The 57,671-nt window shown below is 34.9% G+C and carries 51 protein-coding genes (1 of these 51 running past the window's edge); 32 read left to right on the forward strand and 19 right to left on the reverse strand.

Annotated features, from left to right (window positions below; genetic code table 11):
* Positions 1-206 precede the first annotated feature (206 nt).
* The 5 genes from B0A67_RS05215 to B0A67_RS05235 form a co-directional block, all read right to left on the reverse strand.
* On the reverse strand, positions 207-1,238 hold the full coding sequence (locus B0A67_RS05215; protein WP_072955342.1) for an asparaginase: 1,032 nt from the start codon (positions 1,236-1,238) through the stop codon (positions 207-209).
* Positions 1,228-2,367 (reverse strand): 1-acyl-sn-glycerol-3-phosphate acyltransferase, encoded by a 1,140-nt coding sequence (locus B0A67_RS05220; RefSeq protein ID WP_072955345.1) that lies wholly within the window; start codon positions 2,365-2,367, stop codon positions 1,228-1,230. The genes B0A67_RS05215 and B0A67_RS05220 overlap by 11 nt, the downstream gene beginning before the upstream one ends.
* Before the next feature lie 64 nt (positions 2,368-2,431).
* Entirely contained in the window at positions 2,432-3,205 is a 774-nt protein-coding gene (locus B0A67_RS05225; RefSeq protein ID WP_072955347.1) for a TatD family hydrolase, read from the reverse strand.
* A 266-nt stretch (positions 3,206-3,471) separates the two neighbouring features.
* Positions 3,472-4,194, reverse strand: a complete 723-nt coding sequence (locus tag B0A67_RS05230; RefSeq protein ID WP_072955349.1) for a tetratricopeptide repeat protein — start codon at positions 4,192-4,194, stop codon at positions 3,472-3,474.
* Between the two features lie 2 nt (positions 4,195-4,196).
* Positions 4,197-4,781 (reverse strand): RNA polymerase sigma factor, encoded by a 585-nt coding sequence (locus B0A67_RS05235; RefSeq protein ID WP_072955351.1) that lies wholly within the window; start codon positions 4,779-4,781, stop codon positions 4,197-4,199.
* Positions 4,782-4,906: 125 nt separating this feature from the next.
* Between B0A67_RS05235 and B0A67_RS05240 the strand changes: the two genes are divergently transcribed.
* The 5 genes from B0A67_RS05240 (at position 4,907) to B0A67_RS05260 (ending at position 11,673) form a co-directional block, all read left to right on the forward strand.
* Positions 4,907-5,206: a hypothetical protein gene (locus B0A67_RS05240; RefSeq protein WP_072955354.1), complete on the forward strand. Its 300-nt coding sequence runs from the start codon at positions 4,907-4,909 to the stop codon at positions 5,204-5,206.
* Between the two features lie 113 nt (positions 5,207-5,319).
* On the forward strand, positions 5,320-6,306 hold the full coding sequence (locus B0A67_RS05245) for a hypothetical protein (RefSeq protein ID WP_072955356.1): 987 nt from the start codon (positions 5,320-5,322) through the stop codon (positions 6,304-6,306).
* 181 nt (positions 6,307-6,487) lie between these two features.
* Complete coding sequence (locus B0A67_RS05250) at positions 6,488-8,440, forward strand: PKD domain-containing protein (RefSeq protein WP_072955358.1); 1,953 nt, start codon at positions 6,488-6,490, stop codon at positions 8,438-8,440.
* A gap of 192 nt (positions 8,441-8,632) precedes the next feature.
* Complete coding sequence (locus B0A67_RS05255; RefSeq protein ID WP_072955363.1) at positions 8,633-11,284, forward strand: CHAT domain-containing protein; 2,652 nt, start codon at positions 8,633-8,635, stop codon at positions 11,282-11,284.
* A complete protein-coding gene (locus B0A67_RS05260) occupies positions 11,236-11,673 on the forward strand; it encodes a retropepsin-like aspartic protease (protein ID WP_072955366.1) in 438 nt (145 codons plus the stop codon). Before B0A67_RS05255 ends, B0A67_RS05260 begins: the two co-directional genes overlap by 49 nt.
* Positions 11,674-11,813: 140 nt before the next feature.
* Here B0A67_RS05260 and B0A67_RS05265 read toward each other — a convergent pair whose 3' ends face one another.
* The 5 genes from B0A67_RS05265 to B0A67_RS05285 form a co-directional block, all read right to left on the reverse strand.
* On the reverse strand, positions 11,814-14,990 hold the full coding sequence (locus tag B0A67_RS05265) for an efflux RND transporter permease subunit (protein ID WP_072955368.1): 3,177 nt from the start codon (positions 14,988-14,990) through the stop codon (positions 11,814-11,816).
* Between the two features lie 135 nt (positions 14,991-15,125).
* Entirely contained in the window at positions 15,126-16,193 is a 1,068-nt protein-coding gene (locus B0A67_RS05270; RefSeq protein WP_072955370.1) for an efflux RND transporter periplasmic adaptor subunit, read from the reverse strand.
* A gap of 9 nt (positions 16,194-16,202) precedes the next feature.
* On the reverse strand, positions 16,203-17,537 hold the full coding sequence (locus B0A67_RS05275) for a TolC family protein (RefSeq protein ID WP_072955372.1): 1,335 nt from the start codon (positions 17,535-17,537) through the stop codon (positions 16,203-16,205).
* A 10-nt stretch (positions 17,538-17,547) separates the two neighbouring features.
* Positions 17,548-18,147, reverse strand: coding sequence for a TetR/AcrR family transcriptional regulator (locus tag B0A67_RS05280; RefSeq protein ID WP_072955373.1), 600 nt, complete (start codon positions 18,145-18,147; stop codon positions 17,548-17,550).
* A gap of 106 nt (positions 18,148-18,253) precedes the next feature.
* Positions 18,254-18,775: a YceI family protein gene (locus B0A67_RS05285; RefSeq protein WP_072955375.1), complete on the reverse strand. Its 522-nt coding sequence runs from the start codon at positions 18,773-18,775 to the stop codon at positions 18,254-18,256.
* Positions 18,776-19,044: 269 nt separating this feature from the next.
* Between B0A67_RS05285 and B0A67_RS05290 the strand changes: the two genes are divergently transcribed.
* A complete protein-coding gene (locus B0A67_RS05290; protein ID WP_072955378.1) occupies positions 19,045-20,019 on the forward strand; it encodes a polyprenyl synthetase family protein in 975 nt (324 codons plus the stop codon).
* Positions 20,020-20,199: 180 nt separating this feature from the next.
* On the opposite strand, the gene B0A67_RS05295 is transcribed toward B0A67_RS05290, so the two are convergent.
* The 3 genes from B0A67_RS05295 to B0A67_RS05305 all read right to left on the reverse strand — a co-directional run bounded on the left by B0A67_RS05295 (position 20,200) and on the right by B0A67_RS05305 (position 26,210).
* The gene (locus B0A67_RS05295; RefSeq protein ID WP_072955381.1) at positions 20,200-22,068 is read right to left on the reverse strand and encodes an alpha,alpha-trehalase; all 1,869 of its coding nucleotides are present in this window, start codon (positions 22,066-22,068) and stop codon (positions 20,200-20,202) included.
* Positions 22,058-23,278 (reverse strand): MFS transporter, encoded by a 1,221-nt coding sequence (locus tag B0A67_RS05300; protein ID WP_072955610.1) that lies wholly within the window; start codon positions 23,276-23,278, stop codon positions 22,058-22,060. Before B0A67_RS05300 ends, B0A67_RS05295 begins: the two co-directional genes overlap by 11 nt.
* 292 nt (positions 23,279-23,570) lie before the next feature.
* On the reverse strand, positions 23,571-26,210 hold the full coding sequence (locus tag B0A67_RS05305) for a TonB-dependent receptor (RefSeq protein WP_072955384.1): 2,640 nt from the start codon (positions 26,208-26,210) through the stop codon (positions 23,571-23,573).
* 164 nt (positions 26,211-26,374) lie between these two features.
* On the opposite strand from B0A67_RS05305, the gene B0A67_RS05310 reads away from it, so the two are divergent.
* Both B0A67_RS05310 and B0A67_RS05315 read left to right on the forward strand, forming a co-directional pair.
* Positions 26,375-27,400, forward strand: coding sequence for a LacI family DNA-binding transcriptional regulator (locus B0A67_RS05310; RefSeq protein ID WP_072955388.1), 1,026 nt, complete (start codon positions 26,375-26,377; stop codon positions 27,398-27,400).
* 40 nt (positions 27,401-27,440) lie between these two features.
* The gene (locus tag B0A67_RS05315; RefSeq protein WP_072955390.1) at positions 27,441-27,794 is read left to right on the forward strand and encodes a hypothetical protein; all 354 of its coding nucleotides are present in this window, start codon (positions 27,441-27,443) and stop codon (positions 27,792-27,794) included.
* Positions 27,795-27,820: 26 nt separating this feature from the next.
* Here the strand turns inward: B0A67_RS05315 and B0A67_RS05320 are convergent, their stop codons facing one another.
* The 4 genes from B0A67_RS05320 to B0A67_RS05335 form a co-directional block, all read right to left on the reverse strand.
* The gene (locus B0A67_RS05320; protein WP_072955403.1) at positions 27,821-28,306 is read right to left on the reverse strand and encodes a hypothetical protein; all 486 of its coding nucleotides are present in this window, start codon (positions 28,304-28,306) and stop codon (positions 27,821-27,823) included.
* 1 nt (position 28,307) lies between these two features.
* The gene (locus B0A67_RS05325; protein WP_072955407.1) at positions 28,308-28,871 is read right to left on the reverse strand and encodes a hypothetical protein; all 564 of its coding nucleotides are present in this window, start codon (positions 28,869-28,871) and stop codon (positions 28,308-28,310) included.
* Between the two features lie 40 nt (positions 28,872-28,911).
* Positions 28,912-29,586 (reverse strand): hypothetical protein, encoded by a 675-nt coding sequence (locus tag B0A67_RS05330; protein ID WP_072955409.1) that lies wholly within the window; start codon positions 29,584-29,586, stop codon positions 28,912-28,914.
* A gap of 64 nt (positions 29,587-29,650) precedes the next feature.
* Positions 29,651-30,202, reverse strand: coding sequence for a hypothetical protein (locus B0A67_RS05335; RefSeq protein ID WP_072955411.1), 552 nt, complete (start codon positions 30,200-30,202; stop codon positions 29,651-29,653).
* A 116-nt stretch (positions 30,203-30,318) separates the two neighbouring features.
* On the opposite strand from B0A67_RS05335, the gene B0A67_RS05340 reads away from it, so the two are divergent.
* From B0A67_RS05340 to B0A67_RS05370, 7 genes are all read left to right on the forward strand, one after another.
* Positions 30,319-33,093 carry a 2-oxoglutarate dehydrogenase E1 component gene (locus B0A67_RS05340; RefSeq protein ID WP_072955413.1) on the forward strand — a complete coding sequence of 925 codons (2,775 nt, stop codon included), beginning with the start codon at positions 30,319-30,321 and terminating at the stop codon, positions 33,091-33,093.
* 82 nt (positions 33,094-33,175) lie between these two features.
* Positions 33,176-34,414, forward strand: a complete 1,239-nt coding sequence (gene odhB, locus B0A67_RS05345) for a 2-oxoglutarate dehydrogenase complex dihydrolipoyllysine-residue succinyltransferase (RefSeq protein ID WP_072955415.1) — start codon at positions 33,176-33,178, stop codon at positions 34,412-34,414.
* A 216-nt stretch (positions 34,415-34,630) separates the two neighbouring features.
* Positions 34,631-37,087 (forward strand): TonB-dependent receptor, encoded by a 2,457-nt coding sequence (locus B0A67_RS05350; protein WP_072955417.1) that lies wholly within the window; start codon positions 34,631-34,633, stop codon positions 37,085-37,087.
* Between the two features lie 60 nt (positions 37,088-37,147).
* Positions 37,148-37,480 carry a hypothetical protein gene (locus tag B0A67_RS05355; RefSeq protein WP_072955419.1) on the forward strand — a complete coding sequence of 111 codons (333 nt, stop codon included), beginning with the start codon at positions 37,148-37,150 and terminating at the stop codon, positions 37,478-37,480.
* A gap of 18 nt (positions 37,481-37,498) precedes the next feature.
* A complete protein-coding gene (locus B0A67_RS05360) occupies positions 37,499-37,801 on the forward strand; it encodes a hypothetical protein (protein WP_072955421.1) in 303 nt (100 codons plus the stop codon).
* Between the two features lie 3 nt (positions 37,802-37,804).
* Positions 37,805-39,355 carry a PepSY-associated TM helix domain-containing protein gene (locus B0A67_RS05365; protein ID WP_072955423.1) on the forward strand — a complete coding sequence of 517 codons (1,551 nt, stop codon included), beginning with the start codon at positions 37,805-37,807 and terminating at the stop codon, positions 39,353-39,355.
* 63 nt (positions 39,356-39,418) lie between these two features.
* Positions 39,419-40,540, forward strand: coding sequence for a PepSY-associated TM helix domain-containing protein (locus tag B0A67_RS05370; RefSeq protein ID WP_072955425.1), 1,122 nt, complete (start codon positions 39,419-39,421; stop codon positions 40,538-40,540).
* A gap of 161 nt (positions 40,541-40,701) precedes the next feature.
* Here the strand turns inward: B0A67_RS05370 and B0A67_RS05375 are convergent, their stop codons facing one another.
* Positions 40,702-41,049: a toxin-antitoxin system YwqK family antitoxin gene (locus tag B0A67_RS05375; RefSeq protein WP_072955427.1), complete on the reverse strand. Its 348-nt coding sequence runs from the start codon at positions 41,047-41,049 to the stop codon at positions 40,702-40,704.
* A gap of 211 nt (positions 41,050-41,260) precedes the next feature.
* Positions 41,261-42,256: a TlpA family protein disulfide reductase gene (locus B0A67_RS05380; protein ID WP_072955430.1), complete on the reverse strand. Its 996-nt coding sequence runs from the start codon at positions 42,254-42,256 to the stop codon at positions 41,261-41,263.
* 157 nt (positions 42,257-42,413) lie between these two features.
* Between B0A67_RS05380 and aspS the strand changes: the two genes are divergently transcribed.
* The 17 genes from aspS to B0A67_RS05465 form a co-directional block, all read left to right on the forward strand.
* The gene (gene aspS / locus B0A67_RS05385; RefSeq protein ID WP_072955433.1) at positions 42,414-44,177 is read left to right on the forward strand and encodes an aspartate--tRNA ligase; all 1,764 of its coding nucleotides are present in this window, start codon (positions 42,414-42,416) and stop codon (positions 44,175-44,177) included.
* 7 nt (positions 44,178-44,184) lie between these two features.
* Entirely contained in the window at positions 44,185-46,032 is a 1,848-nt protein-coding gene (locus B0A67_RS05390; RefSeq protein ID WP_072955436.1) for a hypothetical protein, read from the forward strand.
* Between the two features lie 2 nt (positions 46,033-46,034).
* A complete protein-coding gene (locus B0A67_RS05395; RefSeq protein WP_072955460.1) occupies positions 46,035-46,445 on the forward strand; it encodes a hypothetical protein in 411 nt (136 codons plus the stop codon).
* A 200-nt stretch (positions 46,446-46,645) separates the two neighbouring features.
* On the forward strand, positions 46,646-46,840 hold the full coding sequence (locus B0A67_RS05400) for a cold-shock protein (RefSeq protein WP_007137066.1): 195 nt from the start codon (positions 46,646-46,648) through the stop codon (positions 46,838-46,840).
* A 242-nt stretch (positions 46,841-47,082) separates the two neighbouring features.
* Positions 47,083-47,448, forward strand: a complete 366-nt coding sequence (locus B0A67_RS05405; protein WP_072955464.1) for an NADH-quinone oxidoreductase subunit A — start codon at positions 47,083-47,085, stop codon at positions 47,446-47,448.
* A gap of 179 nt (positions 47,449-47,627) precedes the next feature.
* A complete protein-coding gene (locus B0A67_RS05410) occupies positions 47,628-48,176 on the forward strand; it encodes an NADH-quinone oxidoreductase subunit B (protein WP_072955467.1) in 549 nt (182 codons plus the stop codon).
* 1 nt (position 48,177) lies between these two features.
* On the forward strand, positions 48,178-48,699 hold the full coding sequence (locus B0A67_RS05415) for an NADH-quinone oxidoreductase subunit C (RefSeq protein ID WP_072955470.1): 522 nt from the start codon (positions 48,178-48,180) through the stop codon (positions 48,697-48,699).
* 25 nt (positions 48,700-48,724) lie between these two features.
* Positions 48,725-49,963, forward strand: a complete 1,239-nt coding sequence (locus B0A67_RS05420; RefSeq protein ID WP_072955473.1) for an NADH-quinone oxidoreductase subunit D — start codon at positions 48,725-48,727, stop codon at positions 49,961-49,963.
* 141 nt (positions 49,964-50,104) lie between these two features.
* Entirely contained in the window at positions 50,105-50,635 is a 531-nt protein-coding gene (locus B0A67_RS05425; RefSeq protein ID WP_072955476.1) for a complex I 24 kDa subunit family protein, read from the forward strand.
* Position 50,636: 1 nt separating this feature from the next.
* On the forward strand, positions 50,637-52,007 hold the full coding sequence (gene nuoF, locus B0A67_RS05430; RefSeq protein WP_072955480.1) for an NADH-quinone oxidoreductase subunit NuoF: 1,371 nt from the start codon (positions 50,637-50,639) through the stop codon (positions 52,005-52,007).
* 97 nt (positions 52,008-52,104) lie between these two features.
* Complete coding sequence (locus tag B0A67_RS05435; RefSeq protein WP_072955484.1) at positions 52,105-53,136, forward strand: 2Fe-2S iron-sulfur cluster-binding protein; 1,032 nt, start codon at positions 52,105-52,107, stop codon at positions 53,134-53,136.
* Between the two features lie 2 nt (positions 53,137-53,138).
* Entirely contained in the window at positions 53,139-54,194 is a 1,056-nt protein-coding gene (gene nuoH / locus B0A67_RS05440; RefSeq protein ID WP_072955487.1) for an NADH-quinone oxidoreductase subunit NuoH, read from the forward strand.
* Between the two features lie 155 nt (positions 54,195-54,349).
* Positions 54,350-54,895, forward strand: a complete 546-nt coding sequence (locus B0A67_RS05445) for a NuoI/complex I 23 kDa subunit family protein (RefSeq protein ID WP_072955490.1) — start codon at positions 54,350-54,352, stop codon at positions 54,893-54,895.
* Positions 54,896-55,435: an NADH-quinone oxidoreductase subunit J family protein gene (locus tag B0A67_RS05450; RefSeq protein ID WP_072955492.1), complete on the forward strand. Its 540-nt coding sequence runs from the start codon at positions 54,896-54,898 to the stop codon at positions 55,433-55,435.
* Positions 55,435-55,755, forward strand: coding sequence for an NADH-quinone oxidoreductase subunit NuoK (gene nuoK / locus B0A67_RS05455; protein WP_017494599.1), 321 nt, complete (start codon positions 55,435-55,437; stop codon positions 55,753-55,755). The genes B0A67_RS05450 and nuoK overlap by 1 nt, the downstream gene beginning before the upstream one ends.
* Before the next feature lie 6 nt (positions 55,756-55,761).
* Positions 55,762-57,645, forward strand: a complete 1,884-nt coding sequence (nuoL, locus tag B0A67_RS05460) for an NADH-quinone oxidoreductase subunit L (protein WP_072955495.1) — start codon at positions 55,762-55,764, stop codon at positions 57,643-57,645.
* Positions 57,646-57,655: 10 nt separating this feature from the next.
* Positions 57,656-57,671: the 5' end (the start) of a complex I subunit 4 family protein gene (locus tag B0A67_RS05465; protein ID WP_072955498.1), read on the forward strand. 1,424 nt of this gene lie beyond the right edge of the window; only the first 16 of its 1,440 coding nucleotides appear in the window; it begins with the start codon at positions 57,656-57,658; its stop codon lies off the right edge, out of view.

Here is a 57,671-nt window from a genome sequence, read left to right on the forward strand (position 1 = left end):
CCCTCCGGTCGAAATGACAAACTGGATATAAAACACTTTAATTAAATGAACTTACATCACTTATATGGTGAAAAAACACTTATATGGTGAAAATTTTACAACGAAAAAAGGAAACTCCAATTACTAAAAAAATTCCAAATTCCAATTTTGAGATTTAATTCTCGCGTTTTGGAATTGGGACTTTTAAAATATTGGGACTTTTCTATTTACAACGAAATTTCACCACGCAAAGCCGTTTCGAATATGGTTTTAAATTCGGCTTGAGGGATGTTGTGTCCTAACAAATACATTAGTTTTGTAATGGCTGCTTCTGTAGTAATATCTTTTCCTGAGATAACACCAAGGGATTTTAAGGCCGTACTGGTTTCGTATTGTCCCATATTTACACTTCCGCCGGAGCATTGTGTTACATTTACGATATGCAAACCGGACTGAATCGCTTTCTGAATCAGGTTCAAAAACCAATCTTCGGTAGGTGCATTTCCGGATCCGTAAGTTTCCAGAACAATTCCTTTTAGATCTTTAATGGCCAGAATCGAAGACAAAACGACTTCGCTCATTCCGGGAAACATTTTTATAATCGCAACGTGATTGTCTAAATTCTTGTGGACAATTAATTTTGCATTTTCTTGTATCGGAAGAAATAAATGCCTGTTTAATGTTAAGTGAACACCAGATTCTACCAATTCAGGATAATTGGGTGCTGTAAAAGCTTTAAAGTGTTCTGCATTTACTTTTGAAGTTCGGTTACCACGATACAATTTGTATTCAAAATACAAACATACTTCATTGATAACCGGTTTTCCGTTTTCTTGTAATGAAGCAATCTGAATCGCCGTAATCAGGTTTTCTTTGGCATCAGTACGCAAATCACCAATTGGCAATTGAGAACCTGTAAACACTACCGGTTTTGCTAAATTCTCAAGCATGAAACTCAATGCCGAAGCTGAATATGACATGGTATCTGAACCATGCAATACCACAAATCCGTCAAAAGAAGCATAATTTTCTTCGATGATCTCAGCAATTTTTGTCCATTCTGCAGGATTCATATTAGATGAATCTATAGGATCTTCAAATGAAACGGTCTCAATCTCACAATCTAATTGTTTGATTTCAGGGATTTTTTGCAGTAATTTCCCAAAGTTGAACGCTTTAAGCGCGCCAGTCTCAAAATCTTTGCTCATACCAATGGTTCCACCGGTATAAATCAACAATATTTTAGCTTTAGATGACATCCTGGTATTTTAATTTATTGACTACAGGATTCGCATACATGGCCAAAAATCCTTGTCTTGCTACAGGATTATCTGTATTACCAATACGCATTTCTAAACGACGCTCAAACAACGATTTCTCGCTCTCTTTATATAAATGAGAAAATTTATCGGTTCCGTTCAAAATATCGTAAGCAATAAAATTAGTTGGCCATAAATGATAATTCTTTAAAACCGAATCATCAATAACTTGTGCCAAAGCCTGAATTTGCTTGTTTGCATTATCATTTTCAGCCACAATCTGATCAATTTCAGTATCAAGAACATCTCCAACAGAAATATGTATTCTTTTTTTAGTTCCCATGATACCGCTTAAAATGGTCATGAAATCTTCATTTTTTTCTTTAACGTATACTTCGTTGTTGGCTTCTGCCATTAATTGCGGCATTTTCAGCACATCAGTAGGATCATATTCATAAGAAATAGAAACAGGAACAATCTTTAATTTCTTAAAATAATCCATCAAATTAGGTTCATCAGAACCCATTCCTATCATTTTTAGTACTCCCGGATTGGTTTCGTCGTTTCCGTCTTTGGTACGTCCCTCTCTTTGTGCGATCCAAACCGAACGGTTTTCGCGAAGTAACAATTGCCCGATATATTCTGCTAATAATTTAGAACTCTGCAGCATTTCTCTTGGCGTCTGACCTCTTAAAACCAAAAAATTTCTATTCAGTTTTGCCAGTGTGCTTAAGAACGCTTTTTTTACCAGATTATCTCCAATTGCAGATGCTGTCATGACCAATCCATGCTCGAAGAGGCAAACATTTAATAAGGTTGTATCTAACAGGATATCTCTGTGATTAGAAATAAATAAGTACGATGTGTTTTTTTCAAGCTTCTCAAATCCTGAAGTAGTAAGTCCTTCAGAACTTTTCTCCAGAACTCTTTGTATGGTATTATAAATAAAGTTGCATTGAAAATCACGAATTGAATGTGTTTTTTTAAGCTGCTCTTTCCAAACCTCATCTTCTACTTCCGGAAAAGTAAAGTTCATCATGGTTTTCATCATCGGGTGATTGGCAACATCATGAAGTGCTTCATTTATTTCAGAATCATAAAACGGTCGAATGGCATCAAATCTCTGCATTATTTATATTGGTTTTAAGTGGGCAAAAGAACAAAAAAAAAATTAAACTATTGTAAGGTATAAATTAAATCCCAAAAACGTTTACAGAATTTTGTGTTGTTCGTTGTGCAATTTCCTCTTCAGAAACGTCATATATATCGGCCAATTTAGAAATAACATTGACCAAATAACTGCTTTCATTGCGTTTTCCGCGATACGGAATTGGCGCCAGATATGGCGAATCTGTCTCTAAGACAATATGTTTTAGATCTATCTCTTTTAAAAACTGATCGATTTTTCCGTTTTTAAAAGTCACAACTCCTCCAATTCCCAACTTCATATTGTAAGATATCGCCTGAAGCGCTTGTTCATAGGTTCCGGAAAAACAATGAAAAATTCCGAATAAATCATCTGATTTTTCTTGTTCCAAAACTTCGAAAATTTCATCAAAAGCCTCACGGCAATGAATTACGATAGGTAATTTATATTGCTTTGCTAACTGAATTTGTCTTTTAAAAGCAATTTGCTGTTCTTTAAGATGTGTTTTATCCCAATACAAATCAATTCCGATTTCGCCAACCGCATAAAACTTTCTCTTAGCCAGTTCTGTTTCGACATGTTTCAATTCTTCTTCATAATTATCTTTGACGTAAGTGGGATGCAAACCCATCATCAGATATACATAATCAGGATAATTTTGCTCCAGATCGTACATCGATTGTGTTGCAGCGGCATCGATAGCAGGAATAAAAAAGCGTGTTACTCCGGCATTTATGGCTCTTTGCATCATCTCGTCGCGATCCTGATCAAACTCTTCAGAATATAAATGGGTATGGGTATCAGTAATTATTGGTGTCAAAATTGAATCGTATTATTTTTAAAGGTTCAAAATTACGATAATATTAAAGACTTTCCAATTTGGATGTGATGGCACACGGATGACACGGATTCACTGCGTGAAAGCGCGGATGAGCGCAGATTTTTTTCTTGTTTTTGTCAGGCTGAGCGGAGTCGAAGCCCCGTAAAGTAATTCAGCCAATCTTCATCAAAGGCAAAAAAAAATCCGCAAAGTATTTTATCTCTTTGCGAATCTCTGTGTATTCTTTGTGTCTTTTGTGAAACTTTTTAATCTAATTCATCGAGAAGCTTCTCTACATCCTCATAGTTTTCATAATCCTGCGAAATGGTTTCGAGGATCTCTTTGCATTCTTTGTATTTCTTTTGTTTCAATTTAGACAAGGCCAAATGCCACGTTGCTTTTTCTTTATAAACAGACGTTCCTGATCTTAACTCATTAAAGATCGCTTCGGCTTTTGGATATTTGCTTTCTTCCAATAAAGAAATTGCATAAAAATATTGAATTTCCGGGGTTTTATTTTCTTTTAAAACTTCTTCAAAAAACGGAATGGCTGCTGCGTATTTCCCATCGTTAAATGTTGCCTGGGCTCCTTTTAAAGCTTCATTTGTGTCGCCTCTTTCTACAAATGCCGCGGTTTCAGGATTATCATAATCGGCAAAAGTTGGATTGTTATAATCAAAAAAGAACAATCCAAATAAAATAATAACAGACGCTGCTGCTGCATAATACCACGGGCGCATCAAAACAATTTTTGGTTTACTGGTATTAAAATGTTTGTCTGAAATTGTGGTTAGATTGTTTTTAAACGCTTCTCTCTCTTCTTCAAACTCAAATTTGGTTGTAAGGCGCAACTGTACTTCTTTAAAAGTTTCAAATTCTGAAGACAATTCATGATCCTCGGACAATTGTTTTTCAAAACTATTCTTTTCCTCCACAGTCATTTCTCCCTGAAGATATTGATCGAATAATATATAGCGTTCTTCGTTCATGACTAATTATTTTTTAGCGATTTAAAATTTTTGGCTTCGTGAATCCACTGTGTTAACTGGCCTACACATAACGATTTCTTTTTGCGGACATAACCATAAGTAACATTCAGTTTTTCGGCCACTTCTTCCATCGTTTTGGTGGTGAAACTCAGCTTTAGCAATTCCTGACATTTATCTCCCAATTTCTGGAACATCGTATCAAATAGCTGCTGTTTTTCATCAAACTCTTCTGTATTGGTAATCAATTTAAGTGCAGATTCATTCATAGATAAAACATCTTCGTTGATTGTTACCCCTTTATTTGATGTTTTTTTGAGTTCGTTAAGCCACTTCCTTTTGCACAGTAAAAAAAAGTACGCATCAAAAGGACAAGTCAATTGTAGCGTATTGGCTTTGGCCTGATTAAAAAGTAAAATCATGATTTCCTGAACCACATCCTGCGCATGTTCTTTATCTCCTGAATTGTTCATAATGAACATTACCACCTTTGGAACGTACTTTTTGTAAATCGTCTGAATGATTGCGGAGTCATTTGCAGCAAGTCCCTCAATATACATTTGATCAGGATGAATCTTAGTTTGGCCCATAAAAAACTTTTTGTAGCTAATTTAAAAAACAATTGTAAATAAATTTCACATTAATGGGTAACAATTAACATATCAGCTTGATATAACGTAACAATAATCTTTTAAAGCAATTAAAATTAAGAGAAATGGAAACTTATCAATTTATAAACGAAAAAAACCTGGATCAGTTCAACCAAATGATTTCTGCCAAAACCCGAAATGGTTTTGTAATCATAGAACATAACGAAAAATTACCTTATGCCGTTTTATGCAAAGAAAAAAAAGCAGTCAGACATTCTTTTCATTTGTTTCTTACCTGCATCACATTCGGGCTTTGGTCACTTGTCTGGATTTATTTAAGCATTACGCTTTCGCGGAAAAAAAACATTCTCGTTGCCATAGATGAAGAGGGAAATTTATTTGAAGACAAATGCCTTTCAGAATAAAATTTAAAAATAAGGGTAACAATATCAAACCCGAATTGATATAAGAATAATTAACAACCAAAATCTGGAAACCACCTGAAACAATCAGGACAGATTGATAAAAACTAGAAATTATGAACACAAATCTTAAAAAAATCGGACTTTTATTTTTATTGGTTATCACCTTTAGCAGCTGTGACAATGGCGACGACAATAATGACAATCTTGTATTACCTCCAAGCGAAGCCGCTTTTAAAAGCATAAGCACAAAAGGAGTTAAAAGAATCACACAAAACTTTACTATTACAGCGGGAACTGGTGTCGTAACCATAACATCTGCAAAAGGAGTAAAACTAAACATCAACGGAGATTGTCTGACCAAAAACGGAGTTGCCGTAACCGGAGCAGTTGATATCGAATACATCGAACTTTTTGACAAGGGAACTATGCTCGTAACCAACAAACCTACAATGGGAGTCATGCCTGACGGAAAGAAAAACTTACTGATTTCCGGCGGAGAATTCTTTATCAAAGCCACGCAAGGCGGAGTCGAACTTAAAACTTCCTGTTCTATGAATATGATTGTTCCGGCCGCTTTAACTGATGACGTTGACAATGCAATGACTTTATGGACTGGTAAAATCGATGAAAAAGGAGAATTGGCCTGGGAACAGCCTAAACCAAATGCAGACGGAACGGGCGGAAAAGGCGGCGTGCAAGGCGAAGGAACTAATTATTATGTAACCTTTGGTAACTTTGGATGGACAAACGTAGACCGTTTTTACAGCGATCCAAGGCCTAAAACGACCCTTCTTGTTGCTGCCCCTACTGGGTATGATAACAACAACAGCGCCGTTTACCTGTCTTACGATGGCGAAGGAACAAATGCATTGGCAAAATTAGATACTTATACGCCCGCAGGATTATTCAGCGAACACTATGGTCAAATTCCGATTGGTTTAAAATGCCACGTGATTTTTGCAACAGAATCTAATGGTCAATGGCGTTATGCAATCAAAGCCGTAACCGTTGCTGCCAACGATGTTTACACCTTTACTTTAGCCGAAACAACAGTCGGTACCGAAGCGCAACTGATAGCCGCAATCAATGCTATTCAGTAACTTACAAAATACTTTTAAGAAAAAGTGGTGATTTGCTCATCACTTTTTTTTACATTTAATCCAGTTTTCAAATTAATTCTGATGATTTTCAGAAGCTAATCCTGCTATCCGCTATATCTTTTCCTTGCTAAAGAAGCCAGAAAAAGGATATCGCTCCTATCAGGGCTAAAAACCACTAGTTATGAAACCACTATCATCTATTTTCTTTCTTCTTTTTTCTATCTTCTCTTTCGCACAAACCAAAGTAAAAGACACCATCACCCGTAGAGCTAATATTGTTTTTATCCAGAACGGAAATGCTGTTACTTACAAACCCGAAACACCGCCACTGATTCCAATTGCTGGTGCACCAAAACCAAGTTATTCGTATTTATGGGAACTGGGCGACGGGCATTACAGTAAAGAAGCCGAACCCAAACACGTCTATAAAAACAAAGGAACCTACACCACAAGACTTGCCGTAACCAACAACTACGATAACGGAAAACCTCCGGCAACACGGCCAAAAAAAGTCGCTGTAAACGACATTACCGACACTAATTATAAAGACATTGCCTCCATTGCAGACCAAAACGGATTTGCAATAATCAAAAACTGCGATCCTATTCCGGATCAGGAAATGGTAGTCGTAGTAGGTTATCAAAACTTAGAGAATTATGTTTCAAGCGGAAAATTGTATTTGTTCTATAATGAGAAACAATTTAAAAACAATAATTTCGAATTAACAGATTTTAGAACCTATGCAAACGAGCGTGAAATAAAAGAAAAAACGATTGCCACTATTACTGATCTGGATGATTCTAACAATTATCTCGCTTCCGCCGAAAACACTTTTAAGACTAAAAAAAATAAAAATACCACTACTGAAGAAGATCTCGACGCATCATTATCAGAAGCCAATAAAACCTATCAGAATGTTTCGGTTTTAGAATTTGATGATGTAAATCCTAACGAAACACACAATGTTTTTTATACGTTTAAAACTACTCCGGAAATGATTAAAGATACCAGCGCAACGGTTACGATGCGGGGGATTTTTGTACCCAACAGAAGTTATAAAAACCACAAGATAAAAAACCTTGAAATGGAAATCGTAACGTCTCACGATCCGAACAAAATGGGATCTAACGGAAGTTTTATGAATTACAGACTGGTGCGTTTTAAACGAGTAAATTTTAAAACCCGTTTCCAGAACAATGGCGAAGGTCCGGCAAGAATGATCCGTCTTGAAACGGATGTTCCGGATATGTTCGACAAGAAAACATTTAAGGTTGAAGACATGTATCCTAAATGTCCTATTTGTCCAAAAGATGAAGTTCCTACTGTAAGTTGTCTAGATACCATTATCAAAAAAAATCAAATCTTTTTTACGTTCAAAAACATTTATTTACCGGGAAGCGAACAAAAAAATGTAAAAGAAAAAGACAGTACAAAAGGTTTTGTAAAATACTCCATGAAATTTGCAGAGGATTTTCATAAAGTAAAAACCCGAAGCAGAACCGCTATTATATTCGATAAAAACGAACCTATCATAACCAATTACGCCACTACCCGATTCCTTCCTGGAATTTCGATTGGCGCAAAAGCGGGTTATAATGTATATCCTGATCTCGAAAAATCGACCAGTTATTTTGTGGGCGCTACTATTTCGCCTTTTAAATCCTATCGCTTTTACTGGCAGGCCGAATGGCTAAATGCTATTAATAAATATGAAAGCGGCGTAACGGTAGTCGATGAAACTGTTGTAAACCCAAACGGACAAAAGCAATTTCAGCGCACGACAACAACCACAGAAAACAAAAATATAAACTGGGAAATTCCGGTTTTAATTCGTTACAACATCAATAACTATATTGGTGTTGGTGCAGGAATCCAGGCTAATTTTGATGTTTCATCAGAACAAACTATGAACAAAAAAATCGAAAGCTTTGAAGGCGGAACCGATCAGTTTTTAATGGATACGAGAACCGAATCAAATTCAGTCAGAAATTCGTTTGTGAATCTTAAAACAGGGCTTTTACTTGACTTAACTTTAGGTTTCGCAAGAATTGGTCCGAGTTTGGGTGCGCGCTATGTTATGAATTTCGAACAAAATTTTAATTACTTTCAGTTTTACGGAATATGGAAGTTTTAGTTGTTATGCCACAGAGATGCACAAAGATTTGCACAGAGATACTCGAAGTGATTAAAAAAAGTTACCACAAATTTTTACCAATTAGGATTGTGTTTACTTGATGGTTTTTAATTTCTAATCTTTATAATTTGTGAAAATTTGCGGAATTTGTGGTAAAAAAAATTAGTGAATCTTTGCGAAACAAAAACAGCTATGAAAAAACTCTATTGCTATCTCTTATTCTTCTCAACACTAATTCTATCCGGACAGCATCAGGAAGATAAAATATACAATGCTGTTGATGTTTTTGTGGCGAATCCTTCTGCAAAAGCATTAGAAAATTTAACGAATCTTGAAATTGATTTTTGGAAAAATCCTAAGCTAAAAACTAAAGATGGATTATTGGCGATTGTGGTTTTAAACTGCAATAAAGCCTACTATGAAAACCAATTTGGGCAAACCGACAAAGCAATTGCGAGTTACGAAAAAGCCTGGCAAATTTATCAGAAAAACAAACTTGGCGATTACGACATTATCGAATTTTGCCTGAAACCTTTAGGAAATCTTTATACGGTTTTGGGCGATTATGACAATGCCGAAAATACAATAAAGCAATACTTTTTTATTGTAAATACTTCTAAAAAATATGCCAACGCTCTAAAACAAAAATTTGCTGCGATTCTAAATTTATCGAATGTGTATCAGAGTTCAGGAAAGATTTCTTTGGCGATCGAATTATTAGAAAATACGCTAAAAACAGAGCAATTGTCAAATGTTCAAAAAGGAATTTTACTGAATAATTTAGGAAATAGTTATTTGTTGAATTCTAGAGAAAATTTGATGCGGCCCGAGATTTATGAAAAAGCAAAAAATGCATTTGAATTGGCTATTCAATATTTGAAAAGCGAAAAAGATCAATCTGAATCTTTGTCAAATTGTTATCGTAATCTGGCAACATTAAGTCGCAAAAGAGAAAAATTTGACGTTGCTAATTCTTATTTGATAAAAGCAGAAAAGTTGCTTTTAGAAACGAACTTTCAACCTCGTAAAATGGCAAAGCTCTATTACGACAAAGCTTTACTGCTTTTTGATGAGCAAAAATACGATGAAAGTGAAAAGCAAATAAAAGGCATTTTTAAAATTCTAATCCCGAATTATTCGTCGGTAAACATTCTTCCCAATCAAAATCAATTGTATGCGGAAACGGTTTTAGTTGATGCGCTCGATCTAGAGGCAGAAATTCTGCAACTTAAGAAACCAAAAAGTGCATTAAAGGCTTTTGAACTTTCTTTTTATATCGAAGATTTATTAATGAATAGTTTGGTTTACGAAAATTCAAAAATTATTGCACAATTGCGGGCGCGTAATCGTACTGAAAAATGCATTTCGATTTATGAAATTTTATATAACAAAGAAAGGAAAATTACTTATTTAGAAACTGCTTTTCAATTGTCTGAAAGAACAAAATCAGGAATTTTGCAACGTTATCGTTTGAATATTAAAAACGCTTCTTTAGATGAACAACAGCTTTTTCTTGAACTTCAAAATGTAAATAATGCGATTTTAAAAGAACAGCAAAAAGGAGATTCGGCAGATATTTCAGAAATCAACGCTTATATCAAATGGCAGAATAAATTAATGCTTGAACTTAAGAAAACTCAATCACAAAACAAAGATTATGTTCCTGAAAAATGTGATTTAAAGGCGTTATTTTTAAAATTAAAAAATGATAAAGCTGTTATGGTTTATTATTTTATGGGTTTTGAGAATCAATATTATTTTACCTTGCAAAACAAATTAATTAGTTTAAATCGCCTTAATACGACCCACGTATCAATTCCAAAAATTGTGCAATTTGTCGATTTTTTCAATTCGGCAGATGCCATTACAAATGATATTCCCGGCTATAATAAATGTGGTAAGGAAGTTTTTGATATTTTAAAACTACCTAATAATTCTTTGTGTAAAAACCTGGTTATTGTTCCCGATGGAATTTTGAATTCCCTTCCTTTTGAAGCTTTAATTACGCAAGAATCATCAACAACGAATTTTGCCAAAATGCATTATCTGCTAAATGATTTCAGAATTGCCTACAATAATTCGGCTACTATTTATCTGAATTCAAAACCGATTTCAAACTCCCAAAAAACACTTTTAGGGGTTTTTCCGGTTTTCGAAAAAACAGCTTTCGAATTGAATTATTCCAAGAAAGAACTCGAATCTATCCGAAGCAATTTTAAAGGAAAATATTTAGAAAATTCCGAAGCGACTTTTTCTAATTTCAAGAATAACGCCAACCAATATTCGATTTTGCATTTAAGCACACACGCTTCTTCGGGCGATGTTGAAACTCCGGCAAGCATTAAATTCTATGATCAGGAAACCTTGTATTCTGAATTGTACAACCTCAACATCAATCCTGATTTAGTGGTTTTAAGTGCCTGTGAAACCGGAATTGGAAAACTCTATAAAGCCGAAGGTGCCATGAGCGTGGCAAGAGGTTTTCAGTTTGCCGGAGCACAAAATTTATTATTCTCTTTATGGAAGGTAAACGATTATACAACATCGGTTTTTATGGCTGATTTTTATAAAAACATCAAAAAAGAAATTCCTTATTTTCAAGCCAATACGAATGCTAAAATTGCTTTTCTACAAGACAAATCAATTCCAAACGCTAAGAAATCGCCTTATTACTGGAGTTCATTTGTGTATTATGGTTCGATTTCCAGTGAAGAAAACTCGACGAATTATATCTTTTACATCATTAGTTTATTGACTGTAATTGGTTTATTTTTGGTTTTCAATCATTATCGAAAATGGAAAATCTTCACGAAGTTCTCAAAAAAGAGAAATACAAAAAAATAAAGTTCAAAGTTACCAAAACACAACACCTTTTAATAAAAGCCAAAATCAATGGCGTTTCAGGAAATTTTATTTTAGATACAGGAGCATCAAATTCGTGTGTGGGATTTGAAAGTATCGAACGTTTTGAACTGAATGCCAAAAAATCTAAAACTAAAGCTTCGGGAGCCGGAGGAACCGGAATGAAAACACAAATTTCATCTCACAATAATTTACAACTCGGCAGCTGGAAAAACCAGGATTTCAATCTGGTTATTTTTGACCTTTCGCATGTCAATGAAGCTTTACAAGCCTACAAAGCAAAACCGGTTCACGGTATTATTGGTGCTGATGTTTTGCTGGAAGGAAAGGCGATTATTGATTATTATAATCATTATCTGTACCTTAAATAATACTTATAAATTCCTAGATTGGACTCCATAAAAAAACCCCAAATTCCAATGAAGGAATTTGGGATTTTTTTGTTACCATTTTCTCCCTGAAGCTTCAGGCTTTGAATTTGGAATTGAAAATTAATTGAAAATTAATTTTTTTAATGGGTATGTTTAGGATTAAAACCGTCTTCGCTTAATTCGGTGTGCTCATAATCAGCAACCATTTCAGCTTCGTAATCGATTTTCTCTCCTTTAGAGAATTTCTGAATTAATTTCTCCATGATATTATAAATTACAGGAACTACAATCAAGGTTAAGAATAACGAAGAAATTAATCCTCCGATAATTACCCATGCCAATCCGTTTTTCCATTCAGCTCCTGCTCCAGATGCTAATGCAATTGGGAACATACCAAATACCATCGCAATGGTAGTCATCAAAATCGGACGTAAACGAGCGTGATTCGCCTGAATTAATGCCGTTCTGATTGATTCTCCTGCTGCTCTTCTCTGGTTGGTATAATCGACAAGCATGATCGCATTCTTACACACCAGACCAATCAACATGATGATACCCAAAATCGTAAAGATGTTCAATGAGTTATTGGTCAAAGCCAATGCTAACATCGCACCAATAAACGAAAGCGGTACAGCAAACAGTACTACAAACGGGTGAACAAAACTATCATAAAGTCCAACCATAACAAGGTAAACTAATACAATAGCGGCTAATAAAGCGATTCCTAATGTACCAAAACCTTCACTTTGGTTTTCCTGGTCACCTCCCCAGATGTAGTTTACACCGGCTGGTTTTTTCAGTTTATCTAATTTTGCCTGCCATTGTGTAACAATTGTTCCTGAAGGAACCCCAACGTTTTGTCCTTTTACGGTTACCGACGCTGATTTATCTCTACGCTCTAACTGGCTAGGTCCTGAACCTTCTGTAACATCTGCAAATTGAGACAACTTAATTTGTTGACCTGCTGCATTAATGAAAATCAGATTACTAACATCTGTAATACTTTTTCTGTCGAAAGCATTGTATCTGATGTTGATATCATATTCATATTCTCCGGCTCTGTATTTACCATCTGTGTTTCCGCTAAAAGCAGTTTGCATAGTAGAACCCACTGTTTGAAGTGTTAATCCTAAAGCAGCCATTTTATCACGATCTACTTTTACGTTGATTTCAGGATTTCCGTCTTCAACCGTTAATTTGATCTCTGTTGTTCCTGGAATAGTACGTAATTCAGCTTCGGCTAATTTAGCAAATGCCATAGCGCTTTCTGTAGACGGACCTGTTACGATCAATCCTAATGTAGCATCTTCTGCTGTTCCTAAGATACCTACAGGAACCGTTTTTACTTTTGCTCCAACTAATACTTTCTCCAGTTTACGTTTGATTTTTGCAGCATAAACAGAAGCGTCATCTTTACGATCTTTTTGTTCGATCATTTTTACGTCAATCTCTGCTTTGTAAGCCGTAGCTTGTGATGCTCCAAAACCTTCACTGGTTTGTCCTACTGTTGTAATCTGACTGTGAACATATTCTTCATTTTTCAAAAATGCTTCTGCTCTTTGAGTCATAAAGTTGGTTTGTTCTAACGAAGCATCTTTTGGCATTTCGATTTGAACTAAGAACTCTCCACTATCAGATGATGCGAAAAACTCTCCTCCAATAAAACCTCCGGCCATTAATCCTACTGTTGAAGTCAGGAATAAAACAATTACCACTAAAAAGGTTTTAACGTAATGATCCAGACACCATGTCAACAATTCAGAAATCCAGTTGGTGAAACGTGTTAAATAGCTTTCGAAACCAAGAATAATTCTTCCAAATAAATTCTTTCCTTCAATATGCTCTAATTTACCATAACGGGATGATAACCAAGGAATAATTGTAAATGAAGCTAAAAGTGATAGTAAAGTTGATATAATTACGGTAACACAAAATTGTGTAATAATATTAGAAACTAAACCAGAACTCATCGCGATAGGCAAGAACACTACCACAATTACTAATGTAATCGACGTTACAGTTCCACCAATTTCTGCAGTTCCGTCATACGATGCACGAATTCGGCTTTTACCCATTTCCATGTGCCTGTAAATATTCTCCAGTACCACAATCGCATCATCGACCAGAATACCTACAACAAGAGATAATCCTAATAAACTCATTAAGTTTAAGGTATATCCCATTAAATAAATACCAATAAAGGTCGCAATCAACGATGCCGGAATAGACACCATTACGATCAATGAGTTTCTGATACTGTGCAGGAAGAACAACATTACAAAAGCCACAAGTACTACCGCAATCAATAAATCGTGTACTACAGAATCTGCCGCTTCAAGTGTAAAGACTGTACTGTCTTTTGCAACTTCCAGTTTTAACTGATTTACTTTATAATCTTTTTCAAGAACTGCAATTGTTTTTAATAATTGCTCACTTACCGCTACGGCATTCGCATCAGATTGTTTTACAATTTGTAAAACGATGGCACTTTTTTGATCTACACGTGATATTTTCTCAGCAATTTTCTGAGTATCCTGAACATCGGCAATATCACTTAAACGAATTTGAATGCCGTTTTGAGAAGAAACTACTAAGTTTCTTAATTCATCAACACTTTTATATTTACCCGCTAAACGAATTAATATTTTTTGATCACGAGTCTGAATGTTTCCTGTTGGGAAATCTAAATTCGAAGTCAGAATCGTTTGCTGCACCTGAGGAACAGATAAATTGTAACCCTGCATTTTTAATGCATCAAGATTTACCTGAATTTCACGCTCTGAACCACCAATGATATTTACCTGAGCCACACCTTGTACACGAGACAAAATAGGTGCAATTTTTTTATCAATTAAGTCATAAAAAGCTGCTTCGTCCATTTTTCCGTTGGCACCAAGCGTCATAATTGGTAAATCACTCAGCGAGAATTTAGTCAGTGCAGGCGTTTTTACATCATCCGGCAAATCACTAATGATCGCGTTTATTTTACGCTGTGCATCATTCAGAGAGAAATCGACTTTTGCATTTGATGTCAGTGTAATCGAAACGATAGATAAACTTTCGTAGGACTTCGAGTCAATTTTCTTGACATTCTCTAAGGATGCAATCGCATCTTCAATTTTCTTGGTCACTGTATTTTCTACCTCACTTGGAGAAGCTCCAGGATAAACAGTAGAAATTGTAATAACGTTTTGTTCAAATTTAGGGATCAGCTCATAGCCTAACTGGCTGTAGCTAAACAATCCACCAAGTGTCAGAATTGTAAACAATACAATTACTAACGACGGACGTTTTATGGATATTTCGGCTAATTTCATATTTTTTTAATGCTATAGGCTTTAGGCTGTAGGCTTTAAGCTTTAAGGTTTAATTTCATATTTTGTTTTATACTTTAGGCTGCAAGTTATAGCCTTTTTAAAAAAGCTTATAGCTTATCGCCTATAGCTTAAAGCTTACTTAATAATTTCTACTGTATTACCGTCTTGTAAGTTAATTTGACCTGTAATAACTACAGTTTCTCCGTCAGATAATCCATTGATAACTTCTACTTTATCTCCTAAAATTCTTCCAGCAGTTACTTTTCTTAATTTTGCAATACCTTTCTCCACTACAAAAATCTCATTGCTGCTCACACTTCCTACGAAAGCATTACGTGGTACAACCATCATGTTTTGTTTTTGTTGTTTAGAACCAAAGTTTGCAGTTCCGTACATACCTGCTTTAAGGTCGTTATTGATGTTGTTTGTGATTTCGATTTCAACCGGGAAGTTTAAAGACTCGTCTGCTTTTGCAGCAATAAAAGTAATTTTTCCAGAGAAATTTTTATCAGGATAAACACTTGCAGTTACATTAACATGATCTCCTACTTTTAAGCTTGCTACCTGATTTTCGTTTACAGTAACTACTAATTTTAATTTAGAAACATTTACGATATCAAACAATGCAGTTGCAGGCATCCCTGTTAGGATAGATCCCGGCTCAATGTATTTTTTATTGATGAATCCGTTTATTGGTGCTTTTACTTTAGTATCACCAACATTAATGTTTGCTTGTGTTAAACTAGACTGAGCATTTGTTAATGCTAATTTTGCCTGATCTAATTGTTGTTTAGTAACACCTCCGGTTTTAAAAGCATTTTCGTAACGGCTGTAATCTGATTTTGCATTTTGGTACACTGCCTGAGCTTGTTGTGCACTTACATTAATCACATCACCTCTCATTGTCAATAAAGTCTGACCTACTCTTACGTAATCTCCTTCTTTAGCCAAAACACTAATTACTTTTCCTGATTTTTCGGCAGAGAAAGTCAATTGTTGAATAGGCTGAAAGTTTCCGTTTGCAACAAAATCCAATGAAACTTCTTCTGTTTTTACAGGAGCTACTTTTACTGATACTGCAGCATTTTTCTCTGCTACGATATCTGTTTTTTCTTTATTCTCTTTCTTATTATTATTTAAGACATATCCAATCACACCCAGCGCTGCAATTATGATTACGATTGTTATAATAGTTTTCTTCATTTTTTTTAGTTATTTAATAAGAGTTTTAAGTTCGCCTTTTGATTTGATTAATGCTACTTCGGCAATTTTGTAATTCAATACTGCTCTGGTGTAGTTATTTTGAGCTTCAAGTTGTGCATTTTCAGCATCTAACAAATCTGTTAATGATGCTAATCCCTGAAGATAATTATTTTTTGTATTGCTTAAGATCTCACTTGCCAGCTGCATGTTTTCTTTTTGATTCTTAATCGTGATAAGGTTATTATCAATATCAGCCATTGCATTTCTGTAATCTAAATCAAGAGAAAGTTTGGTGTCTTTCATATCTTCCTGAAGTGATCTGATTTCTACATCGGCTTGTCTTACTTTAGCACGGGTTCCAAATCCTGTAAAGATTGGTACATGCAGATTTAATCCAATTGCAGAGTAATCTGACCAATACACACCATCAGAAGGTTTTGCGAACCAAGGCATTTGCGGCCCCTGACCAATATAGTTGTAACCGGCAGTCAATGAAAGTGTTGGATAATATCCTGCTTCAACCGCTTTTTTATTGTATACTAAAAGCTCTTCTTGTTTTTTCAAAAGCAAATATTCTGTTCTGTTTTCTGTATTAGGCTCTTCTGTCAATGCAGCAGGAACAACTTCGAACTCTTCTTTAGGAATCTCAATTACAGTTTCAATAGGCATTCCCATATAAAATTTCAATGCATTTTCCTGTAATGTAATTTGATTTTTAACCTGTTGACGTTCTGTATCAATATTTGACATTTTTACAACAATACGGTCTAAGTCAATTTTTTTAGCCAGACCATTGTCAAATTGCCCTTTTACAATGTCACGAACTTTAGTAGTATTTACGTAATTACTATCTAATAAAACTAATCTCTCACGCTGTACATAAACAGAATAGTAATTATTAGCGACTCTTTCGATTACCTGCTCTTCTGTTAACTGATCGTTTATCTGATAAAACTCACGAGTAGATCTCGCCGCTCTTAATCCGGTAAAAACAGACTGATCAAATATTGTCTGAGTTAATGAAACCCCGGCAGTTGATGTCCATTTTTGGCCAAATGCAGCCTGAATCGTAGTTCCCGGCTGACCAAATCCTGCACCGTCTATAACAGTTGTCTGAATGATTGGATTGTGCGTTAAGTTTCCGTTTGCAGAAATTTGAGGTAATGCTCTGGAACGTACTTCCTGAATTTTGTACTCACTATTTTCAACCTGTAATCTTGCTTTTTTTGCATCGGCTTTATTTTCAAGCGCGTATACAAGAGCATCTTTCAGGGTTAGTGTTTTGACTTGTGCGTTGGCAGACAAGCCAATTGAACACAAAAATATAAGAATTATTCGTTTCATAGATTGATGATTAAATAGTAATTTTTTTAAGTTGTTTTTCTAATTCCAGTATTCCTTTTTCAGTTGCCATAGCTCTGGTGTGGTACTCTAATGCTTCTAATTCTATTTTTTGTGCTTCTCGTTCTGAAACAGTGGTTTCATTAATATGAAAAATCAGGGTATAATAAAATTTTACATATAAGTCTGTATTCAAATCCGGTCTGTATAAACCTTCTTTGATTCCTTTTAGGATATTATCTCTAAAATAATGGTTGCACTGATCTATTTCATGTGTCATTATATTTTGATAAATTTCAGGATAATGCTTTTTCAATTGATAAAGTGGTGATGTATCTGTTGCATTTTTAAACATATCGCGAAACATTTCTCTAATTTCAAAATTCTCGTGAATCGCATTATAATTTTTAGCTACCACAGAATCAATAACTTCATGTACCTGCTTATGAACTGTCGATGTACTTTCTTCGATCAGGACTTCTTTATTACAGAAGTATTTGTAAATCGTTTTTTTAGAGATACACATTTCACCTGCAATATCATCCATCGTAACACTCTTAAAACCAAGCTTTAAAAATAATTCACTTGCTTTTGATATAATTTTCTCTTTCATTTCAACTTTCAAATTATATTGCAAATATACTTAGGAAACTAAAATCAGAAAAATAGTTTCCGTGATATTTGTAATAATTTTACATTAATTTACTCATTATCTCAGATTATATACTGAATTCTAAATTGGCAATCAGCTTAATATCTTTTCCTAAAGCTAAACCTCCGTTATGATTGAACGAATTATAATCTAGTCCAAAATCCTGACGTTTGATATCACCTTTGATCTCGAAAGCTACTTTTTTCTCGCCATTGTAGGTATTAACGCCAATAAACTCAGCATCAAGTTCTACTACTCTGGTCACATCTTTTATTGTTAAATCTCCTTTGAAGAAATTGATATTGTTGTTTATTTTTTGAAAAGAAGTCGATTTAAAACTGATAATCGGATGTTCATCCACATCAAAGAAATCCTGAAGTTGTAAATACGTATCTATTTGTTGAAAACTATCTTTTTTATTATTGATGTCTAATGAAAACTCAACCGAAGCATCTTCAATTTCGTTATTTTCAATATTCACATAACCACCAAATTTATTAGTAGTTCCTCCCATATAGGCAATTATCGAATGTCTCATTTTAATTAAAACATCTGATTGGCTAGAATCTAAGGTCCATGTTGTTTTCATAAATATTTGATTTTACTGAGTTTATAAATTACCCAAAACCTATTACGGAAACTTTTACAGTGTTTCGAGTTTCCAATTAAAAGTGCAAATATAAAAAGGAAACTCTAAACACCAAGAAAGTTTCCAAGTTTTTTTATAAATAATTTTAATCTGCTGATAATTAATAGATTTTAAGCGATTTTTAAGGAGAAACCAGCATTTAAAATTTTAAGAAAGAAATAATTCATAATGAATCGTATCTTTGAGGCTCGCAATTCAGATTATATTTTATGCACGATATTAGCCAATACCAGGATTTTTTCATCCAATATTTAAAAACCCAAAGCATCAATAAAGAGCCTAAAAACCTCTACGAACCAATTGAATACATTTTAAGTCTTGGCGGAAAACGTATGCGTCCCGTACTGACTTTAATGACGTCAGAAGTTTTTGATACTGATTATACAGCAGCACTTCCTGCAGCAATGGCTGTAGAAGTTTTTCATAATTTCTCCCTTGTTCACGATGATATTATGGATGATGCTCCTTTGCGAAGAGGACAGGAAACAGTGCATGAAAAATGGGATTTGAATACCGGAATTCTTTCCGGAGACGCGATGCTAATTCTGGCTTATCAGTATTTTGAACAATACGAACCAGCCGTTTTTAGGGATTTAGCAAAATTATTCAGCAAAACAGCTCTTGAAGTTTGCGAAGGACAGCAATGGGATGTTGTTTTTGAAAAAAGAAACGATGTTACGATTCCGGAATATCTTAAAATGATCGAATATAAAACAGCCGTTTTAGTTGCTGCTGCTATGAAAATGGGAGCCATTGTAGCCAAAACTACTGAGAAAGAAGCTGATTTAATTTACGATTTCGGATTGAATTTAGGATTGGCTTTCCAGCTTCAGGATGATTATCTGGATGCGTTTGGAGATCCTGAAACTTTCGGAAAACAAGTTGGCGGTGATATTATAGTAAACAAAAAAACCTATTTATACCTGAAAGCACGTGAGTTTTCATCAGCTGAAAAGGCTCTAGCACTAGAAAAATTATTCAGTTTACAACTAGATGATAATACGGAGAAAATAACTACTGCAAAAACTATTTTTAATGAATCGGGTGCTTCAAAAGCAACACAAGATGCTATAGAAATGTATACTTTTAAAGCTTTTGAAACTTTAGAAAAAATGGATATCAACGCTGAAAAGAAAAATATTCTAAGGACTTTTGGAGAGAATTTAATGGGGAGAAAGGTTTAATTTTTTTTGCCACAGATTAAATGATTTTAATGATTTTTTTCGCCACTAATTACATACAATAAACCCGACAGGTTTTAAAAAAACCTGTCGGGTTTGTTTTTCTAAGAACTATCGAAAATGGTTTCGACTCCGCTCAGCCTGACATCACGAGTGTCATCCTGAACGGAGTCGAAGGCTCGTTTATTCAAAAATTTCATCCGGATCAACTAAATCGGATAATTTTTGTTTTAAATCCTCTTTCAAAATTGTCAATCCGTATTGGTAAGAAGCATTCATCCAGCCAAAACCTTCTTCGGTTATATAATCGAATTCAGTTCCTACGTTTCCGTATTCTGCCAGAATTTTGTGTGAACTTATCGATAAATCAAACTTCTCCGGAATCGTTCCGTTATAATCAACCGCATTTCTGGTAATCAGCCAAAGCCAGCGATAAACCATTTCCTGGGCTTCATCGTTAAAATTATAATTGAGTAAACCTTCCCACAAAAGCATTTGATGCGGTGCCCAGCCAAACGGATAATCCCACTGTCGAATTGGTGCATTTTCGTCTACACCGGCAATTGATGCTTTGGTACATCCTGCAATTCCGCCTTTCATTTTAAACCTTGGCAATGTCTTTTTTACTAAAATTTCTGCTTGTTCAGGCGTGCTTATTTTTGCCCAAAGCGGATAAAATGTCGGAGCAGCCTCAAAAAAATGCTGTTCTTCCTTTACAAAATTATAATCTAAATAACAGCCGTTTTCCGCATTCCAGCACAGTTTGTTGATCTTTTCTTTTCTTGAAGATGCTTTCGAAAGCCAATATTCACTAGAGAAAGATTTGTCTTCAAAATATTGAAATTCGTTTTTAAAGTATTTTTCAATCAGAAACGCAATATCAGTTTCATATTTATAAAGCAGACTATTGATTGCCACCGTATTTAAATTGGCACAAACACCCACTAATCTATTTGTTGTATCGTGGCCGCTTTCGCGCATACTGCGATCGTGAATAAAGTACTTATCAAGTTCTTCGTCAACTACTTCTCTTTCGAGGTATTTCTTTTCGAATTCGCGTGTTGACAAATTGTATTTGGGCGCATATTGCTCCAGAATATCATCAAAATGCCCTTCTTCTACTTCAAACGGAAGTCCGATTCCTTCTGCTTTATAGCGATTTAATCCATTTGCTGTAAGTCGTTTACCTTCTTCCATCCAAACGGTTTGGTATTCTTTTATAGCGGTTTTCAAATGTCTTTCGATCCAGAAAATATCCGGATTCGATTTTTCTAAAACATCCATTATTAATGATGTATAAAGTGGCGGCTGCGTACGGGTCAAATAATAACTACGGTTGGCGTTTAGTATTTTTCCGTAATGATCAATTTGATATTTAAAGTTCTCTGCAATGCCTAAAGCAAGGTCGATTTTGTCATCAATCAAAAGTCCTTTGGCAATAAAATAACTGTCCCAGCCGTACATTTCATTAAATCTTCCCCCCGGAACTACAAACGGAACTCCCGAGATTTCATTGTTTTTTATTTGAAGTGCCAAAGCCAAAATTCCCGGTTTTTTATTCAGCGATAAAACATATTCGGACGAAATGTTTTTAGGCATTTGAACCACTTTCAACTTTGGAGTGACAGCTTCTAATTTCTTGAAATAATCAAAAACAATTTCGTCGCCAAAAGGCACATACAAATACGCCAGTTCATTTTCGATCTTATTGTCTTCCAGAATTTTTTTTACACCATCGGCATCAATTGTTCGGGTAAGACCTTTCCAATACAGGTTTTTTATTTTTCCCGAAATTCTTTTTACCGGATCTTCGGTGATTTGATTCAGGTCAATGTCGGCAAATTCGGTATTGCTTTTTTTAGCCAAAGCAAGTTCCTGTAACAAATTCGAAAGCTGATAAGTTCCTTCAATCAATGCAGAATTTCCGTTTTCATCATGCAGTAAAAACTTTTTTGGACCATTATCATCGATCGTTATTTTTTTATCGCCATCAGTATCTTCCTGAGCCAATAATTTTTCAATGGTTTGGGTTATATGTAATTTAAATTTCATCTTTTGCAGTTATTTTTTTGAGAATAAAAAAGGATATTAATAATAAAGACATTGGAATTAAAGTAAAGTAAAATGCATTTTCCGGCCCTTCATTTTTAAACAGCCAGCCCGTTATTCTGGAACCTAATGTGCCGCCAAGAGCAGAGAAAATCACAATTAATCCGGTCATGGAGCTTTGTAAATTTTTAGGCAAAGCACTCAGTACAATCGAATTTAATAAAGGATAAATAGGTGCAATAAATAGTCCGATCAAAGGAAATGCAAAACCTATTAAAGGAATATCAGAAAGTGCATTGATCCTTTTTACTTCTAAACCCACTGTTTTTGGAAGTACAAAAATCACAATCAGCATAGCTGAAAAAATACAGAAACTTAAAACCCAGATCCAGTTTACTTTTTTAGTTACAATACCAGCAATCAACCTTCCAATTGCTAATGAAATGGCCAAAATACTCGCCATCATAATACTGATATTCTCCGGTAAATGAAGCACTTTTGTATTAAAAGTTGGCAGCCACGAAAGAATCCCCTGTTCGATCATGACAAACAAAAAGACACTAATAACAAAAATAACTGTTAGTAATTTTGCCATTAACCGGAACATTTGCAGAAAATCATCTTTGAGGTTTGCTCCTGCCGAAACTTCGGGTTCTTCGAATTTTACAAAAAATAAAAACAAAAATGACAAGAACGATAATGCGGCCAGAAACCAATACACATTCAACCATGAATCAGGATCTTCTTCGTGATTGAAAGCCGGAAATAAAAAATAAGCCAATGCAATTCCCACCATAAAAAAACCTTCGATACTGCTCATTAAAGCGTTGTGTTCTTTTTTGGTTTCGGTAACAGTTCCTATCAGCGAATAAACCGAAACTTTGATCAGCGCAAATGAAACCCCAACAGTTGCAAAAAGAATTTTAGCATTATCAAAAGAGTTTCCAAAATACATCGAAATACAAGCCAAAGTCACCAACGCCAAACCTATCAACATCGATTTTCGATACCCTATTCTGGGTAAAAAAGAGGCTATAAAAAAGGATACAATAGCAATGGGCATGTCTTTGAAAGCTTCTAAAATACTCGCCTGAACTTCATCTACTCCATAATTTTTCTGCGATTTTAAAATCACAATGCCTACACTATTCAATAAAATAGCGAAGACAAAATAATTGAGGTAAAGTGAGATTTTAATTCCTATGTTTTTCATTTTTTGTTGATGTAATTTTTGTTTCCCATTGTTTGGGGTTACGTTGCGACGACGCATTGCTGTGTATCTCTACAATAACTGTATATATATTATTTTAACCTGTTAGTCGTAATGCTAAAAATTTAATTAAACACATAGAAACATAGATTTTTTATGTGTATAAAAAAAGTAAATCAAAAAGAAACTCGTTTCTCACATAGCTATGTGTATTAATGCAAGTGAAACGCTTTTTTTTCATTTCAATAATTCTATGTTTCTATGTGTTAAAATAATTACACCCAACAGGCTAAATCTAGAAATTAATCGCTACCGAAAATCTAAACGCACGTCCCAAAATAGGTCTTGCCATAAACACATCGCTTGCTGCAGAGGTTGTTTGTCTTGGATCTCCTTCTGTTAAACCAATTTCGTTGAATAAGTTCGAAGCATCAACTGCAAAACGAAGATTATTGTAACGGTAATTCAAACCTGCTCCTACTTCTTTATAAGCCGGCAGAACTTGTTTATTATCCTGGTTTGTAAATTTCTTGTCATAATAAGAGAACTGAACATAAGCCGTAAGATCTTTTGTAATATCTACTTCCGGTCTTAGGTTACAGAAAAACTTAGGGATTCTTCGTGCTGTATTTCCATTAAAATTAAAAGCAGAACCGTCAGCATTTGTACCTGTAAAATTATCGTATTCCGGTTTTTGAACGGTAAATGTAAAATTCAGTTTTACAATACTATATCTTGCATTCGTTTCTACTTCAAGACCAATATTGTTGACATCGGCAAATTTATTCTCAGAACTTCCGTCAGATAAAATATCCGTAAAAGCAACATTCTTTAAATTCATGTGAAATAAATTCGCATTTACAGAGAAGAATGAACTGGCATATTTATATCCTAATTCGATCTGATTTACTTCAGTATTCTGAAGTTTGCTTAAATCAGCGGCGTTGTCATAAAATGATTCTTCGATAGGCGATCTGAAACCATGGCTATAACGGGCATAAGAAGCCATTTTATCATTAAATTTATAATTTCCTGCCGCAGTATACGACCATTCGCTCACGTCATATCTCCAATATGTATACGGATTTCCTTTTACTGTTGTTACTGCATCATCAGCCGTATTATTGTCTAAAATCCCTAAGTTTTCAGCACCAAATCTGGCGTTATCTCTGTAGCCCGAATATTTATCTTTGTTGTATCTTAAACCAGCATTGAAAGTCAGATTATCTGTAGCTTTAATTTCTGCGTCAGCATAAATATCATTCAAAACACCTTTCGTTTGGGCGTCTCTTTCTAACCAGGTGATTCTTTCTACACCGTTCCAGGTATGATCAACTCCGGTAGTATTGTCTTTTACATTTAATAATCTCGGATCGTCTGAAACACCCACTAAATAAGAATTCCAGTTCCAGTATTGACTTGATTTCCAGTTCGAATAATAGTAACCGGCAGTTAATTTTACAGGATCTAAATCAAAATTGAAAGAGAAATTATTTGCAAAATTGTTCATCTTTTTCTCGATATGCCAAAGATCAGCTCTCATAATCAGAGCATTTGGGTCCAGCGTTTGTCCGTTATCTACATAAGAATACGTCAGATTACTTGCTGTTGTATTTTGAACGCTTGTGGCGTAAGCATCTTGTGTCCATGGACCACCATTGGGAAAAATAGCATTGTAATCCAAATCGATATTGGTATTTTTGAAAGCATTTTTGAAAGTCACTTTCTCAGATATTTTCTTTTTGAATTCAGCTCCAATGGAGTTGATAACCGGATGAGAACCATTTTCTAAATCAGCACTAAACGTCCCTCCTCCATATTGAGGCACATTCAAACGGCTTAAATTTACTGAAGTCAACGTTCCGTAATTTGGATTAAAACCAGGGATTCCTTCAATTTTTCCGTTGTTGCTTTTTAGCGGAATTGGCAAATAAAACGCATTTCTGTCATCAAGGTGTTTGAAGTTAATTCTCAAATAATCGTCATCATCAAATTTATACGTTATGTTCCCTTTTATCTGACCCCCTTTATTGGCTGTGAAACCAGTATTTCTAACGCCATTATCCGCTCTATAAAAACCTCCAACATTAAAAAATAATTTATCCTGAATTAGAGCGCCTGATAAATTAAGATCTGTTCTGAACATTCCGTAATCTGAAGTCGTAAATTTTGCTCTTCCCATAAATTCATTCTGACCTGTTTTCGAAATAAAATTGATAATTCCACCCGGAGCATTGTTAGCAAATATTGAGGCAGAACCTCCGCGAACGGCTTCCATTTTGCTTACGGTTTCATCTAATCTGTAAAAAGTATCGGCGTTGGCAAATTGCAAAGCTCCATCTTCAAAAACCGGTAATCCGTCTTCCTGAATTTGTACATATTCATACGCTCCCGCAGATGGGATTCCTCTTGCGAAAAGGTTATTTCCTATTTCTCCTCCTGATGCTTCAACTACAAATCCCGGAATGGTCTGCAGTAATGCCGCTGTACTTGATGGCGCTCTGTCTTCGATTGCCTTTGCTCCCATTGTCGTAATCGCAACACTAGACTCCAATTTAGATCTTGGCGTTGATGATCCTGTGACCACAACTTCTTTAAGACTTTGTGATTCTCCTTCAAGCAGTAAATTTACTTCGAGAGATTCTCCTTCTTTTATGGCAATTTTTTTCTCGAAGGTTTTATATCCCACATTGGTTGCGATAATGGTATACGTTCCTGCTTCGACATTCGAGAACGAATATCCTCCATTTTCATCTGTAATCGTATTTTTCCCTGTTTCCTTAATCGACACATTTGCTCCGGGAATGGTTACTCCGCTGTCGTCGAGTACTTTTCCGGAAACCGTATTTTGATTTTGGGCAAACCCTTTATTTGGTAAAAAAAACAGGCAGAACATTAAAAATAATGTACCTAAATACTGGTGTAGCTTTTTCATTTTCTTGTTTGGTTAGTTAGTAATTATGGTTATCACTGTCAAACTTAACTACAAATCATAAAGGAATTTACGAATTAAAAATCGAAAACGTTTTCGAAAAGACCTAAAACGTTTTCGAAACTTAAAAACTTATCAATACAGTTTATTTTTAGTACTTTTATTTCATGAATGACACAAAATTAATAGATATAGCCTCGGCATTAGGAATTTCGGTTACTACGGTTTCAAAAGCCTTAAAAGGATATACCGATATTAGTAAAGCTACGCGCGCCAGAGTGATCGAAATGGCAGAAACCATGAACTACATGCCAAATTCTGTTGCGGTAAATCTTAGAACCAATGAAACTAAGACAATCGGCGTCATTATTCCCGCTACCGTTCACCACTTTTTTTCGAGTGTCTTAAACGGCATCCTCGAAGAAGCAGAAAAAAGAGGATATCTGGTCATTATATTACAATCAAACGAAAAGTACGAACTCGAGAAAAAGCAGCTCGCTTTATTAATTCAGAAACGAGTTGACGGGGTTTTAATGTCGCTCTCTAACGAAACAGACGATTTTACGCATATTAATGAAGCCATTCGCAAAAACACACCTGTTGTTTTATTTGATAAGATTGCAAAAAGAGTCGATTGCTCCAAAGTAGTTATTAATGATGCAAAAGCCGCTTTTGATGCCGTTTCTTACCTTATTAATAAAGGATACAAAAAAATCGCCCATTTTAGAGGATCGTATGTTCCGCAAAACTCGATCGATCGATTTTTAGGCTATAAAAGAGCGCTTGAAGCGCATGGAATCGAGTATGATTCGAAATTGGTTTACGTTTGCGATAACAATACTGATTTTGAAGACGGCTACGAAAATGCTCAAAAAATAATGACCGAAAATCCGGATATCGATGCCATTTTTGCCATTACTGATTTGGTTGCTATCGGGATTATCAAATACTTTAATGAAGCCGGAATAAAAACGCCGGAACAAGTGGCCGTTTTTGGCTTTAGTAATTGGTTTATGAGTACGGTTATTTCACCAAAATTAACTACAATTGATCAACCCGGATTTGAAATGGGACATCAGGCGGTTTCACTTTTAATTGATGAAATTGTCGATATAAAAGAACATCGTCCGGTAACGCATCAAATTATTGAACTTCCTACAAGAATCATTGAAAGAGAATCAACCGTTAAATGATTTTTTAATTCTAACTTTGCCCCAATCTTAAAAAGCATCAATGTTTCCGATTCCTGAAAATACCGATTTTTTATTGGCTGATGCCGAAAAAGAAAACTTATATCTGAGCCTTATTGAGCAAATTAATAAAGACTTTAATTTAGCCAATGAAGGAATTGATTTCCCGATGAGCATTTCTCCCGAAGAATTAAAAATTCAGCTTCACGAAAAAATCTACCGCATGATTCAGTACAAATTTGCTGAATACCTGAATCTCCTTTATATCATTGATGTATCTGAAGAAGAAATTAAAAAACTGGATGGCTCTGATTTGGTGATCCTGGCGGAACAGGTTTCTTTTTTGATTTTAAAAAGAGAGTGGCAAAAAGTTTGGTTTCGAAATTATTACAAGTAGAGATTCTAAATTTCTAAATTTTATTTTTAAGCCTTTGTTGGTATTTCATATAGTTTAATAAAGAGTTCCAAAGATTTATTGAAGTTTAATATTTTATCTAAAATTGGCTGTAAGGATTCCGGAGCATCTTCAATAAAATAGTCAATATGAAATTTTAATGTTTCCCCTATCTGGAAACGGTCAAGTACTTTTGGCGGAAGTGCAAAAGATCTTAATTGAAGTAATTCGCCACTTCTTGCCTGATCACGAAAAAACCAGGACAGAAATTCTAACGAGACTAAACTCTCAGAAGATTTATCTAATGTGAATTCGAATTGTAACATCACTTCATCTTTCAGTCCACCATCAGTTCTTAATAAAGTGGCAAGCGGTAGATGAGAAAGTGATACATCACCCAAATCAGAACCTTTTATCCCTTCTAAATTATCAATTCCACTGCTAACATTTTCTATTCCTTTTAAACTTCCTATTGTTTTCTGAAATAAATCGATCTCTTTTGGATATTCTCCCATTCTAAGTTTTACTATTTGGTCTTACAATATTTTTTAATCTGTCTAATTCAGACCAAAGTCCGAAACCGCTGGTATCTAATTTACTTCCAGTAATTTGAAAACGACCGCATTTAAAACAAATCTTTGCTATACCAACTGTTTTTTCTTTCTTTTTAAAAATAAAAATATCACGATACTCTGCAGCACAAGAAGCATAAGCGTCTGGTGACGAATCTTTTTCGCTAAAAACATTTTGAATGTCTTTTTGCTGTTTAATAGTTAAGTCTGATTTTTTATAATTATGCTTTAATAGAATCTTCTCGAAATTTTCTTTTGGAATAGTATCCGGAAAATGATGCACAAATAAAGTTATGAATTCTGTTTCTTTTTCAGTATTAATATCTTTCCTAATAAGTTTCGAAAAATCATGATCAGAAAAATTCAAATAATAATGATCTATTTTATCCGAATCGAAAAAAGGTTTTAATTCTTTCTTTACAACCTTTTTGCCTGCTACTTCTACTTTATTAGAATTTTTACAACTCGAAATTATAATAACAATAAGTACAAAAATATATTTTCTCACTTTTTTTGGATTTAAAACTTAATGTCTTCAATTTGAAATATTAAATTTTGACAATATCTGTTCCTAGTTTTTTATTTTGAACTATTTTATTAACCAAGTCTCGAAATGTTTCAATATCTCCAGTAGTAATAGTACTTTCATATTTCCAGTTTGGAAATATTCTGTCTAACAAATGATCTAAACATCTTTCTCTTTCTACTTTTACATCGAATTTATCGAAAACTTTCACCCCTGTTAATGTTACTTCTTCTAATAGAGGAGAAAAATTATCATTAATAGCCAAAAAATCTTCGATTCTTGTTGACGGCTTTAAACTTACAACATCTACACCTTTAATTTTTAAATTTCGCTTTAAGGTTTGAAAAACAGAGAATGTTAAACATTCTGAACCCAAAATTTTGATTGGTTTGACAATTTCTTTTTCAGCTACAGTTGATAAAAAATCACAAAGATCACCTAAAGTTTTTTTATCATCCGGATTGAAGATTGTATCCCATATTTTTATTGGCACATCAATTCTAAATTCTTGATTTAAAAATTTAGATAATTCCTTCCAAGGTAATAAATCCTGAACTTCACGCCATTCGCGTATTAATGTATACTTTGTTAAAACAAAAGTTCCATCAACCATAAAATCAAATTGGCCTGAAAGTCTATGCTGTTCTTTGAATATTTCTAAAAGCTCATTAGAAGTATAACAGATCTTATCATTCATAACTTATATTTTCTTTTATCCATTCGAAACCTTAGAAACTTAGCATCTCAGAACCTTAGCAACTCTAAAAGTAAACTCTCACAAAAGGCATAAACCCGGACCCGTAAAGACTTCTATCGGGATCATACAAAACATCATAACGCGCACCAATCGTGACACTTCCGGTTCTGTAACCTACACCAAGATACAAGGCAGTATTCCAATAATTATCAGAATAACTTGGTCTGTAGGGCGTTGAATTATAATCGGTATTGACACGAACTTGTTCTAACTCAGCTGACAATTGAATTTCCGGAATCGGATTTACAAGTCCCACCAGACTTCCTCCATACACAAAAGAGTTGTAATAACTTTTCGAAGATAAGTAACCAAATTGCAGACCAACACCAACCGCTACAATTTCGTTTACATTATAAATGGCACTTGGCATTACAGAAATATCCGTATATCCGGATCCAATTCCTACACCAAGTCCGCCTCCAAATTGCACTTTCTCCCAAAAATGATTACTATTGCCGATAATGTATTTTTGCTGCGAAATTGCAGAAGTTGAAAACAAGACTGCCAAAATCACAAAAAAAGGTTTGAAAACGATTGAAATTTGATTATAATTCATAGTTGAGTCTATTTTTAACAAATTTTTACGTAAAAGTACGTAAAAAAAAGATTTAAATAAATGCGATTGTTGTACTTTTGCCTTTCTATTTAACAAAAAGTATATTCACTCATATTATGGATAGGTTTTCATTTTTAAATGCAGCGCATACAGAGTTTTTCGCACAATTATATGATCAGTATTTAGTAAATCCAGATAGCGTTGAGCCAAGCTGGAGAAGTTTTTTTCAAGGTTTCGACTTTGGACAGACGACTTATAATGACGAAAATCCAGTTCAACGAATCGTTGAGTATGTAACTAGCGACAATCAAGATTGTAGTCTTGTTTCTGACAAACTACAAAAAGAATTCAATGTACTAAAGTTAATCGATGCCTACCGTACTCGCGGACATTTGTTTACAAAAACAAATCCGGTTCGTGATCGCAGAACATCTTCGCCAACATTAGACATCGAAAATTTCGGATTAACAACTGCTGATCTTTCCAGTGTTTTTGATGCTGGTCAGGCTATCGGAGTGGGGCCATCTACTTTGCAGGATATCGTAACACGTCTTAAATCTATTTACTGCCAGCATATTGGTATTGAATATATGTATATCAGAAATCCTGGCGTTGTACAGTGGATTCAGGATAAACTGGCTGTAAATGTAAATCAGCCTAATTTCTCTTCTGAAGAAAAGAAAACGATCCTAAACAAATTAAACCAGGCGGTTTCTTTCGAGAACTTCTTACATACTAAATATGTTGGTCAAAAAAGATTTTCACTAGAAGGTGGAGAATCTATCATTCCGGCTTTAGATGCTTTGATCGAACAAGCTGCTGAAAAAGGTGTTGAACAATTCGTAATGGGAATGGCTCACCGTGGTCGTCTGAACGTTTTGGCTAACATCTTCGGAAAATCTACTCAGGATATTTTTGGTGAGTTTGACGGTAAAGATTACGATCAGGAATATTTTGATGGTGATGTAAAATACCATTTAGGTCTTACTGCCGACAAAAAAACAAGAACAGGAAAAAATATTAATATCAATTTAGCACCAAACCCTTCTCACTTAGAAACGGTTGGAGCTGTAATTGAAGGAATCACAAGAGCAAAACAAGATAAATATTTTCCAAACGATTTCTCAAAAGTATTGCCAATTGCCGTTCACGGAGATGCTGCAATCGCAGGTCAGGGAATTTTATACGAAATCATTCAAATGGCATTGCTTGACGGTTACAAAACCGGAGGAACAATTCATATCGTAATCAACAATCAGGTTGGTTTTACTACTAACTATTTAGATGCACGTTCGTCTACTTACTGTACAGATGTTGCCAAAGTAACGCTTTCACCAGTATTACACGTAAATGCTGATGATGCAGAGGCTGTTGTACACGCAGTATCTTTTGCATTAGATTACAGAATGCAATTTGGCCGTGACGTATTTATTGACTTATTAGGATATAGAAAATACGGTCATAACGAAGGTGATGAGCCTCGTTTTACACAACCTGTATTATATAAAATCATCGCAAAACATAAAAATCCAAGAGATATTTATGCTGAAAAATTATTGTCAGACGGCGTAATCGATGCTTCTTATGTAAACGCTTTAGAAAAAGAATACAAATCTACTATGGAGGAGAATTTACAAGCTTCCCGTAAAAAAGATTTGACGATTATAACGCCATTCATGAAAAACGAATGGGATGGATTTGTTCAGGTAACAGATACGCAGATGCTTGAAAAAGTTGACACTACTTTTGACAAAAAAGGACTAGATTCTATCATCGGTACAATTTCAACATTACCAGCGGACAAGAAATTCATTAGTAAAATAACTAAAATCGTTACGGACAGAAAAACCGGATACGACAATAATACTATCGATTGGGGAACTGCAGAAGCCTTGGCTTACGGTTCACTTTTGACTGAAGGATTCGATATTCGTATTTCAGGTCAGGACGTAGAGCGTGGTACATTCTCTCACCGTCACGCTGTTGTAAAAGTAGAAGATTCTGAAGAAGAAGTAATCCTGCTGGATAGCATCGAAAACAAAAAAGGAAAATTCGGCGTATTCAATTCACTTTTATCTGAATATGGTGTACTTGGTTTTGATTATGGATATGCATTAGCGAATCCAAACGCTTTGACAATTTGGGAAGCTCAATTTGGAGATTTCTCTAACGGAGCCCAAATCATGATTGACCAGTACATTTCATGTGGTGAAGATAAATGGAACAACCAAAACGGTATTGTTTTATTATTGCCTCACGGATATGAAGGACAAGGTGCAGAACACTCTTCTGCAAGAATGGAGCGTTACTTACAACTTTGTGCAAGACAAAATATGTATGTGGCAGACTGTACAACTCCTGCCAACTTCTTCCACTTGTTGAGAAGACAGATGAAAACAAATTTCCGTAAACCTTTGGTCGTTTTCTCTCCAAAAAGTTTATTGCGTGATCCAAGATGTGTTTCTACAGCAGAAGAATTAGCTACAGGAAGTTTCCAGGAAACAATTGATGACAATACAGTAGATAAAAAAGCAGTAAAAACCTTGGTTTTTGTTACCGGTAAATTCTACTATGACATCGTTGCCGAAAGAGAAAACAACGGAAGAAATGACGTTGCAGTGGCTCGTATTGAGCAATTATTCCCTTTCCCGGTTGCACAACTTAAAGAAATCATCGCACAATATCCAAATGCTGATGATTATGTTTGGGCTCAGGAAGAACCTAAAAACATGGGAGCTTACAGCTTTATGTTAATGAACTTTGATCTTGTAAAATGGAGATTAGCTTCACTAAAAGCTTACGCAGCACCGGCATCAGGAAGTTATACCCGTGCAAAACGCCGTCATGCAGATGCAATTAGAATGGTATTCGATAAAGATTTATTCAGATAAAAAATTAGTTTAACGTTTAAGACTTAAAGTACGACCAAACACTTTAATCTTTAAACAATACAAACCTTAAACAAAAACAAAGATGATTTTAGAAATGAAAGTCCCATCACCAGGGGAATCAATAAAAGAAGTTGAAATTGCAACTTGGTTAGTAAAAGACGGAGATTATGTAGAAAAAGATCAAGCTATTGCTGAAGTTGATTCAGACAAAGCGACTCTTGAATTACCGGCAGAAGCAAGCGGAATCATTACGCTAAAAGCAGAAGAAGGTGATGCAGTAGCTGTGGGAGCTGTAGTTTGTTTAATCGATACAGGTGCAGCAAAACCTGCAGGAGATGCTCCGGCGGCCGAAGCTCCAAAAGCGGAAGTAAAAGCAGAAGCGCCTAAGGCAGAAGCAAAAGCGGAAGCTCCAAAAGCAGCACCAGCACCAGCAGCAACTTATGCTACAGGAACTCCATCTCCGGCAGCAAGAAAAATATTAGACGAAAAAAACATAGCACCGGCAACTGTTTCAGGAACTGGTAAAGGCGGAAGAATTACTAAAGATGATGCTGTAAACGCAGTGCCTTCTATGGGAACTCCAACTGGAGGAAACCGTGGATCTGAGCGTACAAAATTATCAATGTTACGTCGTAAAGTAGCAGAGCGATTAGTAGCTGCTAAAAACGAAACAGCAATGTTAACGACTTTCAACGAAGTTAACATGACGCCAATCAACTTAATTCGTAACGAATACAAAGATGCTTTCAAAGCAAAACATGGTGGTCTTGGTTTAGGATACATGTCTTTCTTTACAAAAGCAGTTACAAGAGCTTTAGAATTATATCCGGACGTAAACTCTATGATGGATGGTGATTATAAAGTAGCTTACGATTTTGCTGATATCTCTATCGCAGTTTCAGGGCCAAAAGGTTTAATGGTTCCTGTGGTTCGTAATGCTGAAAACTTAAGTTTCCGCGGAATTGAAGCTGAAATCAAAAGATTAGCATTGAGAGCCCGTGATGGTCAGATTACTGTTGACGATATGACTGGCGGAACTTTTACAATTACTAATGGTGGCGTTTTTGGAAGTATGTTAAGTACTCCAATCATCAACCCTCCACAATCAGGAATTTTAGGAATGCACAACATTATCGAGCGTCCAATTGCTGTAAACGGTAAAGTTGAGATTCACCCAATGATGTATGTAGCACTTTCTTATGACCACAGAATCATCGACGGACGTGAGTCTGTTGGTTTTTTAGTAGCTGTAAAAGAAGCTTTAGAAAATCCTTTGGAATTATTAATGAATGGCGATGCTAAACGTGCTTTAGAGTTGTAATTTTAAGTAATTTCGGTAATAATATAAAAACCTGTTCATTTATCTGAACAGGTTTTTTTATATAAAATTTAATTAAGATTTGCTTAAGATGTTAATTTTTTAAACAAACGTAAATTTTACCCTTTAAAAAATATTTTATTTAGAATAAATAAGAATAGCTTGTGTAGTTGATAATCAACAACTAAATTTGCGCTATTAAAATCAATTCTAAATAAAATGAAGAATAAATTCATAATTTCTTTTTTGAGCTTTTGTTTTTTTCTATTAGCAGGCACAACAATTTCAGCACAGGAAAAAGCAACCTTAAAAGGTAAAATATCTTTAAACGATAACGAATCTCCTGAGGGAATTTCCCTTGCTCTGAAAGGAACAAGATTTGGAACAGTTACTGACCAGGATGGTAATTATAGAATAAAAAACATCAAGCCGGGAACTTACACTTTAAAAATTTCTGCAGTTGGATATAATACTACTGAAAGAAAAATTACATTTAAAGAAGGTGACGAACTTACTGAAAACTTCAACCTGACTTCAAACTCAGAAGAACTAACGGAAGTTGTGGTAAACAGCAGAAAAAATCATTTTGCCCGTAAAGAAAATCAGCAAGTATCAAGATTGCCACTTAAAAATCTTGAAAATCCACAAGTTTATACCACTATCACAGGCGAAGTATTAAAAGAACAAGTAGTAACTAATTTTGATGATGCTTTAAAAAATGCTTCCGGTATTACACAACTTTGGGCCGCTACAGGTCGTGGCGGAGATGGTGCAGGATATTATTCTCTTAGAGGTTTTGCCGTACAGCCAACAATGGTTAACGGTTTACCGGGTTTGACAAACGGAAGTTTAGATCCAGCAAACATTGACAGAATCGAAATCATAAAAGGACCATCAGGGACTTTATTTGGAAGCAGTTTAATTTCGTACGGAGGATTAATAAATACTACCACAAAAAGACCTTACAAAGGATTTGGAGGAGAAGTAAATTACACTGGCGGAAGTTATGGTTTGAATCGTGTTACTGTAGATCTGAACACAGCATTAAATGATAAAAAAACTATAAACTTCAGAATTAATTCAGCATACAACAAACAAGAAAGCTTTCAGGATGCTGGTTTTAGAGAATCCTTTTTTATTGCTCCATCATTATCTTACGAAGTAAACGACAGATTATCATTTTTGGTAAACACGGAGTTTATGAGCAACGAAACAACAAATCCTACTATGTTGTTTTTAGACCGAAGCAACCCTTTAAGAGTTCACAATATCTCTGAATTAAAATACGACAACAAACGTTCTTACACTAGTAATGAACTTACCCTAAAAACACCTTCGTATAACATACAGGCACAAATGAATTATAAACTTTCTGACCAATGGAAATCGCAAACCGTTTTCTCTTCAAGTTCAGCAAAGTCCACAGGAAACTACGCTTATTTATATGAAGAAACAAGCGAATCCAAATATGACGACATAAAAAGCGGAATTGTTTTGGGAAGATCTTTTACCTATCAGGATAGTAAAAACATCACTACTGACATCCAGCAAAATTTTATTGGTGATTTCAAAATCGGAGATTTAAGAAACAGAATTGTAGTTGGTTTTGATTATTTCAACAGAACAGCAACAGATCATGGTTCTGGATATTTTACTAACGGAATTGTATACATTGGCGACGATTTACAAACTTTCAACTCTAAATTTGGTCCGTCAAATGGCGGTGACACAGGAATCCTGACAAAAGCAGAATCTGATGTTATTGTAGGCAACAGCCCAAGAAACAACAACAAAACGAAACAAGAAGTTTACAGCGCTTATTTTTCAGATGTATTCAACTTCACACCTGCCTTATCAGCAATGGTAAGCTTACGTGCTGATCGTTTCATTAATAGTGGTGATATTTCAACAGATACCGATAACTATAATCAAACCGCATTTTCTCCAAAATTTGGTTTAGTTTACCAACCTATTTTAGATAAAGTATCGCTTTTTGCCAACTACATGAATGGTTTTGCAAACGTTGCCCCTGGTGAAGATGTTAATGGCACGACAAGAACGCCAAGAACTTTTAATCCTGAACACGCTAACCAATTTGAGGCAGGTACTAAACTGAATCTTCTAAAAGATAAAGTGTATACTACTTTTAGTTATTACGATATCAAAGTAACAGATCAGGTCTATAGTATAAGAACTTCAGCAACTCAAATAACAAATTACCAAAATGGTGGTCAGCACAATAAAGGTTTTGAAGCCGAAATCGTAGCCAATCCAGTTGCTGGGTTAAATATTATGCTGGGGTACAGTTACAATGACGCAAAATTAACTGCCGGCGATCCTGATTTCGTAGGTTTCAGACCTGAGAGTTCCGGACCTCAAAATTTAGCCAACCTTTGGGCAAGCTACAAATTTACTCAAGGTTCATTAAGAGGATTTGGTTTAGGATTTGGAGGAAATTATGTTGGAGATAACAAAATCATGAACAGAGCAACAGCAGGAACATTCACAATTCCGGAATATGTAGCCTTGAATTCATCTTTGTTTTATAGTGCCGAAAAGTTTTCAATCAATCTAAAAGTAAACAATATTACGAACGAAGAAATTTATGATGGCTGGTCAACCATTCATCCAAAAGATCCTCGAACTTTTGCCGCAAGTTTTACTTATAAGTTCTAACATAAAGACAAAACACCTTTCTCTTACAGCAGAAAGGTGTTTTTTAAATTCTATGAAATTATGATAACAATAGCAAGCCTTATCGTTTTTTTAGCTTTTTACACGCTTTACTATACCTCAAAAAGAGCCACATTATCTTATGATCTGGGTTTTGAGAAATGGATGAAAAGCAATCCTAAACCAACCAAATATATGGGCTTGGGGCTTCTTTTATTAGCATATTCACTTTGGCTCTTTACTCAGTCTTTGTGTTGCGGGACTTTAATGTTTTTTATCCAGCTTATGACTGTAGGAAGTTTGATTATTATTTTAGCACCATTAAAGAAAATTAGCCGATTTGCTATTATTGCTCTTTTCGTGATTGTGGCTTTAATAGAATTTTATTACAACTAACTTATTTCTAACCAAAATATGCCAGCAAATCCTAAATATCTAACCCAATCTATATGGCAGCGAATTGCCAAAATTACAGCTGCCATACTTGGCGGCTATTTTGTTTCAGTCAGTTTTCATTTGGCTTTAGCAGCCTGGTTCAACCGTGCTAATATCTTAATGACCATGGCTTTTAGCGGATTCATTCTTTGGGTGGCGCTTATGGTAATTGCTTTTTTAGCAAAAAGCGGATGGAAAATCTGGGGTATATATCTACTTCTTACTTTAGTTTTTTCTCTTTTTATTTATCTGGGTCAAACCTGCAATCCGATAGCAAAATAACTTATGAATAACCGTAATTATAATATCTACTTTCATACGCATACCGTTAGCGGAATTGTTATCAGTGTGGTACTTTTTGTGATTTTTTTTGCTGGATCTTTTTCTTTTTTCAGGGATGATATCAACAACTGGGAAAGAAATGAATCTACTGCTATTACCAAAGAAATTCAGCTGGACTACGATAAGGCCTTAAAAAAACTAGACAAGGAATACGTTCTGCACGGAAGAAATATTACCATTTCTAAACCAAGCAACGAAAGAAGAGTTGCCGTTTATATGGAAGGCACGAAAGATACTTTGGCTCCGGCCAAACAAAAAGAAGGAAGCTTTTTCTATCTCGACACCAAAACCTTTAAAACATTCACTTATGAACAATCTTATTCGCTAGGTGAATTTTTATACCGTTTGCATTTCTTAGCTCAAATTCCTTATCCTGTTGGTTATTACCTATCAGGGTTTGTCGCTTTATTTTTCTTATTTGCAATCGTAACCGGTGTTTTATTGCACTGGAAAAAAATTGTTTCTAATTTTTACATTTTCCGTCCAAAGGAAAAATTAAAAACATTATGGACAGATGCACATACAGCATTAGGAATGATTGGCCTGCCGTTTCAGTTTGTATATGCTGTAACCGGAGCATTTTTTATGATCAAGCTTTTAATAGTTGCACCTGCCGTGATGACTTTGTACAAAGGCGATCAGGATAAACTGTACAAAGAATTAGAATACACTGATCCGGATTATAAATTTGATAATAAAAAACTGGCTGTTCCTTTTAACATTGATCAATTAGTCGCAAAAGCAAAAAGCAACTGGAAAGATTTTGAAATTACTCGTGTTTTTATTCAGAATTATGGCGATGCCAATATGCATGTTTTGGTTGAAGGTGAAATGCTGAGCAGTAAAAAATTCACAGGAATAGGAAAAGTAGTTTACCGAATTGCCGACGGAAAAGAAATTGCAAAGAAAAACCCTGTCACACAAAACAACTATTTAGATGTTGTGAAAAATGTTTTATACAAAATTCATTTTGGTGATTATGGCGGTTATGCTTTAAGAATCATAAGTTTCGTTTTAGGAATCATAACTTGTTTTGTCATCATTTCCGGAGTTATGATTTGGTTAGTTGCCAGACAAAAAAACAATTTACCAGAGAAAAAAAGACGTTTCAATGCTGCGGTAGTTCGCATCTATCTGGCAATTTGCCTGAGCATGTACCCTATTACAGCCTTAGCATTTATTGGCTCAAAAATATTTTATCCTTTAAGTCAATCGAACTTATTCAGCCTTTATTTTGGAGGATGGCTATTGTTAACCCTATTTTTTATCCTTAAAAAGAATGATGCGTTTACAAATAGATTCTGTCTAATTTCAGGAAGTATTTTAGGATTTCTAATTCCAATTACAAACGGAATCGTATCCGGAAACTGGTTTTGGAATTCGTTTATGCAAAATCACATTCAGGTTTTCTTTATAGATGTTTTCTGGATTATTTTGGCATCCCTAACACTATACATTTCATTTACTTTGAAGTCAAAAAAAGCCGTTTCCTAAAAATTAGCTTAAATAATTTGCCCTCTATGGATTAAGCATTTACTTTTACGCTTTATTCAAAACATGGGTTTAAAAAAACAAATACGCTTTCTGCATAAATGGCTCGGGTTAATTTCCGGGCTTATTGTTTTTATCATAAGTATTACCGGCTGTATCTTTTGTTTTCATGATGAAATAAAAGACATTACCAGAAAAGAATGGCGATTGGTTGAACCTCAGAACAAGCCTTTCATGTTCGCATCAGTTTTACAGGAAAAGGCAAAAGAAATTCTCCCAGATTACAAACAATCGATGGTTTCTTTTTACGGAAAAAACAGATCTGCAATTGTGTATACTTATTCCGGTACAGAAAACCGCTATCTCTACTTTAATCCGTACACAGGAAAACATCTAAAAACCGAAGATCCGGAAACAGATTTCTTCATCATTGTAGAATACATACATCTGTATTTGCTTTTACCGGATTATATCGGCAAACACATTATTGGAGGTGCGACCATCATTTTTATTCTATTACTGATTTCGGGAATTATTCAATGGTGGCCAAAGAAAAAGAAAGATCTCAAGAGAAGCCTCTCCGTAAAATGGTCTGCAAAATGGCGTCGGGTAAATTACGACTGGCACAATACATCCGGATTTTATATTTCGATAGTTGCTGCGGTTATGGCCATTACTGGTCTAACATTCACTTACGAATGGGTTGGAGACGGCATTTACAAAACCTTTAATTTTGGCGGCGATAAAGCTTTAGAAACAAAAACGCCCATAATAGACACAACATCGTTTGAATACAATACTTCTGCAGCGATAGACCGGGCACTTTATCACACGATGAAAAAAAATCCCGAAGCTGAAATGTTTTATGTAATGATACCACAAAAGAAAGGCGATATCATAAATACAGGAGCCTATCCGCATACTTTACGATACGATCATCAAAGCAATTATTATTTTCATCCCTACCACGGAGAATTACTTCAAAGTCAGACGTTTGATAAAAAAAGTTTAGGTTTACAAGTTGTCGAAATGAATTATGGCATTCATACAGGGCAAATCTTAGATCTGCCGGGAAAAATTATTGCATTTATTGTCAGTCTGATTGCCGCTGCTTTACCCGTAACCGGTTTTGTGATTTGGTATGGAAGAAGAAATAAATCCTGCAAAAAGATCAAGATCAAGGCGTAAAAAATTTAACCACTTAGAACGCACGTTTTTATCTTATAATTACAAACGAGAAATTCGCAAAGCTATACTTGATAAAGCTTTGCGAATTTTGCGTTTGTATAAAATCTTACAAATAAAAAACCGCTGATTAAAGCGGTTCTTGTTGTGTCATTCGAAATATCTTAATTTCTATTGGCTAAAGCATTTTTCTGTAAATTTTTTACTGAAGTGATTTTGCTGTTTTGATAAGCAACTTCACAAAGATTTTTTTCATTGAAGAAAACCCAATTTCCAGTTTTCAATCCGTCTGTGTATTCTCCTACCGCCACTTTATTTCCTCTTTCATCATACGATACCCAAACTCCATCTAATTTACCGTCTTTAAAAAAGCCTTGTTGTTGCACCTTACCATTTTCATAATAATAAGTAGCTTTTACTTTGTTTCCAACAGCTTCTAATTCCGGGTTTACTTCTTGTGCAACTAGAATTCCAGAGAACAATATTGCAACTAAAATTACACACTTTTTCATATCTTTAGGTATTAATGTTATCAAATAGTATATCAAATATACTTATTTGTTTACATTAAAAAAACTTTTACTTAACAATTTGGTAACATTAGATAAAAGCTTAACATTGGAAAATGATGAAAAACAAAAAAACCAACGCCTAAGCCTTGGTTTTACTGGTATTTTATAAAAAAGCAAATTTTACGATATCGTTATAAATTTCGTAAATAAACTACTTCAATAACGAATCTAATTGCTTCTGAAGGTCTGGAGACGATGGTCGGTTAGCATCAGAGCTTAAAACATTTCCGTTAGGATCAACTATGATAAATCTCGGAATTCCTGTAACACCGTAATTCGTTACAAACTCAGATTCCCAATCCTTATCTGCAAATAATTGTACACCGCCTAAGTTTTTATCCGTTACAAATTTTTTCCATTTTTCATTGTCCTTTGCCTTATCAATTGAAATACTGACAAACTCAATATTTTTTCCGTGATACTTTTCTTCAATTTTTTGCAGGTAAGGAATTTCAGCTCTGCATGGCGCGCACCAGGTTGCCCAAAGATCAATGTAAACATATTTTCCTTTCAGGTCAGAAAGTTTAGTTTTTCCTCCTTTGTGATTTTCATAATCAAAACCCGGAGAAGGTTTTCCTTTAAGTTTATTTGCTTTCGAGGCTCTTTCATATTCCTGAACCGCATATTGATTAAAACTTTCAAAACTCTGTTTTAATGCCGCTTTAAACTCAGGATCAAAATTTCCTTTCTCAACATTTTCAATATCTTCTTTCTTCTTTGCCTCTAATAGCGAAGCAAACTCAGCAGGTTCTTTGGCGAAAGCCTCATCCCTGAATTTTTCATCTTTTAAGGCTTGTTGTGCCAGAAAATTACTTTCGTCAACCTCTTTTCCTTTATAAACAATTGTTTCGTCAAACTCTTTGGCATTCATTGTTAGATTGACTTCCGAATTTGGCTTTAAATATAAATTAGAACTTTCTGTTCCGTCAGAGAACATATAAAATCCTTTTGGAGCCTCAAAATTGGCCACAAAAAGCTCTTTTTTATTAATCGGAATAACCTGTTTGAAATTGTCTCTTCCTTTAATCACCAGAGTATCACTATTTCTGTTGGCAATTTTAGCCGTAAATTTTACTTGATTTTTGGTTTGACCGATGACATTCAAAGCGCTAAAAATCAACAGACCAGTTACAAAAAGTTTGTTCATATAAATTAAAGTTTTTATTTAATGACTCAAATCTAAAGAAATTAAGACTGCCAAATTTAAGAATTAACAAAATATTTCAAATTAATGAGCATCAAGTTACGACTTTACTATATTAATTTGAATTTTGTGTTTACTTTTGCAGTCTAAAATTTAGATCATGTATAGAAGTCATAATTGTGGCGAATTAAACGCCTCAAATATTAATACGGAAGTTACACTAGCGGGTTGGGTTCAGAAATCACGCGATAAAGGATTTATGAATTGGGTCGATTTACGTGACCGTTACGGAATTACACAACTTATTTTCGACGAAAGCCGTACAGACAAAACTGTTTTTGAACTGGCAAAAACTCTTGGTAGAGAATTTGTAATTCAGGTAAAAGGAACTGTAATTGAACGTGAGGACAAGAACAAAAACAAAAACATGATTACCGGTGACATCGAAATTTTAGTTACCGAATTAACTATACTTAACGCTGCCTTGACTCCTCCGTTTACTATTGAGGACGAAACTGACGGCGGTGAAGACATCAGAATGAAATATCGCTACCTTGATATTAGAAGAAATCCTGTAAAAAACAGTTTATTATTCCGTCATAAAGTAGCAATGGAAGTTCGTAAATATTTGTCAGATTTAGATTTCTGCGAAGTTGAAACGCCTTACTTAATCAAATCAACTCCGGAAGGAGCAAGGGATTTCGTTGTACCAAGCCGTATGAACGAAGGACAATTTTATGCATTGCCACAATCACCGCAAACTTTCAAGCAATTATTGATGGTGGGTGGAATGGATAAATATTTCCAGATCGTAAAATGTTTCCGTGACGAAGATTTGCGTGCAGACCGTCAGCCTGAGTTTACACAAATCGATTGCGAAATGGCATTTGTGGAGCAAGAAGACATTTTGAATGTTTTTGAAGGTCTGACAAGACATTTACTAAAAGAAATTAAAGGTATTGAAGTAGATAAATTTCCAAGAATTACCTACGATTATGCCATGAAAACATATGGAAACGACAAACCGGACATTCGTTTTGGGATGGAATTTGGTGAGTTGAACGAATTTGCACAACACAAGGAATTCCCGGTATTCAATGCCGCTGAATTAGTTGTGGGAATTGCAGTTCCGGGAGCAGGAAATTATACCCGTAAAGAAATTGACGGATTGATTGACTGGGTAAAACGCCCGCAAGTTGGTGCATCAGGAATGGTGTATGCAAAATGCAATGACGACGGAACTTTTAAATCATCTGTAGATAAATTTTACGATCAGGAGGATTTAGGACAATGGGCAAAAATTACAGGAGCAAAACCTGGCGATATGATTTTTGTACTTTCCGGACCGGCCAACAAAACACGTGCACAACTTTCTGCCCTTCGTATGGAATTAGCAACTCGTTTAGGATTGCGTAATCCTGAAGTATTCGCTCCTCTTTGGGTAATTGATTTCCCATTATTAGAACTGGACGAAGAAAGTGGCCGTTATCACGCAATGCACCACCCGTTTACCTCTCCAAAACCGGAAGACATGGCATTATTAGAAACTGAACCCGGAAAAGTTCGTGCAAATGCTTATGATATGGTTATGAACGGAAATGAAATTGGCGGAGGATCTATTCGTATTCATGATAAAGCGACTCAGCAATTAATGTTCAAATACCTGGGCTTTACCGAAGAAGAAGCAAAAGCACAATTTGGCTTTTTAATGGATGCTTTTCAATTTGGAGCACCGCCACACGGAGGTTTAGCATTTGGTCTTGACAGATTAGTAGCGATCTTAGGAGGTCAGGAAACCATTAGAGATTTTATTGCGTTCCCTAAAAATAATTCAGGACGCGATGTGATGATTGATGCACCTGCTGCGATCGATGAGACTCAGCTGAAAGAACTTTCAATTAAATTAGATATTAAACAATCTTAAAACTGAGATGAAAAAACTGATTTTGCTGCTTTTTGCAATAAACCTATATGCCCAGAGTCCAAAACAAGTTTTATATTCATTTTACGACTGGAAATATCCAAAGATAAAAATAGAAAGCACTACAATTGGTGTCATCGTAGAAGATCCATCAAACAATAGCGTGATAGACAATCAAGTCTCTGCCTACGCAATCAAGAATCTTAATTTAAGAAATTTACAAATAGTCGCTCCCGAAAAGAGCGACTATTTATTGTATATACAACCCATAAGTACTGAGCTTACTACAAGCGTAGAAAAAATAAATAACATTAATGATGTTAGTTATATTGGGAAAATTATTTTTTCTTCAAGATTAAACTTTACCATCAAGCGAAAAAACGAAATCGTTTATACCAAAGATTTCAATTATTCTCAAGCAATTTCAGACGTAAGCACTTATAATAATTACAGCATTAAAACAGAGGAAATTGCAAACAGTCAGGTACAAAAACTTCTGAAAAATTCCAGCGTAACAATTTATCAAAATTGCCGCGACACATATGCCAATACTGTTTTGTATCATTTTTTTAAAGAGATCAAAGAAACCATTGATTTTAGCAGAGTAGAAGAAACACTTGCGCTATACAAATTCACAGACAATGACTTTGAGCAAATAAACCAATCTGTCGATGCCTTTGAATTCACAAGAAAATTAGAAGACAACGAAGAGAATTATCTTAAAATAAAAAATCTCCTTTTAGAAAAAATACAATTTTGGGAAACTGAAGTTTCGAAATACGATTACAACAATAAAAAAACCAAAAAGATTTACTGGGCTCTAATGGCAAATATTTCAACTGCTTATTATGCTTTGGGAGACAATGCAAAAGCGATCGAATTCAAAGACAAAGCGTTACTTGTTGACTATAACAAAAACTACAGGTATCTGAGCGAAATACCCGAGAAAAAAATAAAGAACCTGTCTTTTCTATTAGATTCCGAAGGCAAACCTTTTATTGACTTTGAAAATAATGATTTTTCGAAAAAACAAAACTTTGATGCTGTCTATTTTACCAATAAAAAAGGAAAACTTCTGATCAACAGTAACGTTTCAGATCAGGAAATCGTCATCAGAAAAAACCGTGTCGAAGTAATCTATCATGTTCTGGCGTGTTCTAAATTTTATGATTTCCTACTGAGCATAGTCAATGATTTTAATGAAAAAGAAGAAGATAAAAGTTTATTTTTTAAGAATACAGATAATTACTTTTTTAACCTTACAAAACATTATAATGATCGAAGTAAAGAATTGCTTGTTGCCGATTTGAAAAACTTCAACATGGAAGAAAAAAAGACCATTCTAACGGCTTCCAATAAAATCTATGACTTAACAGATGTTTTATACAAACGATTAGAGCAATCTCAAAAAATAAACTCGGAGAGTCAATATTCCGAATTTTTAAAAACAATTGTTAAGCTACAGGATCTTCTTGCCCATTATCCCGGCACCAGTAAAAAAGAAGACCTAAAAGCATTGACCAATATGGTTTTTATTACTCAGGACCAGGCACTGTTAGATCTTCCTTATTTGGGCTTTTTAGCAGACGAACTTACGACAGAGGGGCATAGTGACTATAAAAGTCATCCAAAAATGTATCAAGCCCTTTTTAAACAATACAAAAAAACATTCAACAACTTAATGGCAAGTACTGTTTTAAAAAATCTCCATGATAAAGAAGTCATAAAATTTAATGAAATTATGTATTCATTTTACATGCCGTTATCCAGAGAAAAAATTGAAAACGTAAATATTAAATTCAAAAATCAATACAATAGCGATTCAATTTTGAGACTCTTAATGCTTTATTCCAAGTAATCATGAAAAAATTATTTTTAATCGCTTTAATCTTCATTTTAAACAGCTGTGCATTTGCACCGAAAACTGTGGTAAAAGACGAAACTTTTACGAAGCAAAATGCAGACGAGCAGGAAAGAGACTTCAACCTTCAAGTTAAGACAATCGGTTTTTCGGAAAAAACCAATCAAAAAGAAGTAGAGATTGAATACGAACTGAAAAACAACTCTAAACTGAATATTTTTGACAAAAAACTCAAAACCTACAAATTGTTTTTTATCCTGACAACGAAAGACGGTCGGGAAATAGCAAAAGAGAAGACAATCTGGTCGATTATCCCACCTAATACCGCGATAATCGAAAAAGAGAAAGTTTATGTATCAGACTATATCGTTCAATCCTGTACAACACGTCTTTACATAAAATACAAATAATAAAAACACAATAAGTCTGAAGATTATTCTCACAATATAGAATGATTCTCAAATAAAGCACTTCTGTATCAAAATTGATGCAAAATAAATAGCGAAAACACTGTGAATCAATAATTTTTACAAAAAATTAACACCTTATTGTCTTTTGTATGAATTTATATCTTACATTTGCTTCATTATAAATTATTATTACAATTACAATGCGTACAGGTACAGTAAAATTTTTCAATGAATCTAAAGGTTATGGATTCATTACAGACGAAGAAACAGGAAAAGATATCTTCGTTCACGCTTCAGGAATTAACGCGGAAGAATTACGCGAAGGTGACCGTGTAAGCTACGAAGAAGAAGAAGGAAGAAAAGGGAAAGTTGCTGCTAAAGTAGCAGTAATCTAAGAAAAATATAGCAATTTATTTTTTTTGCCTCTGAATGGTTTAAAAACGTTTCGATTCATTTCGAAACGTTTTTTTTTGCTCAAATCTTAAAAAAAACATAAAATCGCCTGATCTTATTTATAATCAATAAAAATTACCCGCAAACACCCTTGAACACCATACTTAAATCATTTTTTAGTTTGTGATTTACAGAGTTGAAAGTTATCTTTGTGACTTATTCTTTAAGTAAAAAACCTAAGATTATGCAATCTGATCAATACAATTACATTCCTATTTTAATGCAGGCAATTTTAGCAATTGGTTTTGTAGTAGGAACAATTATTATTTCTGGAAAATTAGGACCAAAAAGAACCTCTGAGGTTAAAGATAAAAACTTTGAGTGCGGTATCGAATCTGTTGGTAACGCCCGTGTTCCTTTTTCTGTAAAATACTTCTTAGTTGCTATTTTATTTGTATTGTTCGACGTAGAGGTGATTTTTCTTTACCCTTGGGCTGTAAACTTCAAAGAACTTGGAATAGAAGGAATGCTAAAGATGATCGTATTTATGTCACTTCTTTTAGTTGGATTTTTCTACATCATCAAGAAAAAAGCATTAGAGTGGGAATAAAAAGATTTTAGATTTTAGATTCGTGATTTTAGATTTTAGAATGGATGATTATCCGGCTTAATTTAAAACTGCAATTTAAAATTTGAACTCTCTGAATTAATATTACTGATTTAAAAAAATTGATTTTAACTTTTACGATTCAAAAATCTAAAATCTAAAATCAGAAATCTAAAATAAAAATGAGCGATTCAAAAGTAAATATGGTAGCCCCTCCTGAAGGTGTTGTTGGTGAAGGTTTCTTCGCTACAAAACTAAATGACGTTGTGGGTATGGCACGCGCGAATTCTCTTTGGCCATTGCCTTTTGCAACTTCTTGTTGCGGAATCGAGTTTATGGCAACAATGGCTTCACACTACGATTTAGCACGTTTTGGATCTGAGCGTGTGAGTTTTTCTCCACGTCAGGCAGATATGTTATTAGTAATGGGAACTATTTCTAAAAAAATGGCCCCTATTTTAAGACAAGTTTACGAACAAATGGCAGAACCTCGCTGGGTAATTGCCGTTGGAGCTTGTGCTTCATCAGGTGGTATTTTTGACACCTATTCAGTTTTACAAGGAATTGACAAAGTAATACCTGTTGACGTTTACGTACCAGGATGCCCGCCAAGACCAGAACAAATTGTTGATGGAGTGATGAAACTTCAGGAATTGGTAAGAAGCGAATCTGTAAGACGCAGAAGCTCACCGGAATACCAAGAATTACTAGCTTCATATAACATTTCATAAGATGGCTTTAGAAAACACCCTGATACAAAATAAACTTACAGAAACATTTGATACAAGTGTTTTTAATTTTCGCGAAGAGAGAGATGTTTTTACACTGGAAACTTCTGCTGATAAGATCACAGCTTTAATTCTTTTCCTGAAAAACGACTCTGATCTGCGTTTCCACTTTTTAACCGATTTATGCGGTGTTCACTATCCAGACAACGAAACAGATCGTCAGTATGCCATAGTATACCATATGCACAATTGGTACGAAAACAAACGTATTAGAATAAAAGTATTCCTTAACGGAGAAAAACCGGAAATAAAAACCATTTCAAATATTTTTCTGAGCTCCAATTGGATGGAAAGAGAAACATACGATTTCTTCGGGATTAACTTTATTGGACATCCGCAATTGAAACGTATCCTGAATATGGATGAAATGATATCGTTTCCAATGCGAAAAGAATTCCCAATGGAAGACAGCGGAAGAACGGATAAAGATGACAGATTCTTTGGAAGAACAACAACAAATTGCTAAAAAATAAATAATTCAACATTATAAAATGTCAGAACTATTATTACCACCAGAGCATCGTTATGCTAAAATAGTAAAGGATAAACTAAACGAAGACGGAAGCGAGCTTTCAGTTCTGAATTTAGGTCCAACACACCCTGCCACTCACGGTATTTTTCAAAATATCCTGTTGATGGACGGAGAGAGAATTCTTGAAGCTGAACCAACTATTGGTTACATTCACAGAGCTTTCGAAAAAATTGCCGAAAATCGTCCTTTTTACCAGATTACGCCTCTTACAGACCGAATGAACTATTGCTCCTCACCTATTAACAATATGGGATGGTGGATGACTTTAGAGAAATTATTAAATATTGAAGTTCCTAAAAGAGCACAATATTTAAGAGTTATCGTAATGGAGTTGGCCCGTATTACCGATCACTTAATTTGCAACTCTATTTTAGGTGTTGATACAGGTGCTTATACTGGTTTCTTGTACGTATTTCAATTTAGAGAAAAAGTTTACGAGATCTACGAAGAAATTTGTGGTGCACGTTTAACAACAAATATGGGAAGAATTGGTGGTTTCGAAAGAGACTGGTCACCAGAAGCTTTCCGCAAACTAGATGTGTTTTTAAGAGATTTTCCTGTCGCCTGGCAAGAATTTGAAAACCTATTCGAAAGAAACAGAATTTTCCTTGACAGAACTGTAGACGTAGGTGCAATCTCAGCAGAGCAAGCAATGGCTTACGGATTTACAGGTCCAAATTTACGTGCCGCAGGAGTCGATTACGACGTGCGTGTAGCACATCCTTATTCATCATACGAAGATTTCGATTTTATAGTTCCTGTTGGAAAATCAGGCGACACTTACGATCGTTTTTGTGTTCGTAATGCCGAAGTTCGCGAAAGTTTAAGCATCATTCGTCAGGCTTTGGATAAAATGCCAGCCGGAAATGAATATCATGCAGAAGTTCCAGATTATTATCTGCCTCCAAAAGAAGATGTTTACACTTCTATGGAATCATTAATTTATCACTTTAAAATTGTCATGGGAGAAGTTCCTGTACCAGTTGCAGAAATTTATCATGCTGTAGAAGGCGGAAACGGAGAATTAGGATTCTATTTAGTAACCGACGGAAGCAGAACGCCATATAGATTACATTTCAGAAGACCTTGTTTTATTTATTACCAGGCATATCCCGAAATGATCAAAGGCTCTTTATTATCTGATGCAATTGTTATTCTGTCAAGTTTAAATGTTATTGCAGGAGAATTAGACGCCTAAAAATATTGTCGATTTTAGAATATAGATTAAAAAAAATCTAAAAGCATAAATCTAAAATCTAAAATTAAAGGATTGCAGAATGTAGATTATAGATGGCAGATTGAAAAATCTAAAGTCATAAATCTAAAATCTAAATTAAGAATGGAAAGAAAACATTACAAACAAGAAATAAACATGACAGAAGCATTGATGAACCGCATCAATGAACTGATCAGTCATTATCCTGAAGACAAAAGAAAATCAGCTTTGCTGCCTGTTTTGCACGAAGTACAAGATGCGCACGATAACTGGTTAAGTATCGAGTTGCAGGATAAAGTTGCCGAAATTTTGCATATAAAACCAATTGAGGTTTATGAAGTGGTTACTTTTTATACCATGTACAACCAAAAGCCAATTGGAAAATATATGTTCGAATTTTGCCAGACTTCTTGTTGTTGTTTAAATGGTGCTGAGAATTTAATGGATTATACTTCTGAAAAATTAGGCATTAAAATGGGAGAAACCACTCCGGACGGAATGTTTACCATCGCCGGTGTAGAATGCCTGGGCGCCTGCGGATATGCTCCAATGTTGCAATTAGGTGATTTCTACAAAGAAAAACTGACAGAAGAAAAAATCGATCAGTTAATCGCTGATTGTAGAGATGATAAAATAATATTACACGATAAATAAGATGTCACAAAAAATATTATTAGATAAAATCAATATTCCCGGAATTAAAACTTACGAAGTATACCGTCAAAATGGTGGATATGCCTCTGTAGAAAAAGCTTTAAAAACACTTACTCCGGACGAAGTTACTGAAGAAGTAAAAAAATCAGGCCTTCGTGGTCGTGGAGGCGCAGGTTTCCCGGCAGGAATGAAATGGAGTTTTATTGATAAAAAATCAGGAAAACCAAGACATTTAGTTTGTAATGCCGACGAGTCTGAGCCAGGAACATTTAAAGATCGTTATTTGATGGAATTTATTCCCCACTTACTGATCGAAGGAATGATTACTTCCAGCTACGCTTTAGGAGCAAACTTATCTTATATCTACATTCGTGGAGAATATATGTGGGTTTTCAAAATATTAGAAAGAGCAATCGCCGAAGCTAAAGCTGCCGGTTGGTTAGGAAAAAATATATTAGGAACAGGTTACGATTTAGAATTACATGTTCACTGTGGAGCAGGTGCTTATATCTGTGGAGAAGAAACTGCACTTATAGAGTCACTGGAAGGCAAAAGAGGAAATCCTCGTATCAAACCGCCATTCCCGGCAGTTTCAGGTCTTTGGGCAAACCCAACCGTAGTAAACAATGTTGAAACTATTGCAACTGTGCCCTGGATCGTCAACAACTCAGGTGATGATTATGCAAAAATTGGAATTGGCCGTTCAACAGGAACCAAATTAATCTCCGCTTCAGGACACATAAAAAATCCGGGAGTTTATGAAATTGAATTGGGTTTAAGCGTTGATGAATTCATGAATTCTGACGAATACTTAGGAGGAATGTCTTCCAGCAGACCATTAAAAGCGTTTGTACCGGGAGGATCATCAGTGCCAATTTTACCTGCTGAATTAATTTTTAAAACAGCAAATGGCGAAGACCGACTAATGACTTACGAATCTTTAAGCGATGGTGGTTTTGCTACCGGATCTATGTTAGGTTCAGGAGGATTTATCGTATATAACGACACTGCTTGCGTCGTTAGAAACACCTGGAATTTTGCCCGTTTCTACCACCACGAATCTTGCGGACAATGTACACCTTGCCGTGAAGGAACAGGTTGGTTAGAAAAAATATTATGGAGAATTGAAAACGGTCAGGGCCGTGAAGAAGATATCGAATTATTGTGGAGCATTCAGAGTAAAATCGAAGGTAATACAATTTGCCCGCTTGGTGATGCAGCTTCGTGGCCGGTAGCGGCAGCGATACGTCATTTTAGAGATGAGTTTGAATATCACGTTCGTTTTCCTGAAAAAATAAAAAACAGAGATCATTTTGTTGCTGAACCTTTCTCGCAAGTGAAACATTTAGTAGGCGGTAAAGTAATCGTATAGTCAAAAGTTAAAAATAGTTTCAAGTTTCAAGTTTTTTTAGTCTCAGGTTCAACAACCTGAAACTTTAGACCTGAAACTAAAAAAACAAAACAAAGAGATGAAAGTAACCATAGACGGTCAAAGTATAGACGTAGAGCCAGGAACAACAATCCTGCAGGCTGCACGTATGATTGGTGGAGATTTGGTTCCGCCAGCCATGTGCTATTACTCAAAATTAAAAGGCAGCGGCGGTAAATGTCGTTGTTGTTTAGTTGAAGTTGCAAAAGGAAGTGAAGCTGACCCAAGACCAATGCCAAAATTGATGGCATCTTGTGTAACAGGATGTATGGACGGAATGGAAGTAAACAGCAAATCATCTGCACGTGTAACTGAAGCCCGTAAATCTGTAACGGAATTTTTATTGATCAACCACCCGTTAGATTGCCCTATTTGCGATCAGGCTGGTGAATGTGATTTGCAAAATTTAAGTTTCGAACACGGAAACCCTAAGTCACGTTTTATTGAAGAAAAAAGAACATTCGAACCAGAAGATATTGGTCCGCATATTCAACTGCATATGAACCGTTGTATTTTATGTCAAAGATGTGTACAAGTTGCAGATCAGCTGACAGACAATAGAGTTCACGGAGTATTAGATCGTGGTGATCACGCTAATATTTCAACAGGAATCTCAAAAGCAATTGACAATGAGTTTTCCGGAAATATGATCGACGTTTGTCCGGTTGGAGCATTGACAGATAAAACTTTCCGATTTAAATCGAGAGTTTGGTTCAACAAACCTTTCAATGCACACAGAGAATGTACAACTCCGGGATGTTGTGGAAAAACAACTGTTTGGATGTTTGGAGGAGAAATTCAACGTGTAACAGGTCGTAAAGACGAGTATCATGAAGTAGAAGAATTCATCTGCAACAGCTGTCGCTTTGACCATAAAAATGTAAGTGACTGGGTTATTGAAGGTCCAAGAGAGTTTGAAAAAGATTCTGTTATCAACCAAAACAACTACACTCAGAAATTAGAAAAAGTAGAAATCGATACTGAGAAAAATATCCTTTTAGGACGAGATATTGACCGTAAAAAAATTAGTATGGCTGAAATTCCATTAAACTCTAACAACCAAAATTCTTAGTCATGGTAGATGGAACATTTATTATAGAAAAAAGTGTTGTAATTGTTGTGGTGTTTGCCATTACGATGATTATGGCCATGTATTCTACCTGGGCTGAACGTAAAGTTGCTGCATATCTTCAGGATCGTGTAGGACCAAACCGTGCCGGATGGGGTGGTTTATTACAACCTCTTGCTGATGGTATGAAATTATTTTCAAAAGAAGAATTTTTCCCGAATACACCTAACAAATTTTTATTCGTTGTAGGACCGGCAATTGCCATGAGTACAGCCTTAATGACCAGTGCAGTTATTCCGTGGGGAGACAAATTACATATTTTTGGCCGTGATGTTTATTTGCAGGCAACCGACATTAATATTGGAATATTATACATTTTTGGAGTACTTTCAGTAGGAGTTTATGGTATCATGATTGGTGGATGGGCTTCGAACAATAAATTCTCCTTGATGGGAGCAATTCGTGCAGCTTCTCAAATGGTTTCGTACGAAGTTGCAATGGGATTATCAATCATCGCTTTATTGATGATGACCGGAACTTTAAGCTTAAAAGAAATATCTCTTCAGCAGTCAGAATGGCACTGGAATGTTTTATACCAGCCTTTATCTTTTCTGATTTTCTTAATTTGTTCGTTTGCAGAAACAAACAGAACTCCTTTTGACCTTGCAGAATGTGAAAATGAATTAATTGGAGGTTACCATACAGAATATTCATCCATGAAAATGGGGTTCTATTTATTTGCTGAATATGCGAGTATGTTTATCTCTGCTACCATTATTTCTGTATTATTTTTTGGAGGATACAATTATCCGGGAATGAGCTGGATGGTAGAACATGCAGGAGTAAATGCAGCAAACCTTTTGGGAATCGCAGTATTGTTTGTTAAAATATGTTTCTTCATATTTTTTTATATGTGGGTACGCTGGACAATTCCGAGATTTAGATATGATCAATTAATGAACTTAGGCTGGAAAATTTTGATTCCGCTTTCTATCATTAATATCATGATTACAGGTATTGTTATATTAAGACATGATATTGCAGTTTATTTAGGATTCTAGGAACCGGATAGAAGTGGTATCCTTTGATTTTTATTTAAAAAATTAAAGATATAGCAAATAAGGCAGTCCCGATAGCCATCGGAAAGCTTCAAATAAAAATAAAACAGATTTGATTTGTTTCATACAAATCGTAATCGTAAATCATACATTAAAAAATGTCAATAGAAACTATATCATTATCGGGTAGAAAAAAGATGGTCTCAAACAAAGAGATGACTTTTTTAGAGCGAATGTATCTTGTGGCGATTGTGAAAGGATTGTTTATTACGTTTAAACACTTATTCAGAAAAAAAATTACCATTCATTATCCTGAACAAGTGCGTGAAATGAGTCCTGTTTATCGTGGTCAGCACCAGTTGAAACGTGATGAGCAAGGTCGTGAAAACTGTACAGCCTGCGGATTATGTGCTTTATCATGTCCTGCTGAAGCCATTACCATGAAAGCTGCTGAACGTAAAGCAGATGAAAAACATTTGTACAGAGAAGAAAAATACGCTTCGATTTATGAAATCAATATGTTACGTTGTATTTTTTGTGGTTTATGTGAAGAAGCATGCCCAAAAGATGCCATCTATCTAACAACTTCAAAAGTATTGGTTCCTTCTAGCTACGAAAGAGAAGATTTCATTTTTGGAAAAGACAGATTAGTGATGCCTCTTGATGTGGCGATCAAAAATGCTCAACTTAATAATGCTAATTAAATGATACATATTCCTGATTTTGCACATGCAACAACTGTACAAGTAATATTTTGTTTCTTAGCTTTTATTACAGTAATTACTGCTTTCCTGACCATTTTTAGCAGAAACCCAATTCATAGTGCTATTTATTTAGTAATTTGTTTTTTCTCTATTGCCGGTCATTATTTATTATTAAATGCTCAGTTCTTAGCTATCGTACATATTATAGTCTATTCCGGAGCCATTATGATTTTGTTCCTGTTTACGATCATGTTAATGAACCTGAACGAACAGCGCGAAGTACACCGTCCAAGAATTACACGTTTAGGAGCAATTGTTTCTTTCTGTTTAATTTGTGTAGTATTGATCGCAATTTTCATCAACTCTAAACCAATTGTTGGCGAATACGATTCAACAGGTGAAGATTTCCAGTCAATTCAAGTACTTGGTAAAATATTATTAAACGAATATATGGTACCATTTGAATTCGCTTCAATCTTACTTTTGGTAGCGATGATTGGAAGTGTACTATTGTCTAAAAAAGAAAAATTAAATAAATAATGGGTAATATATTAAATCAAATAGGTATTGAAAACTACATCTTTTTAAGTGTTGTACTTTTCTGTATTGGTATTTTTGGTGTATTGTACAGACGAAATGCTATTATCGTTTTCATGTCTATCGAAATCATGTTGAATGCTGTTAACCTTTTATTTGTTGCTTTTTCGACTTATCATCAAGATGCGCAAGGACAAGTTTTTGTATTCTTCTCGATGGCGGTTGCTGCAGCCGAAGTAGCAGTTGGATTGGCTATTTTAGTTTCGATCTTTAGAAATTTAGGTTCGATTAGTATCGATAATTTAAAAAATTTAAAAGGATAAATAAAAATGGATACCAATTTAGCTTTAGTTTTAGTTTTATCTCCTTTTTTAGGATTTTTAATTAATGTTTTCTTTGGCAAGAGCTTAGGAAAAACCGTTTCAGGAATCATCGGAACTGCTTCTGTAGTTGTTTCTTTTGCTGTCACTCTTTTCTTTTTCAATCAAATTAGCCAAACAAAACAAGCCCTTCAGGTTACTTTATTTGACTGGATTCAGATCAGTAACTTAAAAATTAATCTTGGATTTTTATTAGATCAGTTATCATTACTTTGGTTACTTTTCGTAACGGGTATTGGATCATTGATACACTTATACTCTATTAGTTATATGCACGACGATGAGAATATGCATAAGTTTTTTGCTTATTTGAATCTGTTCGTATTCTTTATGATTACTCTTGTAATTGGAAGTAACTTATTAGTTTTATTTATTGGTTGGGAAGGTGTTGGACTTTGTTCCTACTTATTAATTGGATTCTGGCATAAAAATCAGGATTACAATGATGCAGCGAAAAAAGCCTTTATTATGAACAGAATTGGAGATTTAGGTCTTTTAATAGGAATGTTTATTATTGGTTCAATGTTCTCTACCTTAGATTATGCTACTTTAAAAACTGCTATCGCAGGAACAGCAAACTTAAATGTACCGTTGCTTTCGTTAGCTGCCTTATGTTTATTTATTGGTGCTTGTGGTAAATCTGCACAGATTCCATTATACACTTGGTTACCAGATGCGATGGCTGGACCAACTCCGGTTTCTGCATTGATTCACGCTGCAACAATGGTTACCGCTGGTATCTTTATGGTAACAAGATTAAACTTCGTGTTTGATTTAGCTCCCGAAGTACAAACTGTAATTGCCGTTATTGGAGCTATCACTTCATTAGTAGCTGCAACCATTGGTTTAGTACAGACAGATATCAAAAAAGTATTGGCCTACTCTACCGTTTCTCAATTGGGATTAATGTTTTTAGCATTAGGATTAGGTGCTTATGAAGTTGCCGTTTTTCACGTAATTACTCACGCTTTCTTTAAAGCTTGTTTATTCTTGGGTTCAGGATCTGTAATTCACGGTTTGCACGGAGAACAAGACATGCGTAAAATGGGTGGTTTGCGTAAAGCAATGCCAATTACTTTTTGGACAATGATGATTTCATCATTAGCCATTTCAGGTATACCGTTTTTCTCTGGTTTCTTTTCTAAAGATGAAATTTTGTTAACGGCTTTCCACCACAGCATACCTTTATACCTTATTGGTTCTGTTGCATCTATTATGACCGCTTTCTATATGTTCAGATTAATGTTCTTAACTTTCTTTAAAGATTTTAGAGGAACTGAAGAACAAAAGCATCACTTACATGAAAGTAACGGATTAATTACTTTCCCTCTTATCGTTTTAGCAATCCTTGCCACTTTTGGCGGATTAATAAGCTTACCTGGAAATAGCTGGTTGAATGAGTATTTAGCTCCGCTTTTCACGAAAGTGGCAGGAGAAGAACATCATTTAGGTACAACAGAATATACTTTGATGGGAGTGGCTGTTTTAGGTGGATTGTTAGGTATTTTTATTGCTTATATTAAATACTTCAAACAAGACAATGTTCCGGAATCAGATGAAAACATTACAGGTTTGACAAAAGTTTTATACAACAAATATTATGTAGACGAAGCTTACGACGCTGTATTTGTTCGCTCTATTAACGGACTGTCAGGATTTTTCAGGGACTTTATCGAGACAGGTTTATCTGCTCTTGTTTTTGGATTAGGAAAAGTAACCAATGAAATAGCTTTTCAGGGTAAAAAATTACAAAACGGAAGTATCGGATTATATCTTTTTGCTTTTGTTTTGGGGCTTTGCGCCATTGTTTCCTATATATTTTTAGCTAAATAATTTTACAACTATGAACGTTTCTCTTA

It is taken from the genome of Flavobacterium aquidurense, assembly GCF_002217195.1.
GTDB classification, from domain to species: domain Bacteria; phylum Bacteroidota; class Bacteroidia; order Flavobacteriales; family Flavobacteriaceae; genus Flavobacterium; species Flavobacterium frigidimaris.

What these genes read in the sequence shown, in the direction of transcription:
- B0A67_RS05215 (WP_072955342.1), bottom strand. Translation starts at nt 1,238, where the DNA reads ATGTCATCTAAAGCTAAAATATTGTTGATTTATACCGGTGGAACCATT.
- B0A67_RS05220 (WP_072955345.1), bottom strand. Translation starts at nt 2,367, where the DNA reads ATGCAGAGATTTGATGCCATTCGACCGTTTTATGATTCTGAAATAAAT.
- B0A67_RS05230 (WP_072955349.1), bottom strand. Translation starts at nt 4,194, where the DNA reads ATGAACGAAGAACGCTATATATTATTCGATCAATATCTTCAGGGAGAA.
- B0A67_RS05235 (WP_072955351.1), bottom strand. Translation starts at nt 4,781, where the DNA reads ATGGGCCAAACTAAGATTCATCCTGATCAAATGTATATTGAGGGACTT.
- B0A67_RS05240 (WP_072955354.1), top strand. Translation starts at nt 4,907, where the DNA reads ATGGAAACTTATCAATTTATAAACGAAAAAAACCTGGATCAGTTCAAC.
- B0A67_RS05245 (WP_072955356.1), top strand. Translation starts at nt 5,320, where the DNA reads ATGAACACAAATCTTAAAAAAATCGGACTTTTATTTTTATTGGTTATC.
- B0A67_RS05250 (WP_072955358.1), top strand. Translation starts at nt 6,488, where the DNA reads ATGAAACCACTATCATCTATTTTCTTTCTTCTTTTTTCTATCTTCTCT.
- B0A67_RS05255 (WP_072955363.1), top strand. Translation starts at nt 8,633, where the DNA reads ATGAAAAAACTCTATTGCTATCTCTTATTCTTCTCAACACTAATTCTA.
- B0A67_RS05260 (WP_072955366.1), top strand. Translation starts at nt 11,236, where the DNA reads ATGGAAAATCTTCACGAAGTTCTCAAAAAAGAGAAATACAAAAAAATA.
- B0A67_RS05265 (WP_072955368.1), bottom strand. Translation starts at nt 14,990, where the DNA reads ATGAAATTAGCCGAAATATCCATAAAACGTCCGTCGTTAGTAATTGTA.
- B0A67_RS05270 (WP_072955370.1), bottom strand. Translation starts at nt 16,193, where the DNA reads ATGAAGAAAACTATTATAACAATCGTAATCATAATTGCAGCGCTGGGT.
- B0A67_RS05275 (WP_072955372.1), bottom strand. Translation starts at nt 17,537, where the DNA reads ATGAAACGAATAATTCTTATATTTTTGTGTTCAATTGGCTTGTCTGCC.
- B0A67_RS05280 (WP_072955373.1), bottom strand. Translation starts at nt 18,147, where the DNA reads ATGAAAGAGAAAATTATATCAAAAGCAAGTGAATTATTTTTAAAGCTT.
- B0A67_RS05285 (WP_072955375.1), bottom strand. Translation starts at nt 18,775, where the DNA reads ATGAAAACAACATGGACCTTAGATTCTAGCCAATCAGATGTTTTAATT.
- B0A67_RS05290 (WP_072955378.1), top strand. Translation starts at nt 19,045, where the DNA reads ATGCACGATATTAGCCAATACCAGGATTTTTTCATCCAATATTTAAAA.
- B0A67_RS05295 (WP_072955381.1), bottom strand. Translation starts at nt 22,068, where the DNA reads ATGAAATTTAAATTACATATAACCCAAACCATTGAAAAATTATTGGCT.
- B0A67_RS05300 (WP_072955610.1), bottom strand. Translation starts at nt 23,278, where the DNA reads ATGAAAAACATAGGAATTAAAATCTCACTTTACCTCAATTATTTTGTC.
- B0A67_RS05305 (WP_072955384.1), bottom strand. Translation starts at nt 26,210, where the DNA reads ATGAAAAAGCTACACCAGTATTTAGGTACATTATTTTTAATGTTCTGC.
- B0A67_RS05310 (WP_072955388.1), top strand. Translation starts at nt 26,375, where the DNA reads ATGAATGACACAAAATTAATAGATATAGCCTCGGCATTAGGAATTTCG.
- B0A67_RS05315 (WP_072955390.1), top strand. Translation starts at nt 27,441, where the DNA reads ATGTTTCCGATTCCTGAAAATACCGATTTTTTATTGGCTGATGCCGAA.
- B0A67_RS05320 (WP_072955403.1), bottom strand. Translation starts at nt 28,306, where the DNA reads ATGGGAGAATATCCAAAAGAGATCGATTTATTTCAGAAAACAATAGGA.
- B0A67_RS05330 (WP_072955409.1), bottom strand. Translation starts at nt 29,586, where the DNA reads ATGAATGATAAGATCTGTTATACTTCTAATGAGCTTTTAGAAATATTC.
- B0A67_RS05335 (WP_072955411.1), bottom strand. Translation starts at nt 30,202, where the DNA reads ATGAATTATAATCAAATTTCAATCGTTTTCAAACCTTTTTTTGTGATT.
- B0A67_RS05340 (WP_072955413.1), top strand. Translation starts at nt 30,319, where the DNA reads ATGGATAGGTTTTCATTTTTAAATGCAGCGCATACAGAGTTTTTCGCA.
- odhB (WP_072955415.1), top strand. Translation starts at nt 33,176, where the DNA reads ATGATTTTAGAAATGAAAGTCCCATCACCAGGGGAATCAATAAAAGAA.
- B0A67_RS05350 (WP_072955417.1), top strand. Translation starts at nt 34,631, where the DNA reads ATGAAGAATAAATTCATAATTTCTTTTTTGAGCTTTTGTTTTTTTCTA.
- B0A67_RS05355 (WP_072955419.1), top strand. Translation starts at nt 37,148, where the DNA reads ATGATAACAATAGCAAGCCTTATCGTTTTTTTAGCTTTTTACACGCTT.
- B0A67_RS05360 (WP_072955421.1), top strand. Translation starts at nt 37,499, where the DNA reads ATGCCAGCAAATCCTAAATATCTAACCCAATCTATATGGCAGCGAATT.
- B0A67_RS05365 (WP_072955423.1), top strand. Translation starts at nt 37,805, where the DNA reads ATGAATAACCGTAATTATAATATCTACTTTCATACGCATACCGTTAGC.
- B0A67_RS05370 (WP_072955425.1), top strand. Translation starts at nt 39,419, where the DNA reads ATGGGTTTAAAAAAACAAATACGCTTTCTGCATAAATGGCTCGGGTTA.
- B0A67_RS05375 (WP_072955427.1), bottom strand. Translation starts at nt 41,049, where the DNA reads ATGAAAAAGTGTGTAATTTTAGTTGCAATATTGTTCTCTGGAATTCTA.
- B0A67_RS05380 (WP_072955430.1), bottom strand. Translation starts at nt 42,256, where the DNA reads ATGAACAAACTTTTTGTAACTGGTCTGTTGATTTTTAGCGCTTTGAAT.
- aspS (WP_072955433.1), top strand. Translation starts at nt 42,414, where the DNA reads ATGTATAGAAGTCATAATTGTGGCGAATTAAACGCCTCAAATATTAAT.
- B0A67_RS05390 (WP_072955436.1), top strand. Translation starts at nt 44,185, where the DNA reads ATGAAAAAACTGATTTTGCTGCTTTTTGCAATAAACCTATATGCCCAG.
- B0A67_RS05395 (WP_072955460.1), top strand. Translation starts at nt 46,035, where the DNA reads ATGAAAAAATTATTTTTAATCGCTTTAATCTTCATTTTAAACAGCTGT.
- B0A67_RS05400 (WP_007137066.1), top strand. Translation starts at nt 46,646, where the DNA reads ATGCGTACAGGTACAGTAAAATTTTTCAATGAATCTAAAGGTTATGGA.
- B0A67_RS05405 (WP_072955464.1), top strand. Translation starts at nt 47,083, where the DNA reads ATGCAATCTGATCAATACAATTACATTCCTATTTTAATGCAGGCAATT.
- B0A67_RS05410 (WP_072955467.1), top strand. Translation starts at nt 47,628, where the DNA reads ATGAGCGATTCAAAAGTAAATATGGTAGCCCCTCCTGAAGGTGTTGTT.
- B0A67_RS05415 (WP_072955470.1), top strand. Translation starts at nt 48,178, where the DNA reads ATGGCTTTAGAAAACACCCTGATACAAAATAAACTTACAGAAACATTT.
- B0A67_RS05420 (WP_072955473.1), top strand. Translation starts at nt 48,725, where the DNA reads ATGTCAGAACTATTATTACCACCAGAGCATCGTTATGCTAAAATAGTA.
- B0A67_RS05425 (WP_072955476.1), top strand. Translation starts at nt 50,105, where the DNA reads ATGGAAAGAAAACATTACAAACAAGAAATAAACATGACAGAAGCATTG.
- nuoF (WP_072955480.1), top strand. Translation starts at nt 50,637, where the DNA reads ATGTCACAAAAAATATTATTAGATAAAATCAATATTCCCGGAATTAAA.
- B0A67_RS05435 (WP_072955484.1), top strand. Translation starts at nt 52,105, where the DNA reads ATGAAAGTAACCATAGACGGTCAAAGTATAGACGTAGAGCCAGGAACA.
- nuoH (WP_072955487.1), top strand. Translation starts at nt 53,139, where the DNA reads ATGGTAGATGGAACATTTATTATAGAAAAAAGTGTTGTAATTGTTGTG.
- B0A67_RS05445 (WP_072955490.1), top strand. Translation starts at nt 54,350, where the DNA reads ATGTCAATAGAAACTATATCATTATCGGGTAGAAAAAAGATGGTCTCA.
- B0A67_RS05450 (WP_072955492.1), top strand. Translation starts at nt 54,896, where the DNA reads ATGATACATATTCCTGATTTTGCACATGCAACAACTGTACAAGTAATA.
- nuoK (WP_017494599.1), top strand. Translation starts at nt 55,435, where the DNA reads ATGGGTAATATATTAAATCAAATAGGTATTGAAAACTACATCTTTTTA.
- nuoL (WP_072955495.1), top strand. Translation starts at nt 55,762, where the DNA reads ATGGATACCAATTTAGCTTTAGTTTTAGTTTTATCTCCTTTTTTAGGA.